Source organism: Janthinobacterium sp. TB1-E2 (assembly GCF_036885605.1).
In the GTDB taxonomy this organism is placed as follows: domain Bacteria; phylum Pseudomonadota; class Gammaproteobacteria; order Burkholderiales; family Burkholderiaceae_D; genus Janthinobacterium; species Janthinobacterium aestuarii.
This window is the reverse complement of record NZ_CP142523.1, coordinates 5716926-5772891: the sequence shown is the minus strand read 5'-3', so window position 1 is coordinate 5772891 and position 55966 is coordinate 5716926. Positions and strand designations below refer to the sequence as shown.

Genomic DNA, 55966 nt, shown 5'->3' with positions numbered 1-55966 from the left:
GGATGCGGCGCGGCCCGTGCATCTGATGGCCGAAGTGCGCACGGGCGGCTTGCTGAAGGGCGAGGGCGGGCGCGAGACCAGCCAGCAGGCGCAGGAAGACTGGCGCCAGGCGCGCTTGCAGGCCCTGGCCTGGCGGATGTCTGGCGAGATGGCGCATTTCGAGGCGGCGCGCCAGCTGCTGCTGGCCTGGAGCGGCAGTTATCAGCCCTCATTCAGTCCCGTGGACGAGACGGAGCTGGCCAGCCTGCTGATGGGCTTTGACCTGGTACAGGAACGCTTGAACGGCGTCGAACGCGAACAGGTGCAGGCGTTTTGCCGCACCCTGGCGAACGGGTATCTGAATGACCCCATCAAGGTGGGCGGCCCGTCCACGGCGCGCAATAACTGGCACAGCCACCGCATCAAGATCGGCACGGCCGCCGCGTATGTCACGGGCGACGCCTTGCTGATCGCGCGCGCGAAGGAGCGCTTCCTGGCGCATGTGCCGCGCAATATCGGCGCCGGCGGCGTGCCCTTCGACTTCGAGCAGCGCGACGCCCTGCACTACACCACCTACAGCCTGGAGCCGCTGCTGACGACGGCCCTGATGGCGCAGGCGCATGGCGACGACTGGTATGGCGCGCCGGAAGCGAAGCGCCTTGCCGAGGCGCTGGCCTGGCTGTCACCGTATGCGCAGGGCAAAAAGACGCACGAGGAATTCGCGAAAAGCGCCGTGCCCTTCGACCGCAAGCGCGTGGCGGCCGGCGAAAAGGGCTTTACGGGTAATTGGGAACCGAAGGGCGCCGCCAATGTGTATTTGCTGGCGGCGCGCTTCGATCCCGCTTACCTGTCCCTGGCGCTGGAATTGCGTCCGCCAGCCTGGGCGCTGGCGCTGTACGGCAACTGATTAAAACTTCGTGCGCAAGGTCAGCATGACATTGCGCGGTTCGCCGTAAAAGCCCGTCTGGAACAGGCCCAGGCCCGTGAAGTACTTTTTACCCGTCAGGTTGTTCACGTTCAGGCTGGCCGTTGTGTTCTTGCTGATTTCGTAGCGGGCCAACAGGTTGACCAGGGCAAAGCCGCCTTGTTCAATGCGCGCATAGTCATTGGCGGCCGGGTTCCAGATATGGCCGTAGAAGCCGCTTTGCCAGTTGACGCCACCTCCCACGGTGATTTTATTCAGGCTGGCCGGCAGGCGCCATGTCCCCTGCACGCGCAGCAGGTGCGGCGGCTGCGTCGTTTGCAGCATGGTGGAAAACACTTCCTGTCCATCCTTGTCGCGGATACGCGTATAGGTATAGCCGGCGCTCAGTTTCACATCGTTCAGCACTTCGCCGGTCACTTCCATTTCGAGGCCGCGGCTGGTGACGCCGTCGATGCCTTCATACGCTTCCTCGCCATTGACCTCGCCCACATAGTTGGCCACGTTGCTCTGGCGGATCTGGTACAGCGAGGCGCTGGCGTTGACTTTACCTTCCAGGAATTCGGCTTTCACGCCCGCCTCGAAACCCTTGCCGCGCACGGGGGCGAGGAAGTTGCGGTTCCTGTCGCGGTTGCTTTGCGGCGCGAAGATGCTCGTGTAGCTGCCGAAGAGGGAATAGGTTTTGTCCAGGTCATACACGACGCCCGCATACGGCGTGATGACATTGCTTTCGTCGATACGCGAGGTGATGCGCGCTGTGCCGCTGTCGAAGAAGATACGGTCCTGGTCCTGCTTGTAGTTGCTGACGCGCGCGCCGACGATGACGGACAGCGCCTCCAGGGGACGCAGGCGCAGCGCGCCATACAGGCCGCTCTGGCGTGTCTTGTCGTTGTCGTTGCCCAGGCGCGTGAACGCCGGTTCCGCGTACTGGCCGCGCCAGTCGAAGTAGCTGCCTTCCACGGGCGGATAGACCGACTCATATACGGGGCCATCCTGCTTTGCCGTCGATGAAGAATAGCCAAGCATCGCTTCGTGGCGGCGGCCGAAGGCCGTAAATGGTCCGCTGGCGTCCACGTTGACGGTGGTCTGGCGGCGGTCACCCTTGTATTTTCCCATGAAGAAGTAGGCGCCTTCGCCCGTGACGGGATCGGGATTGCCGCCGCTGGCCGAACCGAGCACGCTGTCATGCTTGCTGCGCAGCTGGTTGGCGCTCAATTTCAGTTTCCACTCGTTGGCGAACGTATGTTCGAGCGACGAGAACAGCGTGGTGTTCTGCATGTCGCGGCGGCTCCAGTCCGTGGCCGGGTTCCACGAGGTGGGGAAATCCGTGCGCGAGCCGTCGGCCAGCAGCACGGGGAAACCGGTCCAGGTCGAGCCGCGCGGCTTGTAGTCCTGGTGCGTGAAGCCGGCCGTCAGCAGGGTGACGGGTGTCAGGTCCGCTTCGATGATGCCGTAGGCGATGGACTTCTGCTGCGTGTAGCGGTCCAGGTGGGAATGCTTGTCCTGGTAGGCGCCCACCAGGCGGCCGCGCACCGTGCGGCTGTCGTTGAGCGGGCCGGAAACATCGGCTTCGCCGCGGTAGTTGTCCCAGGATCCCGCGCCCAGGGTGGCCGAGCCCTCGAAGGCTGCGGTAGGGCGCTTGCGCACCATGTTGACGGTGGCCGACGGGTCGCCCGAGCCGCTCATCAAGCCCGTTGCACCCTTGAGCACTTCGATGCGGTCGTAGATGGCCATGTCGCTGTTCGTCGTGCCCCAGTCGTAGACGCCGTCATAGATGGCCGACACGCCGTCATACTGGAAATTGGTGACGGCAAAGCCGCGCGCCCAGAAGCTCCAGCGGTCGCTGTCATAGTTTTGCACGTTGACGCCATTGACGTTCTTCATGACGTCGGAGACGGCATTGCTGTTCTGGTCATCCATCTGCTGGCGCGTGACGATGGTCAGCGATTGCGGCGTTTCGCGCTGCGTCAGGGCCAGGCCCGTGGCGCCGCTGGCGGGGCCGCCCGTATAGCTGCCCGTGCCGCTGGTGACGGCGCTGCGTTCGGCTGCCGCCACCACGGTGACGCCGCCCATGACGGCCACGCCGCGGCTGTTCGCCGAAGGGGCGCCGGCGCTGGCGGGGATTTTCTGCAGCAGGTAGCCGCCATTCGCCTGCGGCACGGCTTGCAGGCCGCTGCCGGCCAGCAGCACGCGGAAACCATCGTGCACGCCATAGCTGCCTTGCAGGCCGGCGCTGCGCAAGCCTTGCGTGGCATCGCTGGAGAACGACAATAAAATGGCGCTGTCGCTGCCGAAGCGCGTCAGCACGTCGCCCAGCGCACCGGCGGGAATGCTGTAGGTGCGCACTTGCCGGGTTTGCGCCTGGGCCGCTGCCGGCAGGGCCAGGGTCATGCCGATCTGCGACAGGGCGCAGGCGAGGACGGTGCGGGTAAGGAGGGAACGCGAAGCGTGGTGCATGGAATAAAACCTTTCGTGGATGCGCAAGATGGAGACTGCCTATCTTCCAGGTCACGCAAGCACGGCGAAACAGCTCACTTTGCAGAAAATATTTTTCAGCGGGCCGCCAGTTCTATCCTGACGACTTGATGACCCCAGAAGCGCGTGACGGTATGGCGCCGCAGCTGCAGGCTGGCGCCGACGGCGTCGAGGATGGCATCGACATCGGCCAGCGGGTAGGAGCCGGAGACGCGCAGGCCGGCGATGGCGGGCGCGCAGCTCAATGGATGGTCGCTGTAGCGCGACAGCTCGGCGAGGAAATCGGCCAGGCGCATGTCGCGCGCCACCAGCATGCCATTGAGCCACGCGCCGCCATACGGCGCCAGGGCCTGGCGGTGCACGCCCGTGCCGTCGAAATGGGCGCCTTCGCCGGGACGCAGCACCAGGCGCTGCGCGCCATCATCGGCCAGCACGGCGACGGCCCCTTCGAGCACGCCGGCGCTGGCGTATTGCTCGTGCAGGCGCACGGTGAAACGCGTGCCCAGCGCCTGCAGGCTGCCATGCGGCGTGTCGACGAAGAAGGGGCGCTGCGCCGCATCCTTGCCGGTGGCGATAAAGATTTCACCGGCCAGCAGTTCGATGCGGCGCCATGCGCCGTCGTAAGCGATATTCACGGCGCTATTGGTATTGAGCGTGAGCTGCGTGCCATCATCGAGGGTCACCACGCGGCGCTGGTTGACGGCCGTGCGGTAGTCGGCCATCCAGCCGCGCCATGGGCTGCGGCGTTCGAACGCATACAGCGAGGCACCGCAGGCCAGCAGCAGTGCCAGGGTCTTGACGGCGTGGCGGCGCGGCGCGTTCGCTTGCACGCAGGCGCGCAGCAGGGTCGCGTGCACGGCGGACGGCAGGTGTTCGTGCTGCGTTTGCAGCTGCTGCCACGCTTGCGTGGCGCTGCCGGCGCGCTGCAGATGGCGTTTCACGGTGGCCAGCGAGATGCCGAGCTGGCGCGCGATGTCTTCCTGCGGCAGTTCGTCGAGCTGGCGGAGTAAAAAAGCCCGTTTCACGGGAGGCGGCAAGCCGTCGAGCATGCGGTCGAGTTCAAACACGGTGGCCAGCAGTAGCGCCCGATCCTCGGGCGACGGCGCATGCAGGGGCGGCAGCTGCGCCAGCACGTCGAGATAAGCCTGTTCCAGTTTCTGGCGGCGGTAATGGTTGAACAGCACGCGCTGGGCGACGGTGGCGAGAAAGGCGCGCGGTTCGCGCGCGGCGACGGCGTCTTCGCGGTCGAGCAGGCGCATGAAGGTGTCCTGCGCCACATCGGCCGCGCACGCCGTGCTGCCCAGCTTCTTGCGCAGCCAGCCCTGCAGCCAGCCGTGGTGGTCGGCATACAGTGTCGTGATGTCCTGGCGTTGTAACGGCTTTGCCAGCGGCATCGCATTCCCCTTGCATGACCGGCCCGGTGGGCTGGCGTTTTTAAACAATAATAAGAATCATTCTCACTTATTGTAACAAGCGGGGGATGGCGCTGTAAATAACGGGGAGGCGCGGTGTGGTTTTTTGGTTGACGTTATTGAGTGCTGGGGTCTGGCCCGGCGGGTCAGACCCCAAGGACCGTAATCCGACGCCAACCACTGGCGCTAACAATGTTGTCGGATTACGCCCTACGGGCTAATCCGACCTACGTTACCATGCAGAGCAGCCTTAGTAGTTCATCGGCTCACCGCGAAAACATCTGATCGCCGAATCGACCATGCCCTCGGCGCTGCCCTGCAAGCTGTGCTGCTTGCGCAGGTATTGCGCATCGCTCCATTGCTTGGCCACGTCCGACAGGTGTTTCAGGGCTGGCGTGCTGCCCAGCGCCTCGGCGTGCGGTTCCATCTTGCGCAGGGTGGTCATGATGTCTTCGCGCAGCGACATCGTCTCGTAGGTTTTCGGATGCGTGATGGCGCCATCGAGGCCGAAGCGGCAAGCCTGGAAGCGGTTGTAGTTGTACACGAGGTAATCGTCTTCCACGGGCGGCACCTCCTTGCGTTCGAGCAGGTAGCGGCACAGGGCCTGCAGGTAGGCGGCCAGTGCGGCGGCACGCTCCACCGTCAGCGGCGTGTCGCACACGCGCAGTTCGATGGTGCCGAATTCCGGCTTGGGACGGATATCCCAGTAAAAGTCCTTCATGCTCTTGATGATGCCCGTGTTCTCCATCTTGGCGAAATACTCGTTGGAGAACTGGTCCCAGCTCAGGGTGAACGGCGCGCGCCCGCTCATGGGAAAGGCGAACACGGAGTTCAGGCGGGCCGAGTCGAACAGGGTGTCGCGGCCCTGCACGTAGGGCGAGGAAGCCGACAGGGCGATGAAATGGGGGATGTAGCGGTTCAGCGAATGCAGCAAAAACATGGCGTCGTCGCCCGAGGCACAGCCGATGTGCACGTGCTGGCCGAAGATGGTGAACTGCTTGGCCAGGTAGCCGTACAGCTCCGAAATCTCCTGGAAGCGGGGCTTGGAAAAGATCTTTTGCGACGACCATTGCTGGAACGGGTGCGTGCCGCCGCCCGCGATGCCGATATTGAGCTTGTCGCCGGCCGTGATCAGGGTATCGCGGATTTCCTGCAATTGTTCCAGCAGGGGGCCGTGATGCGTGTGCACGCTCGAGTTAATCTCGATCATGCTCTCGGTGATTTCCGGCGTGACGTTGCCGGGGAACGGTTTCTTGTTCAGCAGATGCAGCAGGTCGGGGCTGGCTGCCGTCAAGTCATAGTCCGACAGATTTACCAGTTGCAGTTCGAGTTCGACGCCGAAGGTCAGCGCGGCCGATTGGCCAAAGGGTTCCAGCGGCATTTAGCGCTCCTTGATTTCGTGGGTTTCTTTGGCCAGCATCAGCACGCGCTGCACCAGCACGGGGCCGACCAGTTCCAGGCCCAGGGTGATGGCGGCCAGGGCGTTCAATTCGTCGCCGAAGTTCACGCCGTGCTGGCGCGCGTGTTCGAGCAGCAGGATGATGAAGACGGAAACGGGCGTCAGCGCCACGCCCGTCAGCACGCCCTTGCGCCAGGAAATGCCGCTCACGTGCGAAAACGCGGCCACGCCGGCGACCTTCGTCAGCAAGCGTCCGCCGACGACGGCCAGGGCCAGGCCTGCGCCGGCCGTCACGCTGGCCCATTCCAGGGTCGAGGCGGCATACACGAACAGCAGCACCGTCAGCAGCTCGCCCATGGCGCCGAAATTGCGCTGCGCCTGGCTGAAGGCGACACGGCGGTGGCGCGCCACCAGGCCGAAGGTGAGCGTGGCCAGCAGCGGCGACAGGCTGGTGGTGTAGGTGAGGGCGACGAGCAGCATCACCGACAGCGCGAACGCCACGGTGGCGTCCTGCGCCATATTGCCCAGGCGGCGCAGCATGGCCGGCACGACGATGCCGAAGACGGTGCCGGCGGCAACCGAGGCGGCAAGCACGGCGGCGCTGCTGCTGCTCGCCTCGATCAAATCGGTGGAGCTCTGGAACATCCAGAAGCCGACGATGATGTTGAACGTGAAGACGGCCAGCACGCAATTCAAGGCCGTGAGGTGGACGATGCGTTCCGTGACCTGGCCCGAGCTGCGTTCCTCGTTGATGACGCGCATGATGGTGGCCGGCGAGGTGGACATGGCCAGCGACGCAAGCAGCAGCGCCGTCATCGAAGTGCTGCCGAATTCGATGCCGATGAAGTAGACGACGGTAAAGGTCAGCAGGGACTCGACCAAGCCCGTGACGGCGATCCACGGGTTGTTCTTCAGCCACCGCAGGTTGATGCGGTAGCCCACCTCGAACAGGATCAGGCCGAAGGCCACGTCGGCCAGCACCAGCATGGGGCCGGCGTCCGTCTGCGGCAGGATGCCCACCTGCGTCTGCGCGAGGACGAAGCCGATCACGCCGTAAAAACTGATGCGCGGCAGGCCCGTCCAGCGGTGGCCGAATTCGCCCACTACCCAGGCCAGGGTAATGGCGAACGGCCAGGACAGGTCGGCGGCGATCGAGATCAGACTTTGCATGCTCATTCCTTTGAAAATGGCGCTGGCACCGGCCGGCAGCACGGGGGCTGGCGCGGCAATGTCGTGGTGCAGCGATGGTGCATTGTTTGCGCAGAGCGATGCGCCGATTCTACCGGAGCAGAAGGCGCGCACGATGTGCGCAATCGAACAGTGTCGCGGCCATGGCGGCCGCGCACAGGGTGCAGCAGGGTAGGGCAGGGCTGGTATCAGCGTATGGTACCCGCCCGCGGCGGAGATGCTCCGCACGGTAGTGCCGTGTCGCAGTGTACGGCATGGCGGCCCCCTGCCGCCATGGACTTTTTGTTAGGCGCTTTTATTTACTGAGCAGACGCATGCCCCGCTCCAGCCCGTCGATCGACAGGGGGAACATGCGGTTGTTCATCAACTGCCGCATCACGCCGATCGACTGGCGGTACTGCCACAAGCCCTCGGACTCTGGATTGAGCCAGATGAATTTCGGGAACGCCTGGGTAAAGCGCGCCAGCCACGTCGATCCCGCTTCCTCGTTGTTGTATTCGACGCTGCCGCCCGGCTGCAGGATTTCATAGGGGCTCATGGTGGCGTCGCCGACGAAGATCAGCTTGGTGTCGGGCGGGTATTTGCGCAGCACGTCCCAGGTGGGGAAACGCTCGGCGTTGCGGCGCCGGTTGTTCTTCCACAGGTAGTCGTAGACGCAGTTATGGAAGTAAAAGAACTCCATGTTCTTGAATTCCGTCTTCGCCGCCGAAAACAGTTCCTCGGTGCGCTCGATATGGTCGTCCATGCTGCCGCCCACGTCCAACAGCATCAGCACCTTGATGCGGTTCTTGCGTTCGGGCCGCATCCTGATGTCGAGGTAGCCCGCGTTGTTGGCCGTGGCGGCGATGGTGGCGTCCAGCGCCAGTTCGTCTTCCGCGCCTTCGCGCGCGAACTTGCGCAGGCGGCGCAAGGCCACCTTGATGTTGCGCGTGCCCAGTTCGCGCTCGCCGTCGTAATCCTTGTAGCTGCGCGCTTCCCACACTTTCACGGCCGTGCGGTTGCCGCCCTTGCCGCCGATGCGGATGCCTTCCGGGTTCGTGCCGCCATTGCCGAACGGCGACGTGCCGCCCGTGCCGATCCACTTGCTGCCGCCTTCGTGGCGCTCCTTCTGCTCCTTCAACAGCTCGTTCAGGCGGTCCATCAGCTTGTCGTAGCCGAATTTTTCCAGCTGCGCCTTCTGCTCCTCGGACAGTTCGCGCTGCATGCGCTTGAGCAGCCAGTCGAGCGGTATTGCCGCGTTCGTGTCGAAGGCCGCATTGACGCCCTTGAAGTACTGGGCAAACGCGCGGTCGAACTTGTCGAAATGGGCTTCATCCTTGACCAGGGTCAGGCGCGACAGATAGTAAAAATCATCCATCGAGGGGTCGATGACGTTCTTTTGCAGCGCCTCGAGCAAGGTCAAAAACTCCTTGATCGAAACGGGAATCTTCGCGTCCTTGAGCGTGAAGAAGAAATCGATCAGCATGGCGACCGCTCTCCTGCGCGCGGCAGTGCGGCGATGGGGCGCTGCGCCAGCTTGTAGCGCAGGTGGGCGGCAATTTCCGGCCACTCGCCGCGCGTGATGCTGTACATGACCGTGTCGCGCACGGTGCCGTCGCGGCGCAGCGCATGGTGGCGCAGCACGCCATCCTTTTTCGCGCCCAGGCGTTCGATGGCCGCCTGCGAGGCGTGGTTGAAATTATCGGTGCGCAGGCCCACCAGCGCGCAGCCGAGCGTGTCGAAGGCGTGCGCCAGCAGCAGCAATTTGCAGGTGGTGTTGACGTGGCTGCGCTGGCAGCGCTTCGCATACCAGGTGTAGCCGATTTCCAGGCGCCCGATGGCCGGTACCACGTCGTGGTAGCTGGTGGTGCCCAGCACCTCGCCGCTTGCCGCGTCGACGACGGCAAAGGCGAAGCGCGAAGGGCGCATCTCGATGCCCTTGAAAATGTACTGGTCCACCTGGTCCGGTTCGGGCACGGAGGTGACGCGCAGATTCCACAGTTCGCCATCCATGGCCGCCGCGCGCAGGCCGGCCGCATGGTGCGGCGCCAGCGCTTCGAGGCGGATGCCGTGCAGTTCCAGGGGGACGAAGACCTTGTCGGGGCTGATGTCGTTCACCGGCGCTCCTTAGCGGTTGGTGCGCGACATGAACATCAGGCGCTCGAACAGGTGCACGTCCTGCTCGTTTTTCAGCAGCGCCCCGTGCAGCGGCGGCACGACGGCCTTGTTGTCCTTGCTGCGCAAGGCTTCGGCCGGGATGTCCTCGGCCAGCAGGAGTTTCAGCCAGTCGAGGAATTCCGACGTCGACGGTTTTTTCTTCAGGCCCGGCACGTCGCGCACTTCATAGAAGGTTTGCAGCGCCTGCGCCAGCAATTCCTGTTTCAGGTGCGGGTAGTGGACGGCGACGATCTGCTCCATCGTGTCCTTGTCCGGGAATTTGATGTAGTGGAAGAAGCAGCGGCGCAAAAAGGCGTCCGGCAATTCCTTCTCGTTGTTCGAGGTGATGATGACGAGCGGACGGTGGCGCGCCGTGACCATTTCGCGCGTTTCATACACATAGAATTCCATGCGGTCCAGTTCGCGCAGCAGGTCGTTCGGAAATTCAATGTCGGCCTTGTCGATTTCATCGATCAGCAGCACCACCGGTTCGGGCGCCGTGAACGCCTGCCACAGCACGCCCTTGACGATGTAGTTCTGGATGTCGCGCACGCGCTCGTCGCCCAGCTGCGAATCGCGCAGGCGCGAGACGGCGTCGTATTCGTACAGGCCCTGCTGCGCCTTGGTGGTCGATTTGATATGCCATTGCATCAGCGGCATGTTCAGCGCGGCGGCCACTTCCTCGGCCAGCATGGTCTTGCCCGTGCCCGGTTCTCCCTTGATCAGCAGCGGGCGTTGCAGGGTCAGCGCCGCATTCACGGCCAGTTTCAGGTCGGCGGTGGCGACATAGCTGTCGGAACCTTCGAAGCGTTGGCCTTGCTGGGTGTGCTGTGCTTGCATGAGCGGTCTGCCAAAGTGGGGAAATGGTGAGTATAAACAGAACTGTGGCCCAGCGTCACGCGGACGGCCTGTGCCTGCGTGCCTACAATGCGGGTTTTATAGGTGGACTTGCAAGAATATCTTGGCTAGAATCGGCAAGCAGCAGATTAATTGGCAACCTTAATTGTCAACACATAAAATCAAAAAAAACCAGCTCTGGCGTTTCTCCGATTACCTTTGTTCACATTGCCACTATGAAAAAAATATTTGCACTTCTCGTGCTTGCCGGCATAGCAAATGCCGTCACAGCGGCTGACATTGTAGGAAACGCCAAGGCAGCCCCTGCCAAGGTGGAAATGTGTATCGGCTGCCACGGCATTCCCGGTTACAAGGCAACCTTCCCTGAAGTATTCCAGGTGCCGATGATCGGCGGCCAGCCGGCAAAATATATCGAGAATGCGCTGCAAGCCTACAAGAAGGGCGACCGCAAGCACCCCAGCATGAAGGGCATCGCCAGCAGCCTGTCGGACCAGGATATCGCCGATGTCGCCGCGTATTATGCGCAACAAGCCAAGACGAACTGAGGACCAGCCCGATGAAAAAACTACTCGCCGCCCTCGTTTGCGCCACCATCTCGTTTTCCGCCAGCGCCGCCGGCAATATCAACACGGGCAAGGCCCTGGCCGAAAAATACAGCTGCGCCACCTGCCACGGCAAGGATTACAGTTCGCCCATCGACCCGTCGTACCCGAAACTGGCGGGCCAGCACAAGGATTACCTGGAACATGCGCTGACCGCGTATAAACGGGGCGACAAGGCCAACGGCCGCAACAACGCCATCATGACGGGCCAGGTAAAACCGCTGAGCAACCAGGACATCAAGGACCTGGCCGCCTACCTGCACAGCTTGCCGAGCAGCCTGGTCACTCATCGCTGAGCGGTAACGCCGGCTCAGGCTTTCAGCCCCACCCGGCGCGCCAGTTTGTGCAAGTTGCTGGCGTCGAGTCCCAGCTGCCGCGCCGCAGCGGCCCAGTTATCCTGATGCAGGACCAGCGCTTGCCGGATGGCCTGGCGCTGGCTCGCTTCGACGATCTGATGCATCGATAGCAGCGGCGCCGCCGGCGTGCCGCACGTGGCTGGCGCCAGCGGTAGCGCGTCCGTGCCGGCCGGCGTTTCCAGCGCATCGAGGTCGAGCATATCCGTTTCCAGGGTCACGATGTCCTTGCGGTCCGCGCCGCGTATCACGGCTTTCAGCGCGGCCCGGCTGATCACATGTTCCAGTTCGCGCACATTGCCCGGCCAGCGGTAATGGCACAGGGCGTTTTCCGCCGCGGCGGACAGGCGCAGGCTGCGCAGGCCCAGACGCGCGCGGTTCAGTTCCAGGAAGCCGCCTGCCAGCAGCAGCACGTCATTGCCCCGCTCGCGCAGCGGCGGAATCGGCACGGGATACACGGATAAACGGTGATACAGGTCGGCGCGGAACGAGCCGTCGCGCACGTGTTCGCGCAAGCTGCGGTTGGTGGCGGCGATCACGCGCACGTTGACCCGGCGCGGCCGGTCCGCGCCCAGGCGCTGGATTTCGCCATTTTGCAAGGTGCGCAGCAGCTTGGCCTGTATCGACAATGGCAATTCCCCCACTTCATCGAGAAACAGGGTACCCCCTTCGGCCGCCTCGAAGCGCCCGGGCCGGTCGCTGACGGCGCCGGAAAACGCACCGCGCACATGGCCGAACAATTCGCTTTCTGCTAAGGATTCCGGCAAGGCCGCGCAATTGACGTGGATCAAAGGCTTGCCCGCGCGGCGCGACAGCCGGTGCAGGCGGTGCGCGCACAGCTCCTTGCCCACGCCCGTCTCTCCCAGCAGCAGCACGGGCAGTTCGGAATCGGCGACCACCTGCAATTCGTGCAGCAAGTGCGTGATGGCGCTGCTTTGTCCCACGAAATCGTGTTCCTCGCGCGGCGCCTGCGCATCGGCCAGCATGGCGCCGCCCGACAGGCGCAGGGCGCGGATTTCCGTCTCCAGGCGCGTTACGCGTACGGCCGCTTCGATGGCGCAGGCCAGCTCGCCCAGGTCGCGCTGCGCCTGTGTATCGAAGGTGCCCACCTGCAGTGCGTCGAGCGTGATCACGCCCCAGCGTTCGCCTTCCAGGTCCAACGCCATGCCCATGCAGTCATGGACGGGCAGCGGCTCGCCGGCCCGCTCGGCGATCAGGCCATCGTAGGGATCGGGCAGGGAGCTGTCGTGATGGAAGCACAGCACGCCGCGCCGCTGCAGGATGGCGGCCAGGCGCGGATGGTCGGCGACGGCGAAGCGGCGTCCCAGCGCGTCGTTGGCCAGGCCGGCCATCGCCACGGGGCGCAAATGCTCGCCATCGATTTTCAGCAAGGCCACGGCCTCGCAGCCGAAGTGGGCGCGCAGGCTGCCGACGAGGCGCTGCAGGCGCACGGCCACGGGCAGGTCGGCGACCAGGTCTGTGAGTAACAGCAGGTGGATGGCAGTGGTGGTCATAAGTACCATGCAGGGTACAACGGACCATGCTTGAACAGGGTCATATCGACCCTGCATTTTTCAAATCGTTGATTTAAAACAAGTTTTTCCTGGCACACGGATTGCCTAGGTAAGAGTGCCGAACCGGCATACAAGACCAAGGAAAGCTTGATGAAAACGACTCCCTCCCTCCGCGCCATTGCCGCCGCCGTCTGCGTACTGGCCATGCCCCTGTCCGTGCAAGCCCAGGTGAGCCTGCCGGCCAGCGCCGCCGCCACCGCCGCCAAACCGGCCGCCGCTGCGGTCAAGCGCTATGAACTGCAAACCAATATCGTCGATGGCAAGATGGTGTTCATCGACGCCAAGGGCCAGGTCAACCCCGTGCTGGCGGCCAAGGTGGGCGACACGGTCGAACTCGTGCTGAAAAGCGGCGAAGGCGCCGAGCACGATCTGCTGATCCCGGAACTGAATGTGACATCCGCCAAGTTCAGTGCCAATAGCGGCAGCACCACCGTGCGCTTCAAGGTCACGCGCGCGGGCACGTTCACCTATTACTGCTCGATCCCCGGCCACCGCCAGATCGGCATGGAAGGCAAGCTGGAAGTGAGCGGCACTTCGCTGGCCGAGACGGCGGCACCGAAGGCCGCTGGCGCCGGCAGCGCTGCCAGCGAATCGAGCCAGGCCGCCGCGCTGGCCCTGTACACGCCCGCGCCATCGCCGATGCGCGGTCCCGATCCCTCGGCCGTCAGCGTGGCGGCCAATCCCGCCTCCGTGCCGACCGCCATCGGCGCGCGCGCGCCGCAAACCCTGAAATACCGGATGGAGACGGTGGAATTGCCGGGCAAGCTCGATGACGGCACCAGTTTTACCTACTGGACCTTCAACCGGCAAGTGCCCGGCCCCATGCTGCGCGCGAAGGTGGGCGACACGGTGGAGCTGACCCTGTTCAACGCCAAGGACAGCAAGATGATCCACTCGATCGACCTGCACGCCGTGACGGGCGGCCATGGCGGCGGACAGCACACGCAGGTGGCGCCTGGCCAGGAAAAAACCGTCACCTTCAAGGCGCTCAATCCGGGCCTGTTCGTGTACCACTGCGCCACGCCGCTGGTGCCGCAGCATATCGCGGCCGGCATGTACGGCATGATCCTGGTCGAACCGGAAGGCGGCCTGTCAAAAGTCGACCGCGAGTATTACGTGATGCAGGGCGAGATGTACACGGGCCGTCCGCACGGCGCACCCGTGCACCAGGAAGCGAACCTGGAAAAAATGGCCAATGAGCTGCCCGACTACTACGTCTTCAACGGCGAAGTGGGCGCCCTGAGCAAGACGCATAAACTGCAGGCGAAAGTCGGCGAAACGGTGCGCATCTATTTCGGCGTCGGCGGCCCGAACAAGATTTCATCGTTCCACATCATCGGCGAGATCTTCGACAAGGTGTACAGCGAAGGCTCGATCAGCAGCCCGAAACACGACGTGCAAACGACCCTGGTGGCACCGGGCGGCGCGACCATCGTCGAACTCAAGGTACAGCATCCTGGCAGCTATCTGCTGGTCGACCATGCGCTGTCGCGCGCCGGCAAGGGCGCCGTGGGCGTGCTGGAAGTGACTGGCGAACCCGTGCCCGGCGTCTATCACGCTGGCGCCCATCAATAAACCCCATTCATCCTCAAGGAACCATTATGGAAATGATCGACCAATCCCTGGGCCAGCTGGCCCGCCGCATCCCTGGCGCCACGCGCCTGTTCGATGCCCACCGCCTGGATTTCTGCTGCGGCGGCAACAAGACCCTGCGCGCGGCGGCCGAAGCGGCCGGCGTGGACACGGCGCCCATCGTCAAGGAACTGCAAGTGCTGGCAGGACGGACTGACGCCAGCGGCGAGCGTGACTGGCAGGAAGCTTCGGCCACCGAGCTGGTGGAACACATCCTGTCGCGCTACCACGCCGTGCACCGCGAGCAGCTGCCCGAGCTGATACGCCTGGCGCGCAAGGTCGAGCAGGTGCATGGCGACCGCGCCGACTGTCCGCACGGGCTGGCGGAACACCTGTCGGCCATGGCGCAGGAACTGGAAAGCCATATGCGCAAGGAAGAAGACGTGCTGTTCCCCATGATAGTGCGTGGCCAGGGCCCCCGGGCCGGCGCGCCCATCAACGTGATGCGCATGGAGCATGACGACCATGGCGTGGCCTTGCGCGCGATGGAGGAAATGACGAACGACATCACCGCGCCGGCCGGCGCCTGCACCACCTGGCGCGCGCTGTACACGGGCTTGCGCACCTTCCGCGAAGACCTGATGGCGCACATCCATACTGAAAACAATATCCTGTTCGAGCGCTTTGCGCCGGCCGTGGTGCACTGACAAAGGAAAGACCCATGGGTCCCTACAAAAAACTCTGGTTCACCCTGATCGGTGTGCTGATCGTGACGTTTTCGCTGCTCGGCTACTACGGCGCCGAAGTGTACCGGCAGGCGCCGCCCATCCCCGCGCAAGTGCTGGCGCAGGATGGCCGGCAGCTGTTCGACCGCGAGGGCATCCTCGACGGCCAGACGGCCTGGCAATCGGTCGGCGGCATGCAGCTCGGCTCCATCTGGGGCCATGGCGCCTACCAGGCGCCCGACTGGACGGCCGACTGGCTGCACCGCGAACTGACGGCCTGGCTGGAACTGGCCGCGCAAGAGCAGCATGGCAAGGCGTACGCGGCCCTCGACGGCCCCGCGCAGGCGGCGCTGCGCGAAGCGCTCAAGCTTGAATACCGCGGGAACCGCACCGATGATGCGCAAGTGCTGCGCCTGTCGCCGCGCCGCGTGCAAGCGATCGCCAACACGGCCCACTATTACGACCAGCTGTTTTCCGACGCGCCGGCGCTGCAAAAAAGCCGCGAGCATTTCGCCATGAAGGAAAATACCCTGCCCAGCGCCGAGCGGCGCGCACAGATGACGCAATTCTTCTTCTGGACGGCATGGGCCGCCGCCACCGAGCGTCCTGGCCAGAAAGTGACCTATACGAACAACTGGCCGCACGAACCGCTGATCGGCAACCAGCCCAGCGGCGAAAACCTCGTCTGGTCGGTTGCCAGCGTGGTGGTGCTGCTGGCCGGCGTGGGCTTCCTCGTCTGGGGCTGGGCCTTCTTGCGCGACCATGACGAAGCGCTGCCGGCGGCCGGTCCGCGCGACCCGCTCACCACGTTCGCGCTGACGCCTTCGCAGCGGGGACTCGGCAAGTACCTGTTCCTGGTCGTGGCGCTGTTCATCTTCCAGGTCTTCATCGGCGGCTTCACGGCGCACTATACGGTGGAAGGGCAGCAGTTCTACGGCATCGACGTGTCGCGCTGGTTCCCGTATGCGCTCACGCGCACCTGGCATATCCAGGCCGCGCTGTTCTGGATCGCCACGGGCTTCCTGGCGGCCGGCCTGTTCCTCGCGCCCCTGATCAATGGCGGCAAGGACCCCAAGTGGCAGCGCCTCGGTGTCGACGTGCTGTTCTGGGCCCTCGTCGCCGTGGTGGTCGGCTCCTTCATCGGCAACTACCTGGCCATTGCGCAAGTGATGCCGCCCGAGTGGAATTTCTGGCTCGGTCACCAGGGTTATGAATATGTGGACCTGGGACGCTTGTGGCAGATCGGTAAATACATCGGCATCCTGCTGTGGCTCGTGCTGATGCTGCGCGGTGTCGTGCCGGCCCTGCGCAAGCCGGGCGGCGACAAGAATTTGCTGGCGCTCTTGACCGCATCCGTGGGCGCCATCGGCCTGTTCTACGGCGCCGGCCTGTTCTACGGCGAGCGCACGCACCTGTCCGTGATGGAGTACTGGCGCTGGTGGGTGGTGCATCTGTGGGTGGAAGGCTTCTTTGAAGTCTTCGCCACGACGGCGCTGGCCTTCATCTTCTCGACCCTGGGCCTGGTGTCGGTGCGCATGGCCACGGCGGCCAGCCTGGCCTCTGCCTCGCTGTTCATGCTGGGCGGGATACCCGGCACCTTCCACCACCTGTACTTCGCCGGCACCACCACGCCCGTGATGGCCATCGGCGCGAGCTTCAGCGCGCTGGAAGTGGTGCCGCTGATCGTGCTGGGACACGAAGCGTGGGAAAACTGGCGCCTGAAGGAACGCGCGCCATGGATGGAAAACCTGCGCTGGCCGCTGATGTGCTTTGTCGCCGTCGCCTTCTGGAACATGCTGGGCGCTGGCGTGCTGGGCTTCATGATCAATCCGCCCGTCGCCCTGTACTACATCCAGGGCCTGAACACGACCCCCGTGCATGCGCATGCTGCGCTGTTCGGCGTGTACGGTTTCCTGGCGCTGGGCTTTACCTTGCTGGTGCTGCGCTATCTGCGTCCCGGCTACCGCTTCAGTCCTGCCTTGATGAAGACGGCGTTCTGGGGCTTGAATGTGGGCCTGGTGCTGATGATCTTTACCAGCTTGCTGCCGATAGGCATCATCCAGTTCCACGCCAGCGTGACGGAAGGCCTGTGGTATGCGCGCAGCGAAGCGTTCATGCAGCAGCCGCTGTTGCAGAACCTGCGCTGGATACGTACCTTCGGCGACGTGGTCTTCATCGGCGGCGCCATCGCCATGGCGCTGCAGGTGGTGCTGGGCTTGATGGACAAGGCGAAGGCACCCGCGCTGCCACAGGCGGTACGGCCAGCCTGATCGGTTGCTGCGCCGCCGAGTGTTGTTGATCGCTCTCCCGAAGCCGTGCTAGCCACGGCTTTTTTCATACAGGGCCAGGAAGACGAGGCCGGCGGCCAGCGGGATATTTTTCGTCAGCGGCCCGAAAGGGTGTATCAGGAATTCCGGCAGGAAGACGGCGATCACCAGTGTATAGCCGGCCACCAGCGCGCACTGCGTCCACCATAGCAACGGCCTGGCATGGAACAGCGAGGCGATGCCCATGGCCAGGTCGGCCAGGCATGAGGCGGCAAACACGTGTTCCGTATGCAGCGTGATGCCGCTGCGGCGCAGCCATGCGAGCGATTCGGCATGCGGATACAGATACCAGGACACAAACGCCGTCCATAGCCAGATAAAAGCCATGCCGAGGCGCATGGCCCAGTACAGCCCTTGCAGCTTGGCTGGCGTCATGGCGCGGGCTTGGCAACCATCAGCCAGTAGACCAGCATGAGCGCGGCAAATGCGGGCACGCCAAGCCAGAACCAGCAGCGCGCATAGACCCAGTACAGGCGCGGCAGCGGTGTGCCCGTGTCGTCAGCCAGGCGGGCCAGGCTGCGCATGCGGATCTGCAGCCATACCACGGGTAGCCAGCAGGCGCCGGCCACCGCATACAGCAGCATCGAGGCGAGGACCCAGCCGGACAGGATCGGATAGCCGGCCAGGTGCGCCAGGGCCAGTCCGGACAGCGGCTGGACAATGACGGCCGGCGCGGTGAACAGCCAATCGGCCAGCACGGTCTTTTCGGCCGACAGGCGGATCGCACGCACCTCGCCACTCCGGTCGTTGATCCACTTGAAGAAAGCGATGCCGATGCCCGTGCCAAACAGGATGGTGGCGCTGAGGATGTGCAGCCATTTGACGAACAGGTACCAGCTCATGCCGGTACCTCGGTCACGTCATGGCCTTGCAGCGCGGCCAGGTAATTTTCCACCGTGAGCAGGCCGACGCAGGGCATCGCGCCGCGCGGTAGCGGCGCACCACCGCTGCTGGCGCTGGCCAACCGGTGCGCCAGCGCGATCGACGCGCCGCACGGGATATGCGGGCCGTGGTTTTGCGCCGCCAGCAATTGCCAGGTCAGCGTCAGCGGCAGGCCATCGAGTCCCGTGCCTTGCAGCGTCACGAACATCGCGCCTTTGTCGCTGACCAGCGGTTCCACCCATTGGCTGATGGCGTGCAATGGCCTGACCAGCGGCAGCAGGCTGCGCAACAGGCCCAGGCGCACCAGTTGCGCGGCGGCCCAGACGAACAGATGGCCGGGCGCACCGGCAAAACCGGCGTGAAAAGTGACGGTGTCGAGGCCCGGATAGCGTTGCGGGAACAGTGCCAGGTCGGGCACGTCGCAGCTGCCCAGCAAGCGCCGTCCCACGGGCGCGGCAAAGCGGTGGCGTTTCAGGTCGAGCCAGCCGTGCGTGGTCTGCTGGCTGCCGGCAACCAGGCGCTGGAACGGTTTGCCACAGTACGAGAAGATGCCTGCCATGGTAGCGATGCCCGGCGCGCGGGCGCCGGAGGCGATGCCGTGGCGGATCGATGTGAGCTGGCGAAAGCGCGGCAGGTAGCGGTCCACCACGGCCGAGGACAGCGCTGGCAGCGAGCTGGCGCCGCTGGTGATGAACACGCCGCGCTGGCGCGCCAGGTCGTCGAGGCTGGCGATGCCGGCGACAAAATCGCGGCCGTCGGCCAGGTCGATATAGTTGGCGCCGGCCTCGATCGCCGCACGGGCGACGCGGTAATCCTGGCCCTGGAACGGGCCTGCGGTATGGATCAGCGTATCGACGCCCAGTTCGGTCAGGCGCCGCGCCAGATCAGGTGCATCGGCATCGAGCGCCAGTGCTTGCCGCGGTGGCAAGCCCAATTGCGCCGCCAGTGCCTTGGCCCTGGCGGCGTCGCGCCCGGCCACCAGTAGATGGATATTCTGATTGCCGGCTAGCGTCTGGCAAATGCGCGTGCCGAAAAAACCGTAACCGCCGAGTACGAGAATGGTGTGATGGGCCAAGATATCCTTCAGTGGCTGAGTTTCTTGGCAACATGATACTACCTGATCAGCGGCGCCGCACGCAGTCGATATACGCGTCCGTATCCGGCGGCAAACCCGAGCGCTGCGAAGCCCAGATCATCTGGCCCAGGCATTCCATCACTTCGTGCTGGGCGGCATGGGCCGAATCGAGGCGCTGGGTCAGCTGCTGGACGGCCGGGCGGATGCCGCGCGGCTGGTCCACCTGCACCTGCTCCGTGATCGACAGATGCATGGACAGGTGCAGGAACGGGTTGGCATGGCCCCCTTCGACGGAGTAGTCGCGCGCCAGCGCCGCTTCGACGTCGGAGAGCTCGTTTTCATACTCGGGGTGTTCGAGTATCCAGTCGAGCGCGATGGCTTCCATCGGCGTGAGGATTTCATGGGCGCGGTGCTTGCGCAAGGTGTCGCAAAAGAAGCGGCGCACGTCGTCGGAAGAGGGGTTGAACATGGCTGAATGGCTATGGCTAAAGGGCAGCCGGCATTGTACCGCGTACGTCAACGAAGGGCATCGAGGATGCCCTTTTTTCCGTCTGGCGCCCGCTTTCATGACCCGATAGTCACCGAAATTTAATACCCTGCAGTAAGTATTATCCACTACCGCCACGGCCCGGTGGCGCCAAATAACGGTGATAAAATCGCCGCTCTTGATATTTGCTCTGGACACGATGACGATTTTGTTGTCATTCCGTGCTTCCATTGCCCGCACCTTTGCCACCAGATCTTGCTCCTGGTTTATCCCGGAGCGCGGCAGCATGCCTATCACCATCGACTTGACCTGTCCGGCCGCCCTGGCGTTCCGGCTGGCGGGCTGTTTGCATTCCATGCAGCGATGGTGCCGCCACGGTGGCGCGCAAGAATCATCCTTCAGTATTCATAAACGGAGTTACGTATGCGTAAATCGCTATTACTTTTGATGTCGTGCCTGATCCTGGCGGCATGTAACAAGACCCCTCCGGCCTCGTCCGAAAAACCGGTCGACGTGCTGCTGATCGGCGCCGGCACCATGAGCGCCACCCTGGGCAGCATGCTCAAGGAACTCGATCCGTCGCTGACGATGGAAATGGTCGAGCGCCTCGATTCCGTGGCCGCCGAAAGCTCGGACGCGATGAACAACGCGGGCACGGGCCACTCGGCGTTTGCCGAACTGAACTACACGCCGGAAGCGGCCGATGGCAGCATCGAGACCAAGAAAGCCGTTGCCATCAACGAGCAATTCGAAATTTCCAAGCAGTTCTGGGCCTATCAGGTCGCCAACAAGCACCTGGGCGCGCCGCAAACCTTCATCAACAATGTGCCGCACATGGCCTTTGTGTGGGGTGACGACAATATTTCCTTTTTGAAGAAGCGCTATGCCGCGCTGCAAAAGGAAAACCTGTTCAAGGGCATGCTGTTCTCGGAAGACCTGGCGCAGATCGAGCAGTGGGCGCCGCTCGTCATGCAAGGCCGTGACAAGGGCCAGAAAGTGGCGGCGACGCGCATGGAAATCGGTACCGACGTCAATTTCGGCAACCTCACGCGCGGTCTCGTGAAATACCTGACGGACAGCCACGGCATGGTCCTGCACCTGCGCCACCAGGTGGAAGACATCCAGCGCGGCGCCGATGGCGTGTGGAATGTGACGGTGAAAGACTTGAACGCTGGCAAGGAAAAGACCATGCGCGCCAAGTTTGTCTTCATCGGCGCCGGCGGCGGTTCGCTGCCGCTGCTGGAAAAATCGGGCATTCCTGAAGCCAAGGGCTACGGCGGCGTGCCGGTCGGCGGCCAATGGCTGGTGACGACCAATCCTGAACTGGTGGCGGCGCATGCGGCCAAGGTCTACGGCAAGGCATCCGTCGGTTCGCCGCCGATGTCCGTACCGCATCTGGACACGCGCATCATCGATGGCAAGAAAGCCCTGCTGTTTGGTCCGTTTGCCACTTTCTCGACCAAGTTCCTGAAAAACGGTTCGTGGATCGATTTGCCTGCCTCGATCGGCACGGGCAATGTAAAACCGATGCTGCAAGCCGGCTACGACAATATTCCGCTGACGAAATACCTGGTGGAACAGGTCATGAACTCGCCGGAAGACCGTTTGAAGACCCTGCGCGAATACCTGCCGAACGCCAAGATGGAAGACTGGACCCTGCAAAACGCCGGTCAGCGCGTGCAGATCGTCAAGGATGACCCTGTCAAAGGCGGCTTGCTGCAGTTCGGCACGGAAGTCGTCGGCGCCGCCGATGGCAGCATCGTCGCCCTGCTGGGTGCATCGCCAGGCGCCTCGACCGCGCCGCCGATCATGATCAAGGTGCTGCAAACGGCATTCAAGAGCCGCCTGGCAACACCGGAATGGCAAGCGAAGATGGTGGAAATGGTGCCGTCGTACGGTCAAAAGCTGAACAACGACCCGGCCCTGGCCAACAAGATCCGCCACTACAGCAGCAATATCCTGGGCCTCAAAGCCATCACGCTGGATGTTCCCGCCGCTGCGCCAGTTACTGCAGCAAACTAAGCCAGCCTGACCGGCAGGGGAGTTTCCTGCCGGCATGAAAAAAGGGGCAGCCTGTTCAGGCTGCCCCTTTTGCGTGGGAGAGTGCGTTCATTGCGGCGGACTACTCCTTGCCTGGCAGAATCAGCTCCGGCGTACACCCTTCGGCGGCAATGCCGTCGCAAGGCTTGGCCACAGCCGTACCGTCCTGTGCCCGTGGCGCATGGGGCTGGCGCAGGTAGCGCGACGTGTGGCGGTGCGCTTGCTGTGCGTTGCCATGCACGGGCCAGGTCAGGAAGCGGGACAGCTCCTGCAAGGCGCGCTGGTACACATCGCGTTTAAATTCAATGACGACATCGAGCGGGACCCAGTATTCATGCCAGCGCCAGGCGTCGAACTCGGGATGGTCGGTCAAGCGCAGATTGACGTCGTTATCGCGCGCGCACATTCTCAGCAGAAACCAAATCTGCTTCTGGCCACGGTAATGGCCGCGAATCTCGCGCTTGATGAAGTGGTCTGGCACTTCATAGCGCAGCCAGTCGCGGGTGCGGCCGACAATTTTGACGTGTTCCTGTCTGAGTCCGATTTCCTCTTCAAGTTCGCGAAACATGGCTTGTTCCGGTGTTTCGCCATATTTGATACCGCCTTGCGGAAACTGCCATGAGTGCTCGCGCACCCGCTTGCCCCACCACACCTCGTTCTGGGCGTTTAGCAGGATGATGCCGACGTTGGGCCGAAACCCTTCACGGTCGAGCATAATGCACCTCAAACTTTCTGCGACAGAGCGTCCTTTTTTACATAATTACCCACAACTTCGCAAGCCGGTGACCTTTTCGGGGTGCGAAAAGCGCCGGAATCGCACCAATTGAGCGCATTTGTGTAAAGTATGGACGCATCAGCCAGCTAATCCTTTAAAATTAGGTTGATTATAACCCTCTCTTTTTAAAAAGAATTCACCGTTATGCGCGCCTCCCGTTTTTTTATTTCCACACTTAAAGATGCACCTTCTGACGCGGAAATCGTCAGCCACCAATTGATGATGCGTGCAGGCATGATCAAACGCCTCGGTTCCGGCATCTATACCTACATGCCGATGGGCTTGCGCGTGATCCGCAAGGTGGAAGCCATCATCCGTGACGAGATGAACAAAGCCGCCGGTATCGAACTGCTGATGCCGCTCGTGCAGCCGGCCGAACTGTGGCAAGAGACGGGCCGCTGGACCAAGATGGGCGACGAACTGATGCGCGTGAAAGACCGCCACGGCCGCGAATACGCGATCCAGCCGACGTCGGAAGAAGTCATCACCGACGTCGTGCGCACGGAAATCAAGTCCTACCGCCAGTTGCCGTTGAATTTTTATCATATCCAGACCAAGTTCCGCGACGAGCGCCGCCCACGCTTCGGCCTGATGCGCGGCCGCGAATTCACGATGAAGGACGCGTACTCGTTCGACCGCGACCTGGCCGGCATGCAAGCGTCGTACAAGGTCATGTTTGACGCCTACACGCGCATCTTCACGCGTTTCGGCCTGAAATTCCGCGCCGTGGCAGCCGATAACGGCGCCATCGGCGGTTCCGGTTCGCACGAATTCCACGTCATCGCCCACACGGGCGAAGACGCGCTCGTGTACTGCCCGACGTCCGACTACGCGGCCAACATGGAAGCGGCCGAAGCGCTGCCGCCAGCGGGCGAGCGCCCGGCCGCCGCCCAGGCACTGACGAAAACGGCCACGCCGGACACCGTCAAGTGCGAAACCGTGGCTACCCTGCTGGGTATCGAGCTGTCGCGCACCGTGAAAACGATCGCCCTGACCGTGGAAACGACGGGCAAGGACGAGAAAGTCACGAAACAGCATTTCATGCTGCTGCTGCGCGGCGACCATGAATTGAACGAGATCAAGGTGGGCAAGGTTGCCGGCCTGGCCGGTCACCGTTTCTCGACGGAAGCGGAAATCCTGGAAGTCTACGGCACGATTCCCGGCTACCTGGGCCCGATCGGCACCAAAGCGCCCGTCACCGTGGTGGCGGACCGCACGGTCGCCCACATGAGCGACTTCGTGTGCGGCGCGAATGACGCCGGTTTCCACTACACGGGCGCCAACTGGGGCCGCGACGTGGCCGAGCCTGCCATCGTGGCCGACTTGCGCAATGTCGTCGCCGGCGACGCTTCGCCGGACGGCCAGGGCGCACTGGCGATTGAGCGCGGCATCGAAGTGGGCCACGTGTTCCAGTTGGGTACGGCGTACTCGGAAAGCATGAAAGCCACCTTCCTCGATGAAAACGGCAAACCTGCGCCGCTGCAGATGGGTTGCTACGGCATCGGCGTGACGCGCATCCTGGGCGCCGCCATCGAACAGAACTTCGACGACAAGGGTATCATCTGGCCCGCGTCGATCGCGCCATTCGAGGTCGTGCTGTGCCCGATGGGCATGGACCGCAGCGAACTGGTCAAGGAAGAGACGGAGAAGCTGTACGCGGCCCTGCAAGGCGCTGGCGTGGACGTCATCGTCGACGACCGCGGCTTGCGTCCAGGCGCCATGTTCGCCGACTGGGAGCTGATCGGCGTGCCGCACCGCATCGTCATCGGCGAGCGCGGCCTGAAAGAAGGCAAGCTGGAATACCAGGGCCGCCGCGACGCGGAAGCAACTGGCGTGGCGCCGGAAGAGATCGTCGCCTTCATCCAGGGCCAAATGGCGCAGTGAAGCGTCTATCCGTAAGCAAGACGGCTGGCGCGCTCGCGCTGGCCGCCTGTCTGGCCTGCGTCTCTCCGGCGCAGGCCGGCAACCAGAAGGAAGAGGCGCTGGCCGACTCCGTCCGTTTGGCCCTGTCGCACGCGATCCGCGACGAACGCCCGCCGCAACCCAAATTTGCCACGCCCGCCGACTTGCAGCGCTACCAGCAATGGCTGGCGCAGATGTCGTCGCGCCTGCAGCGCAAGCTGCCGGACGCCCAGCTGCGCACGGAATTCCTGGAAACCGTATGGTACGAATCGCGCCGCGCGGGCCTGGAGCCGGCCCTCGTGCTGGGCCTGATCCAGGTGGAGTCGGCCTACCGCAAATACGCCGTCTCGCTAGCTGGCGCGCGCGGCTACATGCAAGTGATGCCATTCTGGACGGGCGTCATCGGCGACCATGACCGCAGCAAGCTGTTTCATATGCAGACGAATCTGCGCTACGGCTGCGCGATCCTGCGCATGTACCTGGATATGGAAAAGGGTGATTTATACCTGGCGCTGGGGCGGTACAACGGCAGCCGGGGCAGGGCCGAGTATCCGAATGCCGTGCGGGCGGCTTGGAAGCAGTGGGAATTCAAATGAAGGCTGGGGTCAGACCCCCGGCAGCGTTGGCGCAGAGCTCTGTGTTAACGGTGTTGAGGGTCTGACCCCAAAATGCCCAAAAAAATGCCCCGCTCGCAGTAAAGCGGCGGGGCACTCACACGGCGTAGACGCCCTGTGCGTATCTGATTATTTCAAATGATCGGAGATCAGTTTGGTCATTTCAAACATGGAGACTTGGGCTTTGCCGCCGAAAACTGCTTTCAGCTTGTCGTCCGCATTGATCATGCGGCGGTTGGCCGGATCTTGCAGATCGAGTTTTTTGATGTAATCCCATACCTTTTTGGTCACTTCCGTGCGCGGCAGTGGTGCTGCGCCAACAACGGCGGCCAGATCTTTCGATGGCGTCATTGCTTTCATGAATGCTGCGTTTGGCTTGCGTGGTGTTGCCGGTGCTGCCGCTTTCTTCGCCGCTGCTGGTTTAGCTGCTGCCTTGGCTGCGGGTGCTGCTTTCTTGGCGGCTGCAGGCTTGGCTGCTGCTGCTTTGGCTGGCGCTGCTACTGGGGTTTTTTTGGCTGTTGCCATCTTCGAGCCTCCTTAACAAACACATGGGAAATTGCGCAATTAATCGCACGGCTAATATTGGTGTGGATTTACCTAGTATGCAAGTGTTTTTCACGTTTTCACGAGGAAAAAGCAGGGAAATGGCAATGCTGTCGCCCGGGCGCACCGCTTGGGAGCGCAGAACGGCGTTTTTGCCCGTAAATGGCATGGTTGCTTGCTATGCGGGGAGGGGGGCTGCTGAGGGAGGGAACAGTGATGCCGGACACATGAAAATGCAATCCGGCATTATTTAGAACGATGTTTTTACTTGGGTGTGCGGCGTAATGAATGCCGTCGAAGTCCCCGCGAGCGGGGACTTCGACGCCTTACCTCATCCCAGGCATCATGCCCTTCATGGAGCGCATCATCTTCATCATGCCGCCGCCCGACAATTTCTTCATCATCGTCTGCATTTGCTCGAATTGCGTCAGCATGCGGTTCACTTCCTGCACCTGCACGCCGGCGCCGGCGGCGATACGGCGCTTGCGCGTGGCCTTGATCAGTTCAGGCTTGGCGCGTTCCTGCGGCGTCATCGAATCGATGATGCCGCACATGCGGCGCACCTGTTTGTCGGCTTGATCCATGTTCTTGCCGCCTGCCGCCTGCTGGAACTGGGCCGGCAGCTTGTCCATCAGGTTGGCCATGCCGCCCATTTTCTTCATCTGGCCCAGTTGCGCCTTGAAGTCGTTCATGTCGAACTTGCCGCCAACCTTGATCTTCTGCGCCAGATCGGCCGCCGCCTTGCTGTCGACGCCCTTGCGCGCTTCTTCCACCAGGGCGAGGATGTCGCCCATGCCCAGGATGCGGTTGGCCATGCGGGTCGGGTCGAACGCTTCCAGGCCGTCGAGTTTTTCCGAGACACCGGCAAACTTGATCGGTTTGCCCGTGATGTGGCGCACGGACAGGGCCGCACCGCCGCGCGCATCGCCATCGAGCTTGGTCAGCACGATACCGGTCAGCGGCAGGGCATCATTGAAGGCTTTCGCCGTGTTGATGGCGTCCTGGCCCAGCATGGCGTCGACGACAAACAGGGTTTCGATCGGTTTCACGGCGCCGTGGACGGCGGCGATTTCGCGCATCATCTCTTCGTCGATACCGAGACGGCCCGCCGTATCGATGATCAGCACGTCGTGGTAATGCTTTTTCGCCCAGTCCAGCGCGGCCAGCGCGATATCGACCGGCTTGTCCGTGCTGGTGGACGGGAAGAAGTCGGCGCCCACCTGGGCGGTGACCGATTGCAGCTGGGCGATCGCGGCGGGACGGTACACGTCGGCCGAGACGGTCAGCACTTTCTTCTTCTTTTCTTCCTTCAGGTATTTCGCCAGCTTGCCGACGGTGGTGGTTTTACCCACACCCTGCAGACCGGCCATCAGGATGATGGCGGGCGGCTGCTGCGCAAAGCTGATCTGCGACGCTTCCGGTCCCAGGTCGGCGCCCATCAGGGCGGCCAGCTCGCGCTGCACCACGCCCACCAGGGCCTGGCCTGGCGTGAGCGAGGAAATGACATCCTCGCCCATGGCTTTTTCTTTGACTTTGGCGATGAATTCGCGCACGGCGGGCAGGGCGACGTCGGCTTCGAGCAGCGCCAGGCGCACTTCGCGCAGCATGTCGGCGGTGTTCGCTTCGGTCAGGCGCGCCTCGCCGCGCATGGTCTTGACGACTTTGGCAAGCCGTTGGGTGAGATTATCTAGCATGATGAACCTGCAATGAAAAGCTTGGGAGTGGGCGGCGCAAGCCGGACGATGGCCGCCATTTTACCCCATCGCGGGTGGCTGGCGGTCCCGCGCTGCACCGCCTGGCGGTTGGCCGGCGTTTGAATTACTTGGTATTTCTGGCAATGCCGCGATTGCATGAATGGCAGGAACGCGGTTAGAATGAGAATAATTCTTATTTACATTCTCGGGCGCCGCACGTCCGGGCGGAAAGGGATGCCATGTCGGCCGCCGATTTTGCACAGCAACAAGACCTGCACGCGCTCTACAGCAGCCATCACGGCTGGCTGCAGGGCTGGCTGCGGCATAAGCTGGGCAATGCGGGCGAGGCGGCGGACCTGGCGCAAGACACCTTCGTCAGCGTGCTGACGGCCGATGCCGCGCCGCAGATCCGTGAAGCGCGGCCTTTTCTGGCCACCATCGCGCGCCGCCTGGTGGCGCATCGCCACCGCCGGCAAGTGCTGGAAGACGCCTATCTGGAAGCGCTGGCTTGCCTGCCGCCCGAAGTGGCGCCCGCGCCGGAAGAGCGGCTGCTGGCGCTGGAAGCCTTGCAGGAAATCGACCAGGCCCTGGCTGGCTTGCCCGCGCCCGTGCGCACGGCGTTCCTGCTGGCGCAACTGGAAGGGCTCAGCTATGCCGAGATCGCCGCGCGCCTGAACGTGTCGGCCAGCTCGGTCAAGCAATACCTGACGCGCGCCAACCGCCAGGTGTTTTTCTCGCTGCCGGCATGAGCAAGGTGGGCAATGCTGCGGCCCCGGCGGCCATCCGCGAGGACGTGCAGCAGCAGGCGGCCGAATGGCTGACCATGCTGATGTCGGGCGAGATGGACGCGGCGCAACAGGCCGCCTGGCAGCGCTGGCGCGAGGCGGACCCGGAACATGAGCGGGCCTGGCGGCATATCGAAGCCGTGTCGCAGCGCTTCAACGGCTTGCACCGCGGTGCGGCTGCGCAGGCGCTGGCCGGCACGCAGCAGAAAACCGTCAACGGCAAGCGGCGCCAGTTGCTGGCGTGGCTGGGCGTGGCGGCCGGCGGCGGCATGCTGGCCGCGCAGACGGATGCCTGGGATGGCGTGCGCATCCTGCGCGCCGACTACCGCACGGCCACGGGCGAGCGGCGCGAGGTGGCGCTGGACGATGGCAGTGTGCTCAGCCTGAATACGGGATCGGCCGTGAACGTGCGTTTCGATGCCAGCCGCCGCCTGATCGAGCTGCTGGCCGGCGAAATCCTCGTCACCAGCGGCCATGGCGCCGGCAGCGGCGCGCCTTTGGTGGTGGCCACGCGCGAAGGCCTGGTGCGCACGCTGGGCACGCGCTTTGCCGTGCGCCAGCAGGATGACTACAGCACCGTGGACGTGTTTGACAGCGCTGTTGAAATCCGTCCCCGCGACGGCGGCGCACCCTTGCTGCTGGCGGCCGGGCACGGCGTGGCATTTTCCCGCCACGCGCTGGACGCGCCGCACGCCCTCGGTGCGTATGCGGACGCCTGGTCGCACGGGCAGCTGATCGTCGACGACGTGACCTTGGGCGATTTCCTGGCCGACCTGGCCCGCTACCGCCCCGGCGTGATCGACTGCGCACCGGCGGTGGCCCAGCTGCGCCTGTCGGGCGTGTTCCCGCTGGCCGACACGCAGCGCATTTTGAACATGCTGCCCAATTCCCTGCCCGTGCAGGTGCGCAGCCGCACGCGCTACTGGGTGACGGTCGAACCGGCCATGTCATTAAAAAATATTTAGCCATCCGGCTGCCCGTTTTTCGTTTTCGCGGCACCTACAGAGTAGGGCGCCTGTTTTTCACCGTCTGATGACGCCACTACTATCAGGAACTTGCATGTCTCACGCTTTGAATTTTGTCAGTTTGCCGTCTCCTCACTCTGCATTGCGTCCGCTGGCGCAAGCGGCTGCGGCCCTGTGCCTGGCCGCCAGCCTGCCGGCCATCGCGCAGCAGGCGCCAGCTACTCCCGCGACCGAACAGACCATGCTCGGCGTGTCCGTCACGGCGGGGCGCGATGCGACAACGGAAGGCAGCGGCTCGTACACGACAGGCGTGAGCAACACGGCAACCAAGCTGAACCTGTCGCTGCGCGAAACGCCGCAGTCGGTCAGCGTGCTGACGCGCCAGCAGATCGACGACCTGGGCATCACGACCCTGGACGACGCCGTGCAGTCGATCACGGGGCTGGTTATGCAAAAGGGCAACTTTACGGGCGATTCGGGCAGTTTCAGCGCACGCGGCTTTCCAATCGATAACATCTTGTTCGATGGCTTGCCTACCAGCCTGGGCGCGAACGGCACCTTCAATGGCGACAATGACGACCTGGCCATCTACGACCGCATCGAAGTGGTGCGCGGCGCCACGGGCTTGATGACGGGCAGCGGCACGCCCAGCGCGGCCATCAACATGGTGCGCAAGCGCCCGACGGCCACGCCGCAAGCGTCATTCTCGGCCAGCGTGGGCAGCTGGAGCAACTACCGCCTGGAAGCCGATGCGGCCAACGCGCTCAATGAAGCGAAGACCCTGCGCGGGCGCATCGTCGTGACGGTGCAGGACAAGAAGGATTTTGTCGACGTGCTGCATGGCCGCAACCACCAGCTGTACGGCATCATCGAAGCGGACCTGCGCCCCGACACCACCTTGACGGTGGGCGCCCACTACCGCAAGACGGACAACGACGGCGTCTCGACGGGCGTGGTGACGGCTGCCGACGGCCGCTTTTTGAATTTGCCCCGCTCCACTTACCTGGGCAGCGAATTCGATGACTGGCGCCAGACGGATAAAACCATCTTCGCCGAACTGGAACACCGCTTTGCCAATGGCTGGAAAGCCATGCTGGCAGCCACGCGCAAGACGCCCGAGATCGACACGACGTTTTCCGGCATCAACCGCCGCGGCGACACCCTGCGCTTCAATTCGCAAAGCTACCGCGCCGAACTGGCCAACACCAGCTACGACGCGTATGCGAGCGGCAGCTACAGCCTGTTCGGCCGCGAGCACGAGCTGACCGTCGGCGCCAGCCACCGCCGCTCGTCGAAAAACAGCTATGGCGGCTGGGCACCGTACAGCTGGGGCGCGGCGGCGCCGGTGCTCGACCCGTTCCACTGGGATGCGGGCAGCGTGGCGCGTCCCGTCATCAACTACGCGCAGTGGCGCACGGCCAGCATCACCGAGCAAAGCGGCGTGTATGCGGGCACGCGCATGCGCCTGGCCGACCCGCTGTCGCTGGTGCTGGGCGGGCGCGTGAGCTGGTACAAGGACGATGCCGGCTACTCGGTGGCGCGCGAATTCACGCCGTACGCCGGTGTCGTGTATGACCTCGACAAGCAGCATTCCGTGTACGCCAGCTGGACCGAGATCTTCCAGCCGCAGGCGGCCACCGACGCCCATGCGCAGCCATTGAAGCCGATCAGCGGCACCAACTATGAAGCGGGCGTGAAGGGCGAATACTTCGGCGGCGCTCTCAATGCCAGCGCGGCCGTGTTCCAGATCCGCCAGCAAAACCGCGGCGTGGACGACCTGGCCGGCCCGAACCCCTGTCCTGGCAGCACGTGGGGCTATTGCCAGCGCGCGTCGGGCGAAGTGCGCAGCGAAGGCGTGGAGCTGGACGTGGCGGGCGCGCTGACGCCCGACTGGCAGCTGTCGGCCGGTTTTACCTATGTGAAGGCGCAATTCAAGCGCGACAGCGATCCGGCCAATATCGGCAAGGATTTCAACAGCCGCTATCCGCGCCAGCAGCTCAAGCTGGCCACCAGCTACCGCCTGTCCGGCGCGGCGCAGGGCTGGCGCGTCGGCGCTTCCTTGTACGGCCAGGGCGCGACCGAATCGAATGACGGCACCTACCATCTGCGCCAGGGCCGCTACGCGATCGTGGGCCTGAACGCGGCGTGGCAGATCGACAGCCGCGCCGAGCTGCGCCTGAACGTGAACAATGCGCTCGACAAGCACTACTACCAGAGCATCTATTCCGATGTCTTCGGCAACATGGTGGGAGCGCCGCGCAACCTGATGCTGACCTTGAACTACAAACTGTAAATAACCGCTTTTGAATGATCTATCTTGATGAAGGATGCATGGCTTATGGAAGTGCAGTTGAATCGGGCCCGCGACGGTGTGAGCCAGCGTATGCCACAGGGAGCGCCGCGATGATGAAATCGGCCCACATGATGTTGTTCTCGCGCGTGCTCGCCGCCATCTTTGGCGGCTATGCACTGACGTCCGGCGTGGCCGTGCTGCTGGCGGCCGTGCTGCCGCTGTCGCGTGCCGAAGCCGTGCTGACGGCTACCCTGAGCGCCTTCGTCGTCTATACCTGCGCCGTGATCTGGGTCTTTGCCGTGCAGGACCTGCGCCGCGCCTGGCTCGGCATGCTGCTGCCGGCCATCGCCTGCGGCGGCATCGGCCTGCTGCTGTCGCGGGGTGCCGCATGAACGCCGTCAAGGTAGACAAAGTGGCCAAGACGCCGCAGCAGGGCGGCTTGCGCCAGGCCATGGCCTGGCTGCATACATGGAGTGGCCTGTGGATTTCCTGGCTGCTGTTCGCCATTTTCCTCACCGGCACCCTGGCCGTCTTCGACGAGCCGATCACCCACTGGATGACGCCCGAGCATGCACTGGAAGAGGCGGCGCATGCAAACGATCCGCCGCTGCCGAAGGTCACGGACCGTGGGCACCGCCTGGAACTGGCGCTCGACTTCATGGCGAAGGAACATCCGAAGGCGGACATGTGGGAAATCTGGCCCGTGCAGCGTCCCAGCCACGGCCTGTCCGCCTACTGGTTCCAGCCCGCCGGCGGCTATGGCTCGGCGGACCTCGATCCGCTGACGGGCGCCGTCATCGAACATGCGCGCGAGGCAACGGAGCGCGACACCATCGGCGGCCACCATTTCGTCGATTTTCACTACGAGCTGCACGCGGGACGCATCGGCGTGTGGATCGTCGCCATCACCACCATGATCATGCTGGTGGCGCTGGTGAGCGGCGTCATCACGCACAAGCGCATCTTCAAGGATTTCTTCACCTTCCGCCCGGCCAAGGGCCAGCGTTCGTGGCTCGACGCGCACAACGCGGTGGCCGTGCTGACCTTGCCGTTCCAGTTCATGATCGCCTACACGGGGCTGGCCTTCTTCAGCGATGACTATGTGCCGGCCCCCGTGGTGGCGCAATACGGCATGGACAACGCCAAGAAGGCTTTCCTGGCCGACTGGAACGATGTGGGCAAGCCCGCGAAGACAGGCCAGCCGCTGGCCATTCCCGCGCTGGAACCGTACGCGCTGCGCGCCGAGCAGGCTATCGGCCAGGAAATCCGCGCCGTGGTGCTGGACAACCCGAACGACGCCTCCATGCGCGTGTGCATGTACGGCTGGAATGAAGAGACGGACACGATGGAACGCATCAGCGCCAACACGGGCAGGGCTTGCTATGCGCTGGCCACCGGTGAGCAGGTCGCCTTGCGCCGTCCCGGCGAGTCGGATACGGGCGGCGCGGGCCTGACGCGCGCCGTCATGTCGAACCTGCACATGGTGGGCTTTGGCGGTACGCCGATGCGCTGGCTGTACTTCTTCTGCGGCCTGGCCGGCACAGCCATGATGGGCACGGGCGCCATCCTGTTCATGGTCAAGCGCCGCCAGAAGTCCGGCGGCGAGTTCGGCACCTACACGCAGCGCGTGTACCGCACCGTCGCCTGCCTGAACGTGGCGGCGATTGCCGGCCTGTCCATCGCCTGCGTGGGCTTCCTGTGGGCCAACCGCCTGATTCCCGTCGGCGTCGAACACCGCGCCGGCTGGGAATTGCGCGCCTTCTTCGGCGTGTGGTTTGTGATGCTGGTGCACGCCTGCCTGCGCGCGGAAAAGCGCGCGTGGATCGAGCAACTGGGCTTGCTGGCGGCTCTGTGCCTGCTGCTACCGGTGCTCAATGTACTGAGCACGGGCGACAATCTGGCGGCGCAGATCGCGCGCGGCGACTGGGAAAGTGCCGGCGTGGAACTGGGCAGCATGGCCTTCGGCCTGCTGGCCGCCTGGGGCGCGTGGAAAGTCCACAAGCGCAAGGAAAAACCGGCCAGCAAGGCCGCCGCCAGGGAAAGCGCCGCGCCCACGGCCAGCCTGCAAATTAATACGGAAGGACAGTCATGATCCCTACCATCCTGTGCGCGCTGGGCCTGTCGTATGCGGGCATGGCCAGCCTCTCCTTGGCGATGGACCGCCACCATGGCCAGGTCTGGGGCAGGGATGCGGCGCCGAACGTGCGGCGCGCGCTGCAACTGGCGGGCGCGGTCCTGCTGGCGCTGGCCATCTGGCCCTGCGTGGCCGGCTGGAGCGCGACCGTCGGCGTCGTCGCCTGGCTTGGTTTCATATCGGCCGGCGCGCTGCTGGTGGCCCTGTTGCTGCCGTATGCGCCCAGCTTGCTGTTTCGTAGTTCCCTGCTGGCAGCCGTCGCCGCGCTGGCAGGTCTTGTGACGTTCCTGCGGTGATATTCACCGCCATTTTCAAGGATAGACCGATGCACTTTTCACGTTTGGCGACACCGACCGATGTTGTGACTATATTGAAAGCGGCCGCCTGATGGGGGCCCGCCTGCCTTCCCGCCGCGCCCGCATCCTGGGCGGCGTGGTCTTGCTGGTGCTGTTCGGCGCCGGCGCCCTGTGGGCCACGCGCGGCCCGAGCACCGTGTTCGACACGGCGCCCGTCAAGCGCGGCAACATCGAAGCGAGCGTCACGGCCATCGGCACCTTGCAGCCGCAAACCTATGTCGACGTGGGCGCGCAGGTGTCGGGCCAGATCACGCGTTTGCACGTGCAGCCGGGCAGCGACGTCGATAAAGGCCAGCTGCTGGCCGAGATCGACCCCAGCGTGCAGCAAGCCACGGTCGATGCGGGCCGCGCCGCGCTGGCGGGCTTGCGCGCGCAGCTGGCCGACCAGCAGGCGCAGCACCGGCTGGCGGGCCAGCAGCACGTGCGCCAGAAGCAGATGGCCAAGTTCGATTCGACCCCCTTGGCCGACCTGGAAACGGCCGAAGCCACGCTGGCCTCGGCCGGCGCCAAGATCGACCACCTGAAGGCGCAGATCGACCAGACCCAGGCCAGCCTGAAGGCGGACGAGGCGCGCCTCGGTTACACGCGCATCTACGCGCCGATGGCCGGCAAGGTGGTGGGCCTGGACGCGAAGGAAGGGCAAACCCTGAACGCCACGTACCAGACGCCGAACATCCTGCGCATCGCCGACCTGTCGGCCATGACGGTATGGACGGAAGTGTCGGAAGCGGACGTGCGCCGCGTGCGCCCGGACATGCCCGTGTATTTCACCACCCTGGGCGGCGACCAGCGGCGCTGGAGCGGCAAGGTGCGCCAAGTCCTGCCTGCGCCGCCAGTGCCCGGCGGTTCCGCCGCCGGCACGGCCCTGGCGCCGTCGACCAGCAAGGTGATCTTGTATACAGTGCTGTTCGACGTCGATAACGCGGACGGCGAACTGATGCCGCAGATGACGGCGCAAGTGGTGTTCGTCACGGCGGCGGCGAACAATGTGCTGGCCGTGCCCTTGCCGGCCCTGAAACCGTCGACGGAAGAAGGCGCCAAGCCGGGGCAGTTCACGGCCCGCGTGATGGGTGCGGACGGCAAGGTCGATACGCGCGCCGTCACCGTCGGCGTGCGCAACCGCCTCAGCGCGGAAGTGCTGCAAGGCTTGCGCGAAGGCGAATTGCTGGTCACAGGCGAGCAGCCATCGAACAGCGGCGCCAGCAGGTTCCAGCTGTGAGCGCGATGAGCGAGGCCAGGTCGCTGGGACAAGCAGGAGAACCTGGCCAGCCGGCGCCATTGATTGAACTTGCTGGCATCCGCAAGCGCTACGGCGGCCACGATGGCGCGCCGGCCGTGGAAGTGCTGCGCGGCCTGACCTTGTCGATTGGCGCCGGCGAATTCGTTGCCATCGTCGGCGCCTCCGGTTCCGGCAAGTCGACCCTGATGCATTTGCTGGGGTGCCTGGACCGCCCCAGCGACGGCACGTACCGCTTCGCCGGCCATGACGTGGCCAGCCTGAACCCCGATGAACTGGCGTGGCTGCGGCGCGAAGCGTTCGGTTTCGTCTTCCAGGGGTATCACCTGATCGCCACGGAATCGGCGCGCGAAAACGTGGAAGTGCCGGCCCTGTACGCGGGCATGCCGGCGGCGGCCCGCCATGCGCGCTCGGAAGCGCTGCTCAAGCGCCTGGGCCTCGGTGAACGTTTGGATCACCGGCCGAACCAGTTGTCGGGCGGGCAGCAGCAGCGTGTGTCGATCGCGCGCGCCCTGATGAATGGCGGGCGCATCATTCTCGCCGATGAGCCGACGGGGGCGTTAGATAGCAGCAGCGGCGCCGAAGTCATGGCCCTGCTGGGCGAACTGGCCGATGCGGGCCACACCATCATCCTCATTACGCATGACCGCAAGGTGGCGGCCCAGGCGCGCCGGGTGATCGAGATCAGCGATGGCGAAATCGTCGAAGACTTGGGCGCCATCGCCATTCCCGCCACGTCGACGGCCCTGCCACCGCTTGACATGTCGCGCGCCGCCCACGACACTGGCGCGTCGCTGGGCACGGAATTGCTCGACGCGGCCCGCGCGGCCTGGCGCGTGCTGTGGATCAACCGCTTCCGCACGGGATTGACCTTGCTCGGCATCGTCATCGGCGTCGCTTCCGTGATCGTCATGCTGGCCATCGGCCTGGGCACGCGCCAGCAGGTGATGGCGCAACTGGGCGCGTTCGGCTCGAATCTGCTGTACATGGCGTCGCGCGGCGAAAGCTCGCGCATCCCCGGGCGCAGCATTACCCTGGCCGACCTCGATGCGCTCAAGGACGTGCCGGGCATTTCCCACGTGCTGCCTAACGTCACGGGCAACAAGGTGATACGCCACGGCAACCTCGACGTGCAGACCTATGTGCGCGGCACGGGGCCGGCCCTGCCGCAGATCCAGACCTGGCCCGTGGCCAAGGGCGGCTTCTTTACCGAGGAAGACGAGCGCGAGATGGCGACCGTGGCTGTGCTGGGCGCGCACCTGGCGGAAAAGCTGATGCCCGACGTACCCAACCCCGTGGGGCAGAGCATCCTGATCGGCAACGTGCCGTTCCAGGTGATCGGCGTGATGAGCGCGAAGGGCGCGCTGACGGGCGAGAAGGATGAAGACGACGTGCTGCTGCTGCCGTTTTCCACGGCCGGCATCCGCGTCTTCGGCCAGCGCGAGCCCACCTACACGGTGATGGCGGTGGACGACGTCAAGCGCGTGACGGAGGTGGAGGCGGCGGTCGACGCCACCATGTTCGAGCGCCACCGCATCCGCGACTACGGCATCAGCAACGCGGCCGCCTCGATCGCCGCCGAAGCCAAGACGCAGGACAACATGACCATGATGCTCAGCCTGATTGCGGTCGTCTCGCTGGTGGTGGGCGGCATCGGCGTCATGAACGTGATGCTGATGACGGTGCGCGAGCGCACGCGCGAAATCGGCATCCGCATGGCGACGGGCGCGCGCCGGCGGGACATCCTGCGCCAGTTCCTCACCGAAGCCGTGCTGGTGTCGGTGGTGGGCGGCGTGGCCGGCATCGTGGTCGGCGTGACGGTGGCCGGCTTGCTGCTGGTGTGGGACGTGCCGGTGATCTTTTCCCTGAGCGCCATTGCCGGCGCGTTTGCCTGCGCCGTGGTGACGGGGCTGGTATTTGGCTTCATGCCGGCGCGCAAGGCGTCGGGACTCGATCCGGTCGTGGCGCTGGCTGGACAGTAATAACAGGCAGTAATAACAACGCCGGCAGCGTGGCTGCCGGCAAAAAAATGTTGCCCTGGCTCTAACACGCGGTACTATCTCCTGATAATAAAAGCAGTGTTTCGCGTGCCCTTGCGGGCACACACCAACCACCACAGGAGAACCCGATGCAGAAAAAATCAACCCTGAAGACCGGTATCGCCGCCGCCCTCATGCTGGCCTTCGGCATGGGCGCCGTGCAGGCGCAGGAAGTCGTGCGCCTGGGCAATTTGAAATTCGCCCATTACGGCGCCGTGTCGTACATCAAGGAAATCGCGCCCAAGTGCGGCATCAAGGTCGAAGAGCATATCTTTGCCAAGGGCCTCGACGTGATGCAGGCGATTATCGCGGGCGAGCTGGACGTTGGCGCGACGGCGTCCGAAGCGGCCATTTCCGGCCGCGCCGGCGGTGCCCCGATCTATGTGGTCGCCGGTTTTGCCAAGGGCGGCGCGCGCCTGGTGGGCGGGGCGGGGCAAAAGATCACCAGCGTCAAGGAGTTGAAGGGCAAGCGCGTGGGCGTGACGCGCGGCGGCATCCAGGAAGTGCTGCTGCTGGCCGAGCTGTCGCAGGCGGGCCTGACGTACTCGGAAACCAAGGGCAAGGATGTGCAGCTGGTATTTCTCGCCTACGCCGACTTGAACCAGGCGCTGATGGGCAAGAATATCGACGCGATGATGCAGTCCGAGCCGCAATCGTCGCAGGCGATCAACAAGGGTTTCGGCACTGAGGTCATCAAACCGTACGACACGCCGATCGGCGAGCCCGTGCGGACCATGGTGATGACGGAAAAGTTCTACAAGGAACGCCGTCCCGTGGCGGAAAAATTCATGCGCTGCTTCGTCGAAGCGACCAAGACCTTTATCGACAACAAGGCGACGGCGGAAAAATATGTGCGCGAAGTCGTGTTCCGCGGCCAGATCACGAAGGATGACTTCGACGACGCGATCAGCAATTCGCCGTATTCGTACGATATCTCGCCCGAGCATATCCAGATCACCACGGACGTGATGGTGAAAACGGGCGTGGGCCGCATGACGAAGCCGCCCGTGGCCAAGGACTGGGTCAAGACGGACTTGCTGGAGCAGGCGAAAAAGAGCCTGAACGTGAAGTAAATCAGGCAGCCATGAAAAAAACCTCCGCACCAGCGATGGCGCGGAGGTTTTTTTATGGAAGGGTGGCCTTAGCGGGCGTTAAAACCCATCCAGCCCTTCTCCGTTTGGCGGAAGCTCAGCGTGTAGATGCGGGTCAGCTCATCGCCTTTCTTCAGCTGGCGGCTGATGATGGCGCCGTAATTGTCTTGCACGAGCTGGTCCGACCATTGCATCAGGTTATCGAAACGCTCGGCCGTCATCGCCGCCTGGCGCGCCAGCAGCGGCGCGGGAATCGCCTTCTTTTCCTGCTGCTGCACCCAGAATTCGCGGAAGACCTTGTTCTCTCCGCCCATGCCGCGCGCCATCAGGCCCAGGCCCATGGTCATGCCCACGGAGCCGTCCGTCTTTGCCTGCGTTTCGAGCTTGTCGGCCACGTCGGCCAGCAATTCCAGGTAGCCCACCTTGGCGCGCAGCACGGCCGAGCCCTTGATTTCGTACTGTTCGTTCTCTTTCCAGCCGTTCAGCTTTTCCAGCTTTGCAATGTCGAAGTACTCCTTGTACAGGTCATAGCTTTGGATGGACGTGCGGAAATACTCCTCGTATGTGGATTGGGAAGGCGCATCTTTCATGCAACCGCTTAATACGGTGCAGGCGGCCAGCAGGAGACAGGTCCAGGAAATTTTTTTGAAAGAAAACATGGCGGTGGTGGGCGAGTGGCGAAAAGTGAAAGATTGTTGCTCTATGGACATAATTATAGGGCTGGCTCATCCAGATGGCAACGTGGCCGTGACGCGGCGGCAGTGCGCCGCAGGAAAGATTGCCAAAATCTTGAGGGTGCGCTACCCCGCCGCGCCCGAGGCGCGATATCATGGCAGGCTTGCGGTGTCGGCTGGCGGCGAATTGCCTGCAGCCCATACTGTCGCTTGAATCGCGCTTGCCGGCTATGGTGTAAACTTAAACTATGCAGATCTATTTCTTTTTCATCGCCGCCCTGTTGTATGCGGCGTGCGCGGTGCTTCCCTCGTCCCGTGCCCGGCTCATTGCCGGCCTGACCGGCGTCGCCTGGCTGGCGCACGCCGCCACCCTGTGGTTCGACCTGATGGCGCCGGGCACCTTGCGCTTCGGTTTTTCCGCCATGCTGTCGGCCGCGCTGTGGGTGTCGGTGGGCGCCTACTGGATAGAGAACCGCAATTTCAGCCTGGACGGACTGCGCCGCATGGTCATGCCCAGCGCCGTCCTCGCCATTGGCCTGGCCTGGGCCTTTCCTGGCAGCCAGGTCAGCATGGAAGGCAAGTCGGCCGTCTTCGGCTGGCATATTGCCGTGGCCGTGCTCGCCTACAGCACCCTGACGATTGCCGCTTTTCACGCCGTGCTGATGGCGCTGCAGGAATCGCGTTTGCATACGCGCAGCGAAAGCCGCGGCTTCATCGGCACGGCGCTGGACCAGCTGCCAGCCCTGCTGACGATGGAAAAGCTGCTGTTCCGCATGATCGGCCTGGGATTTATTTTGCTCAGCCTGACCGTACTGTCGGGCATCGTGTTTTCCGAACAACTGTTTGGCAAGGCGCTCAACTGGGATCACAAATCCGTGTTTACCATGCTGTCGTGGCTGCTGTTTGCCTCGCTGCTGGCAGGCCGGCGCTTTCGCGGCTGGCGCGGCAAGACGGCCCTGAGCTTTACCCTGGCCGGTTTCGCCACCTTGCTGCTGGCCTATGTCGGCAGCCGTTTTGTACTGGAAGTGGTTTTACACCGAGGATTCGCATGACACGTGTTTTATTCTGGCTGGCGCTGGTGTTCCTGGTGCTGTTTGCGATCCGCAGCAAGATCCGTGGCATGCAGCAACGGGCCCGCGCGCAGCAACAACAGCAGCCGAACCCGTTTGCGCCGCCCGGCCGGCCGCAGGAATTGCCTGATGCCGAGCTGATGCTGTGCTGCGCCCACTGCGGCGTGTACTACCCGGCCTCCGAAAACGTGCAGGCCAAGGGCCACGATTACTGCAGCCACGCGCACGCCACCTTGTAAGGGCAGGCCCGCAGGTGCGCTCGCGTTGCTCATCCGTATCGTAACGTCCTCCGGCCTCCGTCCGGCGTAGCATCTGCATGAGGCGGTTCGCCGCCGCCATTGCGGAAAGGCGCGCTTCCATGTCCCGTCCCAATCCTGGTCCGGATACCGTGACCGCCACCGGCATGCCGCCGGCGCCGCAACTGAGCGGCAACTCGCTGCCCATGCAGGCGCTGCGCGCGCAGATCGGCCGCATCGCCCGCTGTGGCGCGCCGGTGGCCATCCGCGGCGAATCGGGCACGGGCAAGGAACTGGCGGCGCGCGCCATCCATGCGCAGGGCGCGCGCGCCAGCTTCCCGTTTATCGCCGTCAACTGCGGCGCTATTCCCGAAGCGCTGATGGAAGCGGAATTCTTCGGCTGCCGCCCGGGCGCCTATACGGGCGCGCTGCACGAACGCCAGGGTTTGTTCCAGGCGGCCCATGGCGGCAGTTTGCTGCTCGATGAAGTCGACGATCTGCCGCTGGCCATGCAGGTAAAACTGTTGCGCGTGCTGCAGGAGCGCCGCGTGCGCAAGCTGGGCGGCAGCAGCGACGAAGCCGTCGACGTGCGCATCCTGTGCGCGAGCCAGCATGGCCTGGCGCGCGGCGTGGCCGCCGGCACATTCCGCCAGGACCTGTTTTACCGGCTCAACGTGATCGAGCTGGCGCTGCCGCCGTTGCGCGAGCGGCGCGGCGATCTGCAGGTATTATGTGAGGTGATCCTCGCGCGCCTGTCGCCACGCCGGACCGTGAGCCTGGCGCCGCCGGTGCTGGCGGCCCTGGGTGCGTATGCGTTTCCCGGCAATGTGCGTGAACTGGAAAACGTGCTGGAGCGGGCGCTGGCGTTTGCCGACGGCGGCGTGATCGCGCTCGACGGGCTGGCCTTGCCATCCACGGCGGGCACTATGCCCTTGCGGGCGGCGCCGGCACTGCCGGCACTGCCGGACTTGCCGGAGCGGCAACTGTGCCTGCCCGGCATGGCCGCGCATGGCGTGGCCCCCGTCCTGCCGCTCGACGTGTATTTGCGCCAGGCCGAGCGCGACATGATCATGCTGGCGCTGGCACAGGCGCGCTACCACCGCGCAAGGGCGGCGCGCCAGCTGGGCTTGAGCGTGCGCCAGTTGCGTTACCGCATGCAGAAATTGACGATACAGGAAGCTTTACTTGATGAGCGTATGGACGATAGATGAAGATGGCTGGTGCGCTGGCGCGCTGCGCTATGACTCGCCGCACCACGATGCGCGCCCGGACGGTACGCAAGTCGACTTGCTGGTGATCCATAACATCAGCTTGCCGGGTGGCCACTTTGGCGGGCCGCATGTGTCGGACTTGTTTACGGGCCGGGTAGATTATAATGCCGATCCTTCTTTCGCCGACCTGCGTGGCTTGCAGGTGTCGGCGCACTTTTTTGTGCGGCGCGATGGTGCGCTGCTGCAATATGTTTCTACTGATCAACGTGCCTGGCATGCGGGCGCGTCCATGTTTGAAGGACGCCCGCAGTGCAATGGCTATTCCATCGGTATCGAAATGGAAGGCGCGGACGACGTGCCCTTCCAGCGGCGGCAATACCATGTGCTGGCGGCGCTGACGGCGGCGCTGGTGGCGCGCTACGGGCTGTCGCAGGTGCGCGGGCACGAGCATATCGCGCCGGGGAGGAAGACGGATCCGGGGCCGTTTTTTGACTGGCATTTTTATCAAAAATGCTGGCTGGAAATCTTGCGCGGGCAGCCTGCGTTAGCGCTTACTTCGCGGGGATTGGGCTTTCCATCCATACCCTGAAAAGTCAACCGAAATCGTATATGAAAATACAAAAAATTACGCCGGCGGATGCCGGAAAACTATTGCATCACCCTCCGATGGGTACTACAATTAGTGCAGAAGTTGGATGTAAAGACTATATCTAGTGCCATCACAGACGTTTTCAGAATTATTGTCAAAGCTACCCGGATTGCTGATAAAGCACTGGAACTGGCGGTTTATCACCCTTGATCGTGTTTCGCGCCAGCCGGGCAGTACGGTGTGGCGATATGGCTTCTGACTCTGTTTTATGCATTAATAATTTACTATTTAGCAACAAATACCTGAAGAAACCCTGACCATCGGGCGTTCTATTCAACAACACACGCGGCAGCAAAACTGCAGGCTGACTTTAGCTGACAACGGGAGCTTCAATGCAATCACCACAAGATATTTCCATCCATCCAACGCCAGTATCGCCAGCGCCAGGCGCGGCCAACAGCGTGGCGAGCACGGGCGCGGCATTGGGCGACTATCGCATCATCCGCCGCAACGGTGCGGTGGTGGCATTTGAGCCTTCGAAGATCGCGATCGCCATGACCAAGGCGTTTTTGGCCGTTAACGGCGGCCAGGGCGCAGCCTCGGCACGCATCCGCGAACTGGTGGAACAGCTGACGGACGGCGTCGTTGCCGCGCTGGTGCGCCGCCATCCGGGCGGCGGCACCTTCCATATCGAAGATGTGCAAGACCAGGTGGAACTGTCGCTGATGCGTTCGGGCGAGCACGACGTGGCGCGTGCCTACGTGCTGTACCGCGCCAAGCACATGGAAGAGCGCCGCCTGCAGAAGGAAGCGCAAGGCGCGTCCGCGCAAGTGACCGCGCCCCAGCTGAACGTCACCGACAACGGCGTGCGCCGCCTGCTGGACATGCAGGAAGTGCGCGACCTGATCAACGCCGCCTGCGCCGGCCTGGAAAAGCACGTCGATGCCGACGCCATCCTGGCTGAAACCGTGAAAAACCTGTACGACGGCGTGCCTGTCGAAGAGCTGCACAAGTCGGCCATCCTGGCGGCGCGCGCACTGATGGAAAAAGATCCGGCCTACAGCCAGGTCACGGCCCGCATCCTGCTGCACACGGTGCGCAAGGAAGTGTTCGGCAAGGAAGTGCCGCAAGCGGCCGCTGCCGCTGAATACCTGACGTATTTCCCGCAATACATTGCCAAGGGTATCGCCGCTGAGCTGCTGAACCCGGTACTCGCCAGTTTCGACCTGGAGCGCCTGGCCAAAGCCATCGTCGCCGACCGCGACTTGCAGTTCGGCTACATCGGCCTGCAAACCCTGTATGACCGCTACTTCCTGCACATCCAGGACGTGCGCATCGAAATGCCGCAAGCGTTCTACATGCGCGTGGCCATGGGCCTTGCGCTGAACGAAGCGGACCGCGAAGCACGCGCCATCGAGTTCTACAGTCTGCTGTCCTCGTTCGACTTCATGAGCTCGACGCCGACCCTGTTCAATTCGGGCACCCTGCGCTCGCAGCTGTCGTCGTGCTACCTGAGCACCGTCTCCGATGACCTGGAAGGCATCTACGACGCCATCAAGGACAATGCGCTGCTGGCCAAGTTTGCCGGCGGCCTGGGCAACGACTGGACGCCAGTGCGCGCCCTGGGCGCCCACATCAAGGGCACCAACGGCAAGTCGCAAGGCGTGGTACCGTTCCTGAAAGTGGTCAACGACACTGCCGTGGCAGTCAACCAGGGCGGCAAACGCAAGGGCGCTGTCTGCGCCTACCTGGAAACCTGGCACATGGACATCGAGGAATTCCTCGACCTGCGCAAGAACACGGGCGACGACCGCCGCCGCACGCACGACATGAACACGGCGAACTGGATTCCCGACATGTTCATGAAGCGCGTCATGGAAAAAGGCGACTGGACCCTGTTCTCGCCATCGGACACGCCAGACCTGCACGACAAGGTCGGCAAGGCTTTTGAACAGGCTTACCTGGGCTATGAAGCCAAGGCCGCCGCCGGCGAAATCCGCGTCTTCAAGAAGATCGCCGCGCTGGACCTGTGGCGCAAGATGCTGTCGATGCTGTTTGAAACGGGCCACCCATGGATCACGTTCAAGGATCCTTGCAACATCCGCAGCCCGCAGTCGCACGTCGGCGTCGTCCACAGCTCGAACCTGTGCACGGAAATCACGCTGAACACGGGCCCTGACGAAATCGCCGTCTGCAACCTCGGTTCCGTCAACATGCCGGCGCACATGAAGGAAGGCAAGCTCGATCACGTCAAGCTGGCCAAGACCATCCGCACCGCCATGCGCATGCTCGACAACGTCATCGACATCAACTACTACGCCGTCGACAAGGCGCGCAATTCGAACATGCGCCACCGTCCGGTCGGCATGGGCGTGATGGGCTTCCAGGACTGCCTGCACATGATGCGCGTGCCGTTCGCCTCGGACGCCGCCGTATCGTTTGCCGACACCTCGATGGAAGCCGTCTGCTACTACGCCTACCTGGCGTCGACGGAACTGGCCGAAGAGCGCGGCCGCTATGAGTCGTACGCCGGCTCGCTGTGGGACCGCGGCATCCTGCCGCAGGATTCGGTCAAACTGCTGGCCGAAGAGCGCGGCGGCTACCTGGAAGTCGATTCCTCGTCGGCCATGGACTGGACTCCGGTGCGCGAACGCATCGCCAAGTTCGGCATGCGCAATTCGAACTGCGTGGCGATCGCCCCGACGGCGACGATTTCGAACATCATCGGCGTGTCGGCCTGTATCGAGCCGACGTTCCAGAACCTGTACGTGAAATCGAACCTGTCGGGCGAATTCACCGAGATCAACGGCTACCTGGTGCGCGACCTGAAGGCACGCGACCTGTGGGATGAAGTCATGATCTCCGACCTGAAGTACTTCGACGGCTCGCTGGTGAAGATCGACCGCATCCCGCAAGACCTGCGCGATATCTACGCCACCGCCTTTGAAGTGTCGCCAAGCTGGCTGGTGGAAGCGGCTTCGCGTCGCCAGAAGTGGATCGACCAGGCTCAGTCGCTGAACATCTACATGGCTGGTGCATCGGGCAAGAAACTGGACGAGACCTACAAGCTGGCATGGCTGCGTGGCCTGAAAACCACCTACTACCTGCGTACCATCGCCGCTACCCACATGGAGAAATCGACCTCCAAGACGGGCGCCCTGAACGCCGTGGCAGTCGACGGCGGCATGTCGGCCAGCGCGCAAAGCGCCCAGGCAGCGGCCGTGGCGGCAGCAGCGGTGGCCGTGGCGCCAGTGGTGGCAGCGGCAGCGGACGACGCCGATGGCGAAGCGTGCTACCTGCGTCCGGGTGATGACGGTTTCGAAGAGTGCGAAGCCTGCCAGTAAAAACCTGCTGCGCAGCCCCCTCTCGGGTTCTGTGTTGCTCACCGTACTAAAGTACGGCTGCGCTACTCGACCCGATATCGGGCTTGCTCGCGACGGTTTTTAAAAAATTTAAAGTTGTCAGCCCAGAGCGTCTGGGCTGATTCAATGTTGTCAATATCCGCATTGTCCGATTCAACGGGCCTGTTGCGGATCGCCGGCTCGCCGGCATGGAAAGGAAGAAGAATATGTCGTTGTCATGGGATGATGAAACCACGTCGGCAGCTGTGCCGCGTCCGGCGCAGCAAGCGCCACTGGGAAATACCGAATTGAACCTGCCGGCAGGTGCCGAGCCGTCCGAAGCGAACGCCGAGCAAGTGGCGCGCCGCGTGAATGCCGACGACAAGCGCATCATCAACGGCAAGACGGACGTCAACCAGCTGGTGCCGTTCAAGTACAAATGGGCGTGGGACAAATACCTGGCCGGCTGCGCCAACCACTGGATGCCGCAGGAAGTGAACATGCAGCGTGATATCGAGCTGTGGAAGAACCCGAACGGCCTGACGGACGACGAGCGCCGCCTGGTCAAGCGCAACCTGGGCTTCTTCGTGACGGCCGACTCGCTGGCCGCCAACAACATCGTGCTGGGCACCTACCGCCACATCACGGCGCCCGAGTGCCGCCAGTACCTGCTGCGCCAGGCGTTCGAGGAAGCGATCCACACGCACGCTTACCAGTACATCGTCGAATCGCTGGGCCTGGACGAAGGCGAGATCTTCAACGCCTACAACGAAGTCAAGTCGATCCGCGACAAGGATGAATTCCTGATCCCGTTCATCAACACCCTGACCGACCCTGCGTTCGTCACCGGCACGGTGGAAAACGACCAGAAGCTGCTCAAATCCCTGATCGTGTTTGCCTGCCTGATGGAAGGCTTGTTCTTCTACGTCGGCTTCACGCAGATCCTGGCGTTGGGCCGCCAGAACAAGATGATGGGCGCGGCCGAGCAGTACCAGTACATCTTGCGCGACGAATCGATGCACTGCAACTTCGGCATCGACTTGATCAACACGATCAAGATGGAAAACCCGCAGCTGTGGACGGCCGAATTCCGCGAAGAGATTAAAGTGTTGTTCATGCAGGCCGTGGAACTGGAATACGCATACGCGGAAGACACCATGCCGCGCGGCGTGCTGGGTCTGAACGCGCCGATGTTCAAGGGCTATTTGCGCTTCATCGCCAACCGCCGCGCGCAGCAGATCGGCATCGAGCCGCTGTTCGCCCAGGAAGAAAATCCATTCCCATGGATGAGCGAAATGATCGACATGAAGAAGGAACGCAACTTCTTCGAGACGCGCGTGACGGAATACCAGACCGGCGGCGCGCTGAACTGGGAATAAGCCAGCCGATAGCGTCACAACTCATGTATGTAACAAAGGCCTCGCAAATGCGGGGCCTTTTGCTATCTGGAGAGCTTATTGCATCGGGCTCACACGGTCGGGATGGTGCGGCCCGTGATCAGCACGCGCTTGTCCTTGAAATCGGTATTCATGCGCCGATCTCCAGGGTCTGGATGCGATTGCTGGCGAGCGTGAAGGCAAAGCGCAGCGCCAGCGGGCTGCCGGGGAAACTGCCGCTGACGCTGCCGGTGACCACGCAGCGCGCGCCCTGGGTGTCGGCCGAGATGGGGCTGACGGTGGCGCCGTACTGCTGGCTGCCAGCTTCTTTCCAGGCCTGGATGGCGGCATGGCCCGCGTGGGTCCGGCCTTCGTCGTGAACGACGCCATCGGCGGCGAAGCATTGCGCCACGGCCTTGCTATCGTGATGCTTGTCGGCGCTAAAGTAGTCGCCGACGATGGCCGGCATGAGGAGAGACATGGTGCTTCCTTTCGGTGAAGAGGCAGGGAGCGACCATCATATGGCCTTCAATTGCAGAGAAATAGTAGAGTAGGGGGGATAGGCTTTACACTTCAGGTTCATTATTGGCGGCGTGATCGCGCATGAAAACGAACTCTCTCGATGGCATCCGTACCTTTCTCGCGGTCGCCGAGCGCAAAAGTTTCAGCGCCGCGGCACTGCAGCTTGGCGTGACGGTGACGGCCGCCAGCAAGGCGGTCAAGGTGATGGAGCGCCAGCATGGCGTGCTGCTCTTCAAGCGCAATACGCGCAATGTCGCCTTCACCGAAGCCGGCGCGGGCCTGTACGCCAGCCTGGCCGGCGCCACCCGGCAGATCGATGACGCCTTCGCCGCGCTGACCATGTTTCGCGACCGGCCCGCCGGCCATTTGCGGCTGACGGTGCCGCGCGCGCTGGGCGCGCTGGTCATGCGCGCATTGATACCGCGTTTTCGCGGCAGCTATCCTGACGTGACCATCGACCTGTCGCTCGACGACGGCGCGGTCGATCTGCTGGCGCACGGTTATGACGCCGGCATCCGCCTGGGACAGTTCGTGGAGCAGGGGATGGTGGCCGTGCGCCTGACGGGAGACCTGCGCTGGTCCGTGGTTGGCGCGCCCGGCTACTTCGAGCGGAAAGGGCGGCCGCTGATTCCGGAAGACCTGATGCGCCACGACACGCTGGCCTACCGCTTCCACACTTCCGGTGCCTTGCACCGCTGGCGCTTCGTGCGCGATGGCGAGGAATTTCTGGTGGAAACGGGCGCACCCGTGGTCGTCAACGACACTACGCTGATCGCCGATTTCGCGCGCTCGGGTCTGGGCCTGGCGTATATGCCCGACGTGGAAATCGAAGCTGACCTGGCCAGCGGCAGCTTGCTGCGAGTGCTGGAAAACTACGTGCCGCCGACGAGCGGATTGTTCCTGTATTTTCCCGCGCGTACCCAGAGCCAGCCCAAACTGCGCGCCTTCATCGATACGGCGCTGGCGCTTTCCCGGCCCGCGTCTTCCGGCGACACGCGCTAGCCTCGCCTGCTTTTTCCGGCCTGCCGCCATCATCCTGGAGGCCGGCTGCGGCATCGCCTGCCGCGTTTTTTCCACGCTGCTTTTTCATGAAGTGCAGTGGCGCGCCGGCGCAGAAAAGTGCGGCCATTTTTTCGCCGCATCGCGCGCCGCACCGCATTTTTTTGATGGCGCCAATGCGCGCGGGGCGGGGTGTAAATATCGTTTCCGCACACGCTGGCGGCGGCATTTGCCGCGCGATTGTGCGATAGCACGCGTATCGTGCAAAAAAGCGGACGAAAACGTGTCGTGCCGGTTGCGCATTGACAAGGTTTTCGTGTACTTTATGAGATTGCAAATGCGAGCGTTAGAATGCGGGGTTTTTTAACCAGCGCGGTAGCGAAAAAACCTCGCAAAACAGGGATACAGATTTACACGGATATGCACAAAACCACACCGTTTTCGTCTGCCGCCGTGCCCGAATTTTTTCAGGCATGGCGGTTTTTTATTTGACGTATCGGTGTTGTGGCGAGCGCGATGCGAGGAGCGAAAAAACGCACGGCATCGAAAACGAATGACCGAATTCAGACTTTGCCACCAGCTGCGAGATAAAGCAGGGTGGCACCGACGATGGCTGAAGTGCTGCAAACGTGAGGAGTTGCAGCAGTTCAGCTGGTGCCGAATTCATTAGCGCAAACGACCGTTTGCGCCGATGAATAATTCGCCTGGCCTATCCCTGTGGTGGGTCGGACGGGTTTAAATCTTGTAGCTTAAATTTCTCATCTCAGATGAAGGAGAGACAAATGGCAACAGCCGCTAAGAAATCAGAAGTAAAGAAACCAGCCGCCAAGGCTGCTCCTGCCGCGAAGAAGCCGGCAGCCGCAGCGAAGACGGTTGCCGCTAAACCAGCTGCCAAAGCCGCAGCGAAACCAGCAGCAAAACCAGCCGCCAAAGCCGCAGCCAAGCCTGCAGCAAAAGTGGCTGCCAAGCCAGTAGCGAAAGCCGCAGCGAAACCAGCGGCCAAGGCAGCAGCGAAACCGGCCGCCAAACCGGCAGCCAAGCCAGCAGCGAAAGCCGCAGCGAAACCTGCCGCCAAGGCAGCAGCCAAGCCTGTCGCGAAAAAAGCCGCAACCAAACCGGCCGCCAAGCCAGCGGCAAAAGCCGCAGCAAAACCAGCGGCCAAAGCAGCAGCCAAGCCAGCAGTGAAAAAAGCCGCAGCGAAACCTGCAGCCAAGGCAGCAGCCAAACCGGCCGCCAAGGCAGCAGTCAAGCCAGCAGCGAAAAAAGCCGCAGCAAAACCGGTAGCCAAGCCGGCCGCCAAAGCAGCAGCGAAGCCAGCAGCAAAAGCTGCAGCCAAGCCAGCAGTGAAAAAAGCCGCAGCGAAACCTGCAGCCAAGGCAGCAGCGAAACCGGCCGCCAAAGCGGCAGCCAAGCCAGCAGCGAAAAAAATCGTCGCCAAGGCGGCAGCGAAGCCAGCCGCAAAAGCGGCAGCCAAGCCAGCAGCAAAAGCTGCAGCGAAGCCAGCGGCCAAAGCGGCAGCCAAGCCAGCAGCCAAGGTAGCAGCCAAGCCAGCAACTAAGGCGGCAGCCAAGCCAGCGGCCAAGGTAGCAGCCAAGCCAGCAACTAAGGCGGCAGCCAAGCCAGCGGCCAAGGTAGCAGCGAAGCCGGCAGCAAAAGCAGCAGCGAAGCCAGCAGCCAAGGTAGCAGCGAAGCCAGCAGCCAAAGCGGCAGCCAAGCCAGCAGCGAAACCTGCTGCCAAGGTCGCAGCAAAACCGGCAGCCAAGCCAGCAGCAAAAGCTGCAGCGAAGCCAGCCGCCAAGCCTGCAGCAAAGCCAGCCGCCAAGCCGGCAGCAAAAGCAGCAGCGAAACCTGCCGCCAAGCCAGCCGCAGCGCCAGTCGTGGCAGCCGCACCAGCAGCAGCGCCGGCAGCAGCTCCAGCGGCACCAGCCGCCGTGGCCGCCAAGCCAGCCGCCAAGAAGGCCGCGCCTAAAAAGGCCGCGCCGAAGAAGGCAGCTCCTGTCGCCAAGCCATCGGCACCTATCGCACCTGTAGCAAAAACCGTGTTGGCACCGGCTGCAGCCTGGCCATTCCCAACCAGCACCCGCCCATCGTAATTCCAACGATACGGGTGCCTGGATGAGGCAACACGCCGCTGTGTGACTCAATCACACAGCGGTTTTTTTTTGGAGAATTAGTCGTGCTGATCGTTATCCTTACATTGATCGTTGATACCATCGCTACCTTGCTGGGCGGCGTGTTGCTGCTGCGCTTCTGGATGCAGGCGGTGCGCGTGCGGCCGCCCTCGTCGGTGGCGCAATTCACGTTTCAATTGTCCGACTGGCTGGTGCGCCCCCTGCGCCGCGTGGTGCCGGGTGTGGGCGGGTATGACTGGGCCAGTCTGATCGGCGCCTTCCTGATCGTGCTGCTGGCCAGCTCGGTGCTGTTTATTTCCGGCTATCCCGTCGAAGTGGTGCTGCTCAAGTCGCTGCAACGCTTCCTGCAATGGATACTCTACGGTTTCATGGCCTTGCTGATTATCGAAGCCATCTTCAGCTGGGTCAACCCGCATGCGCCGTTGGCGCCGTTCGTGCGGGCCCTGAACGAGCCGCTGCTGCGTCCGATCCGCAAGGTCGTGCCGCTGATCGGCAGTCTGGATTTGTCGTTGCTGGTCGCGTTGATCCTGCTGCAGATCGCGCAGGTGCTGGTGGGAATGATTATTGTGGTGCGATGATGGTGGCGTAGGTCGGGTTAGCGTAGCGTAACCCGACATCAGCACTTGCCATGCCAATGATGTTGTCGGATGACGCGCGGCCGCGCCGCGCACATCCGACCTGCATATTAATAGCGGTAACCGAACGCCGCTTCGAACTGGTCGGCGATGCTCTCTGGCGTAAACACGTGGTTTTGCGCGCCCTGGGTGGCGATCTTGATGGCGCCCAGCAGGCTGGCCAGGCGGCCGCTGGTTTCCCAGCCCAGGTCGTTGGTGATGCCGAACAGCAAGCCGGCACGGTAGGCGTCGCCGCAGCCGGTCGGATCCAGCACTTCCTTGGCGGTTACGACAGGAATGTCGATGCGCTTGCCATCCGTATAGATTTCCGACCCTTTTTCGCCACGCGTGACGATCAGCGCTTCCAGGCGGCTGGCGATGTCCGGCAGGGTCAAGCCCGTGCGTTCCATTAACATTTCCATTTCATAGTCGTTGGCCGACACATACGTGGCTTTGTTGATGAAGTCGATCAACTGTTCGCCATTGAAACGTGGCAACTGCTGTCCCGGGTCGAACATGAAGGGGATGCCCAGCTCGGCCAGGTCGGCGGCGTGCTTGAGCATGCCCTGGTCGCCGTCCGGCGAAATGATGGCGACCTTGGCCGGGCCTGCGTTGGCGATCGGGTTTTCATGCGCAAACGACATGGCGCCCGGGTGGAAGGCGTTGATCTGGTTATTGTCCGCGTCGGCCGTGACGAAGCACTGTGCGTTGTAGCTGTCGGCCTTGATCAGGATGTTGGCGGTGGAAATGCCCAGCTTTTGCAGGCGCTCCAGGTAGGCGGCGCTGTCTTGCCCCATGACGCCGACGATGCGCGGGTCGCCGCCCAGCATTTTCAGGCTGTAGGCGATGTTGCCCGAGCAGCCGCCGAACTCCGTGCGCATGGTGGGCACGAGGAAGGACACGTTCACCTTGTGCAACTGGTCGGCCAGCAGCGATTCGCCGAAGCGGCCGGGGAATTGCATAATGGTGTCGGTGGCAAGCGAGCCGCAGATCAGCGATGTTTTGGTCATGATAGTGTCTGTTAAGGGTAAAAGATGGCGATATGGTAGCCAGACGCCGTGAGCTGGTCTAATGCAAAATACAGTTTGATGGTTTGTTCCGAGCGTGGCGCAAAGCCCTTACTCACGTCGATATTGGCTGGCAGGTAGTCGCGCGGCGCGATCACGCGGCGCAGGACGGGCTTGTCGTTGGCGTCGTTGAGGATCAGTTCGATGCTGGGCCAGGCTTGCACGCTGCGGCTCTGGTTGCGCAGCAGCGAGACATAGGAAAAGGTGTGGTCCTTCAAGGTCTGCAACTCGCCTTGCTCGATGGCCAGCGCCTCGATCTGCGCGGGCAAGTCGACCTGGCAGCCGCTGAGCTTGCACAGCGCCACCAGGGTTGGCTTCCACTGCGGAAATTGCGCCGCCAGCGGGTTGCGGAAGGTGGTCATTACTTGCAGGAATAGCAGCAAAAGCAGTACTGCCGAGCCGGCGGCCATGGCCATGCGCAAGGCCTTGCCGCTCTGTTCGCGGCGCCGTCCCAAGGTTACAAAGGCCGGCTCGTCGTCGGCTGGCGGCAGGATAGGTTCTTCCTGCTCTTCGGCTGGTTCCGGCGCGACGGGCGCGGCGGGCAGCGCTTCGAACGAGTGGTCGGCCAGCGTCGGTTCACGGCGCGCGGGCGCGGGCTTGTCCAGGCTGACTTTTTCGGTCGCGGGCAGCGCCGGGGCGGCGCCAGTTTCCAGATTCGGTTCGCGGCGGCTGTCGCGCAAATACGTGGCGAAGGCGGGCGCGTCATCGACCTGACGGCGCTTAAAGGGCGCCATCGGCTGAGGCAGCGGTGCTTCGGGCAGCTTTGCCGGGGTTTCTTCAGGTTCAGGTCTATCGAGCGGTATGTCGAGCGGTGCGGCGGCCGGTACCTCTTCGGGCAGGGCCACGTCGAGGTCCAGCTCGATATGCTCACCATTGTCTTCATCGTCCTTGAGCTGCGCCGTTTCAGGCAAGATGCCGAACGGGTCGAACGAAGTGTCGAAGTCGAGGGAATAGATGGGTTCGTCGTCCGTGGCGGACGGCAAGCTGTTGTCGGCAGGGTAACTGTCTGGCAGCGGGGCGGCAGTGCCGGGGGCCGATGTTAAAAACGGCGATGCCGCAGCTGGATCGACCAGCGCGGCATTGCCGTCAAACACTTCTCTGCACGTGCCACAGCGCACGATGCCCCCACGTAACTTCAATTGGTCAGCAGCGACCCGAAATATCGTGTTGCAATGGGGGCATTTGGTGGCGAGGGCCATTGCTGTGCTTATGCACCTTCCGCACGGGGCGCAGGCGCTTGCGTGCTGCCCAGGCGGCCATGCAGCGCCACCCAGCCGTCTTGCTCGGCCCACACACCGAGCTCGATGAACGGTGCGTACGCAGCGGCCACTTCTTCGGCCTGGCGTGCCAGCACGCCGGACAGGATCAGGGCGCCGCCATCGGCGACACGGCCCGACAGCATCGGCGCCATCAGCTTCAATGGGCTCGACAGGATGTTGGCGACGACGATGTCAAACTTGGCTGTGGCGTGTGCCGACGTGGCAAACGTGTCTGGCAAGAAATATTCGATGTCGCACTGGTTGCGTTCGGCATTGTCGCGCGCCGATTCGATCGCCTGCGGGTCGATGTCGACGCCGGCTACCGTTTGCGCGCCCAGTTTCTTGGCCACCATGGCCAGGATGCCGGAGCCGCAACCGTAGTCGAGCACGGTCTTGCCTGGAGCAGGATTGGCTTCCAGCCACTCCATGCACAAACGCGTGGTCGGATGGCTGCCCGTGCCGAAGGCCAGGCCAGGGTCCAGTTCCAGGATCAGGCCGTCAGGGTCCGGTGCCTCGTGCCAGCTGGGCACGACCCAGATATTCTTGCCGATGTGAATCGGTGCGAATTGCGACTGCGTCAGGCGCACCCAGTCCTGCTCTTCCACGGGGCGCATGGTAAAGGCGGGCACTTCCGTCATGCCGACAGCCTGGGCTGCGGCGGCCACGATGGCGGCCTGGTCGGCGTCGACGTCGGTCAGCGCCACCACGCGGCTGCGTTCCCACGCCGCTTCCTTCGGTTCCATGCCGGGCTCGCCAAACAGGGGCTGCTCGGCTTCGGTACCTTCATCGGCGTCTTCCACCGACACCGACAGGGCGCCCGCTTCCATCAACGCGTCGGACATGGCCTCGGCGTTGTCACGGGCGATTTCGATGACGATTTCTGTCCAGCTCATGCGCCCGCCTTGATTTCGGACTTCTTGGCGATGCTGGGGCTGCCGCCATTCAGGTTCTTGCCCAGGTCCGGCATGTCGGCCAGTTTCTGTTCCAGATAGTGAATGTTGGTGCCGCCTTCGATGAAGCGCGCGTCGATCATCAGTTCGCGGTGCAGGGCGATGTTCGTGTTGATGCCTTCGACCACCATTTCGGACAGGGCGATCTGCATGCGGCGGATCGCTTGTTCGCGCGTGGCGCCGTAAGCGATCACTTTGCCGATCATCGAGTCGTAGTGCGGCGGCACGTAGTAGCCGGCGTAGGCGTGCGAATCGACGCGGATGCCAGGGCCACCCGGTGCATGCCACGACACGATCTTGCCTGGCGATGGCGTGAACTTGAATGGATCTTCGGCGTTGATGCGGCACTCGATGGCGTGACCCGACAGCAAGACGTCGCGCTGGCGGAAACGCAGTTTTTCGCCGGCGGCGATGCGAATCTGTTCTTGCACGATGTCGATGCCGGTGATCATCTCGGTCACCGGATGTTCCACTTGCACGCGGGTATTCATTTCAATGAAATAGAACTCGCCGTTTTCGTACAGGAATTCAAACGTGCCGGCGCCGCGGTAGCCGATCTTGCGGCAGGCTTCGGCGCAACGGTCGCCAATTTTCTCGATCAGCTTGCGCGGGATGCCCGGCGCTGGTGCTTCTTCGATCACTTTCTGGTGGCGGCGCTGCATGGAGCAGTCGCGCTCGCCCAGCCAGACGGCGTTCTTGTGTTCGTCGGCGAGGATCTGGATTTCCACGTGGCGCGGATTTTCCAGGTACTTCTCCATATACACTTCAGGGTTGCCGAAAGCCGTGCCGGCTTCCGTCTTGGTCATCGCCACGGCGTTGATCAGGGCCGCTTCCGTATGCACCACGCGCATGCCGCGTCCGCCACCGCCACCGGCGGCCTTGATGATGACCGGGTAGCCGATTTTGCGGGCAATTTGCACGATCGCTTTCGGATCGTCGGGCAACGCGCCTTCCGAGCCCGGGACGCACGGTACGCCAGCCTTGATCATGGTTTGCTTGGCCGATACTTTATCGCCCATCAAACGGATCGATTCGGAGCGGGGGCCGATGAAGACGAAGCCCGATTTCTCGACGCGTTCGGCGAAGTCGGCATTTTCCGACAGGAAGCCATAGCCTGGGTGAATCGCTTGCGCATCCGTCACTTCAGCGGCGCTGATGATGGCGGGCATGTTCAGGTAGCTCAGGGACGACTGTGCCGGGCCGATACAAACGGATTCGTCGGCCAGCTTGACGTATTTCGCGTCCTTGTCGGCTTCGGAGTGGACTACAACCGTTTTAATGCCCATTTCGCGGCAGGCGCGCTGAATACGGAGGGCAATTTCACCACGGTTGGCAATCAGGATTTTTTCAAACATGGTAGGTTCGCGTATGTCTGTGAGAGCCGGCGAGCCGGCGAAACAACAAGTGTGAGGGGCTAAAACTGCAAACGGCCGTTGCCGGCCGTGTGGACTGGGTTTTAGCCGATCACAAACAAGGGTTGACCGAATTCGAC

The 55966-nt window shown here is 63.2% G+C and carries 51 protein-coding genes and 1 pseudogene (2 of these 52 only partly in view); 27 read left to right on the top strand and 25 right to left on the bottom strand.

The window, feature by feature from the left end; genetic code table 11:
• Positions 1–886, top strand: the 3' portion of a protein-coding gene (locus OPV09_RS26030) for an alginate lyase family protein (RefSeq protein ID WP_338679769.1). 194 nt of this gene lie to the left of the window's left edge; 886 of the gene's 1080 nt are visible here — the last part of the coding sequence; its start codon lies off the left edge, out of view; it ends in the stop codon at positions 884–886.
• Here the strand turns inward: OPV09_RS26030 and OPV09_RS26025 are convergent, their stop codons facing one another.
• The 8 genes and pseudogenes from OPV09_RS26025 to OPV09_RS25990 all read right to left on the bottom strand — a co-directional run bounded on the left by OPV09_RS26025 (position 887) and on the right by OPV09_RS25990 (position 10351).
• Entirely contained in the window at positions 887–3358 is a 2472-nt protein-coding gene (locus tag OPV09_RS26025; RefSeq protein WP_338679768.1) for a TonB-dependent siderophore receptor, read from the bottom strand.
• A gap of 95 nt (positions 3359–3453) precedes the next feature.
• The gene (locus OPV09_RS26020) at positions 3454–4098 is read right to left on the bottom strand and encodes a FecR domain-containing protein (protein ID WP_235194167.1); all 645 of its coding nucleotides are present in this window, start codon (positions 4096–4098) and stop codon (positions 3454–3456) included.
• A 189-nt stretch (positions 4099–4287) separates the two neighbouring features.
• A pseudogene (locus OPV09_RS26015) lies at positions 4288–4770 on the bottom strand (sigma-70 family RNA polymerase sigma factor); the annotation flags it as partial.
• Positions 4771–5038: 268 nt separating this feature from the next.
• Positions 5039–6169, bottom strand: coding sequence for a YbdK family carboxylate-amine ligase (locus OPV09_RS26010; RefSeq protein WP_219327933.1), 1131 nt, complete (start codon positions 6167–6169; stop codon positions 5039–5041).
• Positions 6170–7357, bottom strand: coding sequence for a cation:proton antiporter (locus OPV09_RS26005; protein WP_034746513.1), 1188 nt, complete (start codon positions 7355–7357; stop codon positions 6170–6172).
• Positions 7358–7670: 313 nt separating this feature from the next.
• Positions 7671–8840, bottom strand: a complete 1170-nt coding sequence (locus OPV09_RS26000; RefSeq protein ID WP_338679766.1) for a hypothetical protein — start codon at positions 8838–8840, stop codon at positions 7671–7673.
• Complete coding sequence (locus tag OPV09_RS25995; protein WP_338679765.1) at positions 8834–9472, bottom strand: GNAT family protein; 639 nt, start codon at positions 9470–9472, stop codon at positions 8834–8836. The genes OPV09_RS26000 and OPV09_RS25995 overlap by 7 nt, the downstream gene beginning before the upstream one ends.
• Positions 9473–9481: 9 nt before the next feature.
• Positions 9482–10351, bottom strand: coding sequence for an AAA family ATPase (locus OPV09_RS25990; protein ID WP_034746522.1), 870 nt, complete (start codon positions 10349–10351; stop codon positions 9482–9484).
• Between the two features lie 233 nt (positions 10352–10584).
• Here OPV09_RS25990 and OPV09_RS25985 point away from each other — a divergent pair, with 233 nt between their 5' ends.
• The gene (locus OPV09_RS25985) at positions 10585–10914 is read left to right on the top strand and encodes a c-type cytochrome (protein ID WP_034746524.1); all 330 of its coding nucleotides are present in this window, start codon (positions 10585–10587) and stop codon (positions 10912–10914) included.
• 11 nt (positions 10915–10925) lie between these two features.
• On the top strand, positions 10926–11267 hold the full coding sequence (locus OPV09_RS25980) for a cytochrome c (protein ID WP_338679763.1): 342 nt from the start codon (positions 10926–10928) through the stop codon (positions 11265–11267).
• Between the two features lie 14 nt (positions 11268–11281).
• Here the strand turns inward: OPV09_RS25980 and norR are convergent, their stop codons facing one another.
• Positions 11282–12838 (bottom strand): nitric oxide reductase transcriptional regulator NorR, encoded by a 1557-nt coding sequence (norR, locus tag OPV09_RS25975; RefSeq protein WP_338679762.1) that lies wholly within the window; start codon positions 12836–12838, stop codon positions 11282–11284.
• A gap of 150 nt (positions 12839–12988) precedes the next feature.
• Between norR and nirK the strand changes: the two genes are divergently transcribed.
• Genes nirK through OPV09_RS25960 form a run of 3 tightly spaced genes read left to right on the top strand, consistent with a single transcriptional unit; the run spans position 12989 to position 17465 of the window.
• Positions 12989–14473 carry a copper-containing nitrite reductase gene (gene nirK, locus OPV09_RS25970; RefSeq protein ID WP_338679761.1) on the top strand — a complete coding sequence of 495 codons (1485 nt, stop codon included), beginning with the start codon at positions 12989–12991 and terminating at the stop codon, positions 14471–14473.
• Between the two features lie 26 nt (positions 14474–14499).
• Positions 14500–15177 (top strand): iron-sulfur cluster repair protein YtfE, encoded by a 678-nt coding sequence (ytfE, locus tag OPV09_RS25965; protein ID WP_034746535.1) that lies wholly within the window; start codon positions 14500–14502, stop codon positions 15175–15177.
• A 14-nt stretch (positions 15178–15191) separates the two neighbouring features.
• Positions 15192–17465: a nitric-oxide reductase large subunit gene (locus OPV09_RS25960; RefSeq protein ID WP_338679760.1), complete on the top strand. Its 2274-nt coding sequence runs from the start codon at positions 15192–15194 to the stop codon at positions 17463–17465.
• 48 nt (positions 17466–17513) lie between these two features.
• On the opposite strand, the gene OPV09_RS25955 is transcribed toward OPV09_RS25960, so the two are convergent.
• Genes OPV09_RS25955 through OPV09_RS25940 form a run of 4 tightly spaced genes read right to left on the bottom strand, consistent with a single transcriptional unit; the run spans position 17514 to position 19948 of the window.
• Positions 17514–17897 (bottom strand): DoxX-like family protein, encoded by a 384-nt coding sequence (locus OPV09_RS25955; protein ID WP_051990782.1) that lies wholly within the window; start codon positions 17895–17897, stop codon positions 17514–17516.
• Complete coding sequence (locus OPV09_RS25950) at positions 17894–18364, bottom strand: DUF2269 domain-containing protein (protein ID WP_338679758.1); 471 nt, start codon at positions 18362–18364, stop codon at positions 17894–17896. Before OPV09_RS25950 ends, OPV09_RS25955 begins: the two co-directional genes overlap by 4 nt.
• Positions 18361–19479: a saccharopine dehydrogenase family protein gene (locus OPV09_RS25945; RefSeq protein ID WP_338679757.1), complete on the bottom strand. Its 1119-nt coding sequence runs from the start codon at positions 19477–19479 to the stop codon at positions 18361–18363. Before OPV09_RS25945 ends, OPV09_RS25950 begins: the two co-directional genes overlap by 4 nt.
• 46 nt (positions 19480–19525) lie before the next feature.
• Positions 19526–19948, bottom strand: a complete 423-nt coding sequence (locus OPV09_RS25940) for a DUF1841 family protein (RefSeq protein ID WP_338679756.1) — start codon at positions 19946–19948, stop codon at positions 19526–19528.
• A 441-nt stretch (positions 19949–20389) separates the two neighbouring features.
• On the opposite strand from OPV09_RS25940, the gene mqo reads away from it, so the two are divergent.
• Positions 20390–21988, top strand: a complete 1599-nt coding sequence (mqo, locus tag OPV09_RS25935) for a malate dehydrogenase (quinone) (RefSeq protein ID WP_338679755.1) — start codon at positions 20390–20392, stop codon at positions 21986–21988.
• 100 nt (positions 21989–22088) lie between these two features.
• Here mqo and OPV09_RS25930 read toward each other — a convergent pair whose 3' ends face one another.
• A complete protein-coding gene (locus tag OPV09_RS25930) occupies positions 22089–22721 on the bottom strand; it encodes an RNA pyrophosphohydrolase (protein ID WP_034746553.1) in 633 nt (210 codons plus the stop codon).
• 204 nt (positions 22722–22925) lie between these two features.
• Between OPV09_RS25930 and OPV09_RS25925 the strand changes: the two genes are divergently transcribed.
• Together OPV09_RS25925 and OPV09_RS25920 are read left to right on the top strand one after the other, a co-directional pair.
• Positions 22926–24665 (top strand): proline--tRNA ligase, encoded by a 1740-nt coding sequence (locus OPV09_RS25925; RefSeq protein WP_219327925.1) that lies wholly within the window; start codon positions 22926–22928, stop codon positions 24663–24665.
• Entirely contained in the window at positions 24662–25279 is a 618-nt protein-coding gene (locus OPV09_RS25920; protein ID WP_219327924.1) for a lytic transglycosylase domain-containing protein, read from the top strand. Before OPV09_RS25925 ends, OPV09_RS25920 begins: the two co-directional genes overlap by 4 nt.
• Positions 25280–25426: 147 nt before the next feature.
• On the opposite strand, the gene OPV09_RS25915 is transcribed toward OPV09_RS25920, so the two are convergent.
• Both OPV09_RS25915 and ffh read right to left on the bottom strand, forming a co-directional pair.
• A complete protein-coding gene (locus OPV09_RS25915) occupies positions 25427–25822 on the bottom strand; it encodes an SWIB/MDM2 domain-containing protein (RefSeq protein ID WP_071650146.1) in 396 nt (131 codons plus the stop codon).
• Between the two features lie 344 nt (positions 25823–26166).
• A complete protein-coding gene (gene ffh / locus OPV09_RS25910) occupies positions 26167–27534 on the bottom strand; it encodes a signal recognition particle protein (protein ID WP_034746567.1) in 1368 nt (455 codons plus the stop codon).
• Between the two features lie 239 nt (positions 27535–27773).
• Between ffh and OPV09_RS25905 the strand changes: the two genes are divergently transcribed.
• The 9 genes from OPV09_RS25905 (at position 27774) to OPV09_RS25865 (ending at position 38416) form a co-directional block, all read left to right on the top strand.
• Complete coding sequence (locus OPV09_RS25905) at positions 27774–28283, top strand: sigma-70 family RNA polymerase sigma factor (protein ID WP_072455039.1); 510 nt, start codon at positions 27774–27776, stop codon at positions 28281–28283.
• Positions 28280–29284 (top strand): FecR domain-containing protein, encoded by a 1005-nt coding sequence (locus OPV09_RS25900; RefSeq protein ID WP_338679751.1) that lies wholly within the window; start codon positions 28280–28282, stop codon positions 29282–29284. Before OPV09_RS25905 ends, OPV09_RS25900 begins: the two co-directional genes overlap by 4 nt.
• A 94-nt stretch (positions 29285–29378) precedes the next feature.
• A complete protein-coding gene (locus OPV09_RS25895) occupies positions 29379–31577 on the top strand; it encodes a TonB-dependent siderophore receptor (RefSeq protein ID WP_200872977.1) in 2199 nt (732 codons plus the stop codon).
• Positions 31578–31687: 110 nt separating this feature from the next.
• Positions 31688–31969: a hypothetical protein gene (locus tag OPV09_RS25890; RefSeq protein ID WP_080698408.1), complete on the top strand. Its 282-nt coding sequence runs from the start codon at positions 31688–31690 to the stop codon at positions 31967–31969.
• Positions 31966–33669 carry a PepSY-associated TM helix domain-containing protein gene (locus OPV09_RS25885; RefSeq protein ID WP_338679750.1) on the top strand — a complete coding sequence of 568 codons (1704 nt, stop codon included), beginning with the start codon at positions 31966–31968 and terminating at the stop codon, positions 33667–33669. The genes OPV09_RS25890 and OPV09_RS25885 overlap by 4 nt, the downstream gene beginning before the upstream one ends.
• Positions 33666–34007, top strand: a complete 342-nt coding sequence (locus OPV09_RS25880) for a DUF3325 domain-containing protein (RefSeq protein WP_338679749.1) — start codon at positions 33666–33668, stop codon at positions 34005–34007. The genes OPV09_RS25885 and OPV09_RS25880 overlap by 4 nt, the downstream gene beginning before the upstream one ends.
• A 91-nt stretch (positions 34008–34098) precedes the next feature.
• Positions 34099–35286, top strand: a complete 1188-nt coding sequence (locus tag OPV09_RS25875) for an efflux RND transporter periplasmic adaptor subunit (RefSeq protein ID WP_338679748.1) — start codon at positions 34099–34101, stop codon at positions 35284–35286.
• Positions 35287–35291: 5 nt separating this feature from the next.
• Positions 35292–37286, top strand: coding sequence for a MacB family efflux pump subunit (locus tag OPV09_RS25870; protein ID WP_338679747.1), 1995 nt, complete (start codon positions 35292–35294; stop codon positions 37284–37286).
• A gap of 146 nt (positions 37287–37432) precedes the next feature.
• Positions 37433–38416, top strand: coding sequence for an ABC transporter substrate-binding protein (locus tag OPV09_RS25865; protein ID WP_034746579.1), 984 nt, complete (start codon positions 37433–37435; stop codon positions 38414–38416).
• Between the two features lie 68 nt (positions 38417–38484).
• Here OPV09_RS25865 and OPV09_RS25860 read toward each other — a convergent pair whose 3' ends face one another.
• Positions 38485–39024 (bottom strand): hypothetical protein, encoded by a 540-nt coding sequence (locus OPV09_RS25860; protein ID WP_070301191.1) that lies wholly within the window; start codon positions 39022–39024, stop codon positions 38485–38487.
• On the opposite strand from OPV09_RS25860, the gene OPV09_RS25855 reads away from it, so the two are divergent.
• From OPV09_RS25855 to OPV09_RS25825, 7 genes are all read left to right on the top strand, one after another.
• Positions 39023–39322 carry a hypothetical protein gene (locus tag OPV09_RS25855; protein ID WP_338679746.1) on the top strand — a complete coding sequence of 100 codons (300 nt, stop codon included), beginning with the start codon at positions 39023–39025 and terminating at the stop codon, positions 39320–39322. The two genes, OPV09_RS25860 and OPV09_RS25855, sit on opposite strands and share 2 nt — an antisense overlap.
• A gap of 34 nt (positions 39323–39356) precedes the next feature.
• Positions 39357–40160 (top strand): cytochrome C assembly family protein, encoded by an 804-nt coding sequence (locus OPV09_RS25850; RefSeq protein ID WP_046684240.1) that lies wholly within the window; start codon positions 39357–39359, stop codon positions 40158–40160.
• Entirely contained in the window at positions 40157–40417 is a 261-nt protein-coding gene (locus tag OPV09_RS25845; RefSeq protein ID WP_034746591.1) for a PP0621 family protein, read from the top strand. Before OPV09_RS25850 ends, OPV09_RS25845 begins: the two co-directional genes overlap by 4 nt.
• 119 nt (positions 40418–40536) lie before the next feature.
• Complete coding sequence (locus OPV09_RS25840) at positions 40537–41625, top strand: sigma-54 dependent transcriptional regulator (RefSeq protein WP_338679745.1); 1089 nt, start codon at positions 40537–40539, stop codon at positions 41623–41625.
• Positions 41603–42214, top strand: coding sequence for a 1,6-anhydro-N-acetylmuramyl-L-alanine amidase AmpD (gene ampD / locus OPV09_RS25835; protein WP_338682374.1), 612 nt, complete (start codon positions 41603–41605; stop codon positions 42212–42214). Before OPV09_RS25840 ends, ampD begins: the two co-directional genes overlap by 23 nt.
• 392 nt (positions 42215–42606) lie before the next feature.
• Positions 42607–45558: a ribonucleoside-diphosphate reductase subunit alpha gene (locus OPV09_RS25830; RefSeq protein WP_338679744.1), complete on the top strand. Its 2952-nt coding sequence runs from the start codon at positions 42607–42609 to the stop codon at positions 45556–45558.
• Positions 45559–45782: 224 nt separating this feature from the next.
• Positions 45783–46934 (top strand): ribonucleotide-diphosphate reductase subunit beta, encoded by a 1152-nt coding sequence (locus tag OPV09_RS25825; RefSeq protein ID WP_034746600.1) that lies wholly within the window; start codon positions 45783–45785, stop codon positions 46932–46934.
• Between the two features lie 148 nt (positions 46935–47082).
• On the opposite strand, the gene OPV09_RS25820 is transcribed toward OPV09_RS25825, so the two are convergent.
• Entirely contained in the window at positions 47083–47412 is a 330-nt protein-coding gene (locus OPV09_RS25820; RefSeq protein ID WP_338679741.1) for a nuclear transport factor 2 family protein, read from the bottom strand.
• Between the two features lie 122 nt (positions 47413–47534).
• On the opposite strand from OPV09_RS25820, the gene OPV09_RS25815 reads away from it, so the two are divergent.
• Positions 47535–48455 (top strand): LysR family transcriptional regulator, encoded by a 921-nt coding sequence (locus tag OPV09_RS25815; protein WP_338679739.1) that lies wholly within the window; start codon positions 47535–47537, stop codon positions 48453–48455.
• Between the two features lie 760 nt (positions 48456–49215).
• Here the strand turns inward: OPV09_RS25815 and OPV09_RS25810 are convergent.
• Complete coding sequence (locus OPV09_RS25810; RefSeq protein ID WP_338679737.1) at positions 49216–50034, bottom strand: hypothetical protein; 819 nt, start codon at positions 50032–50034, stop codon at positions 49216–49218.
• 20 nt (positions 50035–50054) lie between these two features.
• The gene (locus OPV09_RS25805) at positions 50055–50375 is read right to left on the bottom strand and encodes a hypothetical protein (protein ID WP_338679736.1); all 321 of its coding nucleotides are present in this window, start codon (positions 50373–50375) and stop codon (positions 50055–50057) included.
• 253 nt (positions 50376–50628) lie between these two features.
• Between OPV09_RS25805 and OPV09_RS25800 the strand changes: the two genes are divergently transcribed.
• Positions 50629–51162 (top strand): YggT family protein, encoded by a 534-nt coding sequence (locus OPV09_RS25800; protein WP_034746613.1) that lies wholly within the window; start codon positions 50629–50631, stop codon positions 51160–51162.
• Positions 51163–51269: 107 nt separating this feature from the next.
• Here the strand turns inward: OPV09_RS25800 and OPV09_RS25795 are convergent, their stop codons facing one another.
• The 5 genes from OPV09_RS25795 to accB form a co-directional block, all read right to left on the bottom strand.
• Complete coding sequence (locus OPV09_RS25795) at positions 51270–52208, bottom strand: carbohydrate kinase family protein (RefSeq protein WP_034746615.1); 939 nt, start codon at positions 52206–52208, stop codon at positions 51270–51272.
• A gap of 11 nt (positions 52209–52219) precedes the next feature.
• Entirely contained in the window at positions 52220–53464 is a 1245-nt protein-coding gene (locus OPV09_RS25790; RefSeq protein WP_338679734.1) for a DUF3426 domain-containing protein, read from the bottom strand.
• 8 nt (positions 53465–53472) lie between these two features.
• On the bottom strand, positions 53473–54417 hold the full coding sequence (gene prmA / locus OPV09_RS25785) for a 50S ribosomal protein L11 methyltransferase (protein WP_034746620.1): 945 nt from the start codon (positions 54415–54417) through the stop codon (positions 53473–53475).
• A complete protein-coding gene (accC, locus tag OPV09_RS25780; RefSeq protein WP_034746622.1) occupies positions 54414–55829 on the bottom strand; it encodes an acetyl-CoA carboxylase biotin carboxylase subunit in 1416 nt (471 codons plus the stop codon). Before accC ends, prmA begins: the two co-directional genes overlap by 4 nt.
• A gap of 101 nt (positions 55830–55930) precedes the next feature.
• Positions 55931–55966, bottom strand: the final stretch of a protein-coding gene (gene accB / locus OPV09_RS25775; RefSeq protein ID WP_034746625.1) for an acetyl-CoA carboxylase biotin carboxyl carrier protein. The gene runs 429 nt beyond the window's last position; the window shows 36 of its 465 coding nt (coding positions 430–465); the start codon falls outside the window, past its right edge; its stop codon occupies positions 55931–55933.

What these genes read in the sequence shown, in the direction of transcription:
- OPV09_RS26025 (WP_338679768.1), bottom strand. Translation starts at nt 3,358, where the DNA reads ATGCACCACGCTTCGCGTTCCCTCCTTACCCGCACCGTCCTCGCCTGC.
- OPV09_RS26020 (WP_235194167.1), bottom strand. Translation starts at nt 4,098, where the DNA reads ATGGCCGACTACCGCACGGCCGTCAACCAGCGCCGCGTGGTGACCCTC.
- OPV09_RS26010 (WP_219327933.1), bottom strand. Translation starts at nt 6,169, where the DNA reads ATGCCGCTGGAACCCTTTGGCCAATCGGCCGCGCTGACCTTCGGCGTC.
- OPV09_RS26005 (WP_034746513.1), bottom strand. Translation starts at nt 7,357, where the DNA reads ATGCAAAGTCTGATCTCGATCGCCGCCGACCTGTCCTGGCCGTTCGCC.
- OPV09_RS26000 (WP_338679766.1), bottom strand. Translation starts at nt 8,840, where the DNA reads ATGCTGATCGATTTCTTCTTCACGCTCAAGGACGCGAAGATTCCCGTT.
- OPV09_RS25990 (WP_034746522.1), bottom strand. Translation starts at nt 10,351, where the DNA reads ATGCAAGCACAGCACACCCAGCAAGGCCAACGCTTCGAAGGTTCCGAC.
- OPV09_RS25985 (WP_034746524.1), top strand. Translation starts at nt 10,585, where the DNA reads ATGAAAAAAATATTTGCACTTCTCGTGCTTGCCGGCATAGCAAATGCC.
- OPV09_RS25980 (WP_338679763.1), top strand. Translation starts at nt 10,926, where the DNA reads ATGAAAAAACTACTCGCCGCCCTCGTTTGCGCCACCATCTCGTTTTCC.
- norR (WP_338679762.1), bottom strand. Translation starts at nt 12,838, where the DNA reads ATGACCACCACTGCCATCCACCTGCTGTTACTCACAGACCTGGTCGCC.
- nirK (WP_338679761.1), top strand. Translation starts at nt 12,989, where the DNA reads ATGAAAACGACTCCCTCCCTCCGCGCCATTGCCGCCGCCGTCTGCGTA.
- ytfE (WP_034746535.1), top strand. Translation starts at nt 14,500, where the DNA reads ATGGAAATGATCGACCAATCCCTGGGCCAGCTGGCCCGCCGCATCCCT.
- OPV09_RS25960 (WP_338679760.1), top strand. Translation starts at nt 15,192, where the DNA reads ATGGGTCCCTACAAAAAACTCTGGTTCACCCTGATCGGTGTGCTGATC.
- OPV09_RS25955 (WP_051990782.1), bottom strand. Translation starts at nt 17,897, where the DNA reads ATGACGCCAGCCAAGCTGCAAGGGCTGTACTGGGCCATGCGCCTCGGC.
- OPV09_RS25950 (WP_338679758.1), bottom strand. Translation starts at nt 18,364, where the DNA reads ATGAGCTGGTACCTGTTCGTCAAATGGCTGCACATCCTCAGCGCCACC.
- OPV09_RS25940 (WP_338679756.1), bottom strand. Translation starts at nt 19,948, where the DNA reads ATGTTCAACCCCTCTTCCGACGACGTGCGCCGCTTCTTTTGCGACACC.
- mqo (WP_338679755.1), top strand. Translation starts at nt 20,390, where the DNA reads ATGCGTAAATCGCTATTACTTTTGATGTCGTGCCTGATCCTGGCGGCA.
- OPV09_RS25930 (WP_034746553.1), bottom strand. Translation starts at nt 22,721, where the DNA reads ATGCTCGACCGTGAAGGGTTTCGGCCCAACGTCGGCATCATCCTGCTA.
- OPV09_RS25925 (WP_219327925.1), top strand. Translation starts at nt 22,926, where the DNA reads ATGCGCGCCTCCCGTTTTTTTATTTCCACACTTAAAGATGCACCTTCT.
- OPV09_RS25915 (WP_071650146.1), bottom strand. Translation starts at nt 25,822, where the DNA reads ATGGCAACAGCCAAAAAAACCCCAGTAGCAGCGCCAGCCAAAGCAGCA.
- ffh (WP_034746567.1), bottom strand. Translation starts at nt 27,534, where the DNA reads ATGCTAGATAATCTCACCCAACGGCTTGCCAAAGTCGTCAAGACCATG.
- OPV09_RS25905 (WP_072455039.1), top strand. Translation starts at nt 27,774, where the DNA reads ATGTCGGCCGCCGATTTTGCACAGCAACAAGACCTGCACGCGCTCTAC.
- OPV09_RS25900 (WP_338679751.1), top strand. Translation starts at nt 28,280, where the DNA reads ATGAGCAAGGTGGGCAATGCTGCGGCCCCGGCGGCCATCCGCGAGGAC.
- OPV09_RS25895 (WP_200872977.1), top strand. Translation starts at nt 29,379, where the DNA reads ATGTCTCACGCTTTGAATTTTGTCAGTTTGCCGTCTCCTCACTCTGCA.
- OPV09_RS25890 (WP_080698408.1), top strand. Translation starts at nt 31,688, where the DNA reads ATGATGAAATCGGCCCACATGATGTTGTTCTCGCGCGTGCTCGCCGCC.
- OPV09_RS25885 (WP_338679750.1), top strand. Translation starts at nt 31,966, where the DNA reads ATGAACGCCGTCAAGGTAGACAAAGTGGCCAAGACGCCGCAGCAGGGC.
- OPV09_RS25880 (WP_338679749.1), top strand. Translation starts at nt 33,666, where the DNA reads ATGATCCCTACCATCCTGTGCGCGCTGGGCCTGTCGTATGCGGGCATG.
- OPV09_RS25875 (WP_338679748.1), top strand. Translation starts at nt 34,099, where the DNA reads ATGGGGGCCCGCCTGCCTTCCCGCCGCGCCCGCATCCTGGGCGGCGTG.
- OPV09_RS25870 (WP_338679747.1), top strand. Translation starts at nt 35,292, where the DNA reads ATGAGCGAGGCCAGGTCGCTGGGACAAGCAGGAGAACCTGGCCAGCCG.
- OPV09_RS25865 (WP_034746579.1), top strand. Translation starts at nt 37,433, where the DNA reads ATGCAGAAAAAATCAACCCTGAAGACCGGTATCGCCGCCGCCCTCATG.
- OPV09_RS25855 (WP_338679746.1), top strand. Translation starts at nt 39,023, where the DNA reads ATGCAACCGCTTAATACGGTGCAGGCGGCCAGCAGGAGACAGGTCCAG.
- OPV09_RS25860 (WP_070301191.1), bottom strand. Translation starts at nt 39,024, where the DNA reads ATGAAAGATGCGCCTTCCCAATCCACATACGAGGAGTATTTCCGCACG.
- OPV09_RS25850 (WP_046684240.1), top strand. Translation starts at nt 39,357, where the DNA reads ATGCAGATCTATTTCTTTTTCATCGCCGCCCTGTTGTATGCGGCGTGC.
- OPV09_RS25845 (WP_034746591.1), top strand. Translation starts at nt 40,157, where the DNA reads ATGACACGTGTTTTATTCTGGCTGGCGCTGGTGTTCCTGGTGCTGTTT.
- OPV09_RS25840 (WP_338679745.1), top strand. Translation starts at nt 40,537, where the DNA reads ATGTCCCGTCCCAATCCTGGTCCGGATACCGTGACCGCCACCGGCATG.
- ampD (WP_338682374.1), top strand. Translation starts at nt 41,603, where the DNA reads ATGAGCGTATGGACGATAGATGAAGATGGCTGGTGCGCTGGCGCGCTG.
- OPV09_RS25830 (WP_338679744.1), top strand. Translation starts at nt 42,607, where the DNA reads ATGCAATCACCACAAGATATTTCCATCCATCCAACGCCAGTATCGCCA.
- OPV09_RS25825 (WP_034746600.1), top strand. Translation starts at nt 45,783, where the DNA reads ATGTCGTTGTCATGGGATGATGAAACCACGTCGGCAGCTGTGCCGCGT.
- OPV09_RS25820 (WP_338679741.1), bottom strand. Translation starts at nt 47,412, where the DNA reads ATGTCTCTCCTCATGCCGGCCATCGTCGGCGACTACTTTAGCGCCGAC.
- OPV09_RS25815 (WP_338679739.1), top strand. Translation starts at nt 47,535, where the DNA reads ATGAAAACGAACTCTCTCGATGGCATCCGTACCTTTCTCGCGGTCGCC.
- OPV09_RS25795 (WP_034746615.1), bottom strand. Translation starts at nt 52,208, where the DNA reads ATGACCAAAACATCGCTGATCTGCGGCTCGCTTGCCACCGACACCATT.
- OPV09_RS25790 (WP_338679734.1), bottom strand. Translation starts at nt 53,464, where the DNA reads ATGGCCCTCGCCACCAAATGCCCCCATTGCAACACGATATTTCGGGTC.
- prmA (WP_034746620.1), bottom strand. Translation starts at nt 54,417, where the DNA reads ATGAGCTGGACAGAAATCGTCATCGAAATCGCCCGTGACAACGCCGAG.
- accC (WP_034746622.1), bottom strand. Translation starts at nt 55,829, where the DNA reads ATGTTTGAAAAAATCCTGATTGCCAACCGTGGTGAAATTGCCCTCCGT.